Raw genomic sequence first — 55,955 nt, 5'->3', positions numbered from 1 at the left:
TTCCGCTACAACGATCTGCCGGCCGCCCTCGCCGATGTCCTCGCGCATCGCCCGGCGGCCGCCGCCCACCGTCACTAAGGATGCTGCATGACCCTCAACGCCCTGCTGCTGGTCAACCTGGGCTCGCCGGCCTCGACGGAGGTGGCCGACGTGCGCCGTTACCTGGACCAGTTCCTCATGGACCCGTACGTCGTCGACCTGCCCTGGCCGGCGCGGCGCCTGCTGGTGTCGCTGATCCTGCGCAAGCGCCCGGAGGAGTCGGCGCACGCCTATGCCTCCATCTGGTGGGACCAGGGCTCGCCGCTGGTGGTGATCAGCCGCCGCCTGCAGCAGGTCATGCGCAAGTACTGGCCGCACGGCCCGGTGGCGCTGGCCATGCGCTACGGTCAGCCGTCCATCGAGAGCGCCCTGCTGGACCTCTACGAGCAGGGCGTGCGCCAGGTGACCCTGGCGCCGCTGTACCCGCAGTTCGCCGACAGCACCACCACCACCGTCATCGAGGAGGCCCGCCGGCTGATCCGCCAGCTCGGCCTGCACGGCATGCACCTGCTGGTGCTGCCGCCGTTCTACGCCGAGCCGGAATACCAGCAGGCCCTGCTGACCAGCGTGCAGCCCTACCTGGAGCAACCCTACGACCACCTGCTGCTGAGCTTCCACGGCCTGCCCGAGCGGCACATCCGCAAGCTGGTGGGCGACCGCAAGCATGACCTCGACGCCGCCGACAGCCGCCACGTGCGCCCGGAGGTCCTGGCGCTGTGCTACCGCAGCCAGTGCCTGCGCACCGCGGAGCTGTTCGCCGAGAACGCCGCCCTGGAGAAGGGCCGCTGGTCGGTGTCGTTCCAGTCGCGCCTGGGCCGCGCCAAGTGGATCGGCCCCTACACCGACGCGCAACTGGAAGTCCTGGCGAAGCAGGGCGTGAAGCGTTTGCTGGTGATGTGCCCGGCCTTCGTCGCCGATTGCATCGAGACCCTGGAGGAAATCGGCCAGCGCGGCCGCGAGCAGTTCATTGCCGCCGGCGGCGAGGAGCTGGTGCTGATCCCCTGCCTGAACGACCAGCAGGCCTGGGCGCTGGCGCTGGCGCGGTTGTGCGAGCGGTTGCCGGAGCCGCTCTGACGGCCGGCTTTGCGCCCGCAGGAGAGACGTCGTCGTAGGATGGGTTGAGCGAAGCGATACCCATCACCATGGCTCGGCTTTGGCCCGGCGGCTCCGGGGCTGGCCTTGGCGTTGGCTGTGGCCCCGGTGTATCGGCGGATAACCGCGAACGGTTATTCGCCCTACGTCCCGGTCGGGCCTGGCGTAGGGCGCATAACGCCTACGGCGTTATCCGCCGCTTGGCCTCGACTCCCGGCGCCTCCGGGGTTGGCCTGGGCGTTGGCTGTGGCCTCGGTGTATCGGCGGATAACCGCGAACGGTTATTCGCCCTACGTCATGGTCGGGCCTGGCGTAGGGCGCATAACGCCTACGGCGTTATCCGCCGCTTGGCCTTGGTTCCCGGCGGCTCCGGGGTTGGCCTGGGCGTTGGCTGTGGCCCCGGTGTATCGGCGGATAACCGCGAACGGTTATGCGCCCTACGTCAAGGTCGGGCCTGGCGTAGGGCGCATAACGCCTACGGCGTTATCCGCCGTTTGGCCTCGGTCCCCGGCGCCTCCGGGGCTGACCTGGGATGCCGATTCAGGGCGGCAACCAGGCCCTACACCTTGAACTGATTCACCAGCCGGCGCTGCTGCTCGGCCAGCTTGGTCAGCTCGGCGCTGGCCTGGGAGGCCTCGTCGGCGCCGCCGGCCACCTGGTTGGCGACCAGGCCGATGTTGGCGACGTTGCGGTTGATGTCCTCGGCTACCGCGCTCTGTTCCTCGGCGGCGCTGGCGATCTGGGTGTTCATGTCGTTGATCACCGACACCGCCTGGGTGATCGACTCCAGCGCCTGGGCCGCCTCGTGGGCGTGGCGCACGCTGTCGTCGGTCTTCTCCTGGCTCTGCTGCATCACCTGCACCACTTCGCGGGTGCCGTTCTGCAGCTGCTGGATCATGCTCTGGATTTCCTCGGTGGCCTGCTGCGTCTTCTGCGCCAGGTTGCGCACTTCGTCGGCCACCACGGCGAAGCCGCGGCCCTGCTCGCCGGCCCGCGCCGCCTCGATGGCGGCGTTGAGCGCCAGCAGGTTGGTCTGCTCGGCGATGCCGCGGATGGCCACCAGGATGGCGTTGATGTTCTCGCTGTCGCGGGCCAGCGACTGCACCACGCCGACCGCGCGGCCGATCTCGGTGGCCAGGGCCTGGATCGCCGCCGAGCTGCTCTCGACGATCTGCTTGCCCTGGTGCGCGGCCTGGTCGGCGTGGCTGGCCGCTTCCGCCGCGTGGGTGGCGTTGCGCGCCACGTCCTGGGCGGTGGTGGTCATCTCGTGGACGGCGGTGGCCACCAGTTCGATTTCCGCCAACTGCTTCTGCACGCCCTGGTTGGTGCGGATGGCGATGTCCGCGGTGTGCTCGGAGGAGTCGCTGACGTGCTGCACCGAGGTCACCACCTGGCCGATCATGCCCTGCAGCTTGCCGAGGAAGGTGTTGAAGCCGCGGGCGATGGAGCCCAGCTCGTCGGCGCGCTCGCTGGACAGGCGGCGGGTCAGGTCGCCTTCGCCCTGGGCGATGTCGTCGAGCATGCCGACCAGTTGGCGCAGCGGCCGGGCGATGCCGTGGCCCACCAGCCAGATCACCAGCAGGCCGCCGGCGGCGATGAGCAGGCCGACCAGGGTCATGCCCAGGGTGTCGGAATCGCTCTGCGCCTTGAGCGCGCCCTGCAGTTGCTTGAGTTCGCCGAACACGGCCTGCCGCGGGATCTCCAGCATCAGCGTCCAGCGCGTGCCGGTGTCGCCGATGGCGAAGGGCAGGAACACGGCGATGGTGTCGCGGGCCTCGTCCTGCTGGTACAGCGGCTGCTCGCCCTGCAGCTTGCCGAGGCTGGCGGCCTGGCTCGCGTCCAGCACCTTGTCGGCCGGTTCGCCGAGCTTGCCGGCGTCCTTGGTGTAGGCCACCAGGCGGCCGTTGGCGGAGATCAGCGCCAGCTCGCCGGCGCCGTCGTAGAGGGTGGCGTCGGCGGCCTTGAGCAGCTCCTGGATGAAGTCCAGGGACAGGTCAGCGCCCACCGCGCCGCGGAACTGGCCGTCGACCATGATGGGCGCGTTGAAGGACGACATCATTACCATTCTGCCGCCCATTTCATAGGGCGCGGGGTCGATCACGCAGGGCTTGTGGCGTTCCTTCGGGCACAGGTAGTACTCGCCCTCGCGCACGCCGGTGGGCAGCACCTTCTGGCTTTCCAGGGTGTCGCCCATGGCTTCCACGGTGAGGCTGCCGTCGGCCTTGCGGTACCACCAGGGCATGAAGCGCCCGCTGGCGTCGTAGCCGGCGCCGGTCTGCCCGGCGTAGAGGCTGTCGGGGCCGGCGAAGGCACCGGGTTCCCAGCCGGCGAAGGCGTCCAGCAGCTTGGGGTTCTGCTGCACGGTCTGGCGCAGCAGGTTGGACATCTCGCCGCGGCTGATGCCCAGCAGCGGCTTGCCTTCGGCATCCTTGCCGTCCATCAGCATGTTGGCCTGGGCCAGGCCCTTGACCACCGTCAGCGGGTATTCCAGCTCGCGCTGGATCTGGCTGGCCTGGGCGCGCGCCAGGGCCACCAGGCGTTCGTTGATGACCTTCTCCAGCAGCGCCTGGGTGCGCTCCTGCACCAGCGTCTGGGTGCGCCCGCCGGCGAACAGGGCATAGAGTACCAACGCAGCCACCACAGCCAGGACACTGGCCCCGGCCAACGCCACCACGGAAAACTGGATCGACTTGAACTTCATGGCGAAATACTCGCGTACCAGGGACAGCCTGTTCCGCTGTATCGGCAGGACTTCAGAGTTTCCTTAGGAAATGCCTGTAATGGGTTGTAACGCCCTTGTGTCGTCTCCTTTGCGGAGCGGTTGCCGGCCATCGGGGGGCGGCCTACCATTGCGCGCTGTCCAAGGGAGATTGCATTGCTTCAGGAGAGCATCATGCCCAGCCTATTCCGCTTCACCGGCCTGGCCGCCGCCCTGCTCCTGGCCGGGTGCCAGCAGGTCAACACCACCAGCGGCGGCGCCGTCGGCGTCGAGCGCAAGCAGTACATGTTCAGCATGCTGTCGAGCCAGCAGGTCGACCAGATGTACTCGCAGTCGTACCAGAAGACCCTCACTGACGCGACTTCGGCGGGCAAGCTGGACAACGACAGCAGCGACGCCAAGCGCGTCAAGGCCGTGGCCGCGCGGCTGATTCCGCAGACCGGCGCGTTTCGCCAGGACGCCCCGGGCTGGGACTGGCAGGTCAACGTGATCAAGAGCGACGAGCTCAACGCCAACTGCGGCCCCGGTGGCAAGATCATCTTCTACAGCGGCCTGATCGATCAGCTGAAGCTCACTGATGACGAGATCGCCGCGGTGATGGGCCACGAGATCGCCCACGCCCTGCGCGAGCACGGCCGCGAGCAGATGTCCCGCGCCTACGCCGTGCAGATGGGCGAGAACCTCGGCGGCGCGCTGCTGGGCCTGGGCGAGACCAGCAAGCAGCTGGCCGACCAGGTGGTGCAGTACAGCCTGACCCTGCCCAACAGCCGGCAGAACGAGACCGAGGCCGACCTCATCGGCCTGGAGCTGGCCGCCCGCGCCGGCTACAACCCCCAGGCCGCGCTGACGCTGTGGCAGAAGATGGGCCAGGCCGGTGGCGACGCGCCGCCGGAAATCCTCAGCACCCACCCGGCGGACAGCACGCGCATGGCCAACCTGCAGGCCGCCATTCCCAAGGTGATGCCGCTGTACGAGCAGGCCAAGGGCCGCAATTGACGAGCGGGGGGATCGACGCCGTCGATCCGTTGCAGCCGGCCGCCGACGCGGCCGGTTCGACCACCACCAGGGAGCGCCAGTGAAAATCGCAGTACTCGGAGCCACCGGGCTCCTCGGCCACCACGCCGCGCGCGCCATCAAGGCCGCCGGCCACCAGCTGGTGCTGATCCACCGCCCGTCCTCGCAGATCCAGCGCCTGGCCTACCTGGAGCCGGAGTGCCGGGTCGCCGAACTGTTCGACTACAAGGGGCTGGAGCGCGCCCTGAGCGGGCTCGATGCGGTGATCTTCAGCGCCGGCTACTACCCGCAGCGGCCGCGCCGCTGGCAGGAGGAGGTGGCCAGCGCCCTGGACCAGACCAACCACTTCTACGCGGCCTGCCTGCACAACAAGGTGCCGCGCATCCTCTACGTCGGCTCCGCCTTCGCCATGCCCCCGCACCCCCAGGGCCTGCCCGGCCACGAGGGGCTGTTCTACGAGAGCCTGCCCACCGGCAAGAGCGCCTACGTGATGTGCAAGTGGGCGCTGGACGAACAGGCCCGCGAGCAGGCCCGCGGCGGCCTGCCGGTAGTGATCGGGATTCCCGGCATGGTGCTGGGCGAGCTGGACATGGGCCCGACCACCGGGCGCCTGATCACCGCCATCGGCCGCGGCGAGATGTCCCACTACGTGCCGGGCCGGCGCAACGTGATCGATGCCGGCGAAGCGGGGCGCGGCCTGCTGATGACCCTGGAGCGCGGGCGCATCGGCGAGCGCTACCTGCTCACCGGGCACAACGTGGAGATGGCCGAGCTCACCGCCACCATCGCCCACCTGCTGGGCCGCCCGGCGCCGCAGCCGATGCCGCTGCACCGCGCCCGCGCCCTGGCCACCCTGGGCCGCTGGCGCTACCGCCTGACCGGCAAGCTGCCGCTGCTGGACGAAACCGCCATCGAGGTGATGGCCGGCGGGCAGTTCCTCGACGGACGCAAGGCCCGCGAGGAGCTGGGCTTCGAAAGCCACGTGCCGCTGGAAGACACCCTGCAGCGGGCCATCGACTGGTTCCGCGCCAACGGGTACCTGTAGGCGCGGACTTTGTCCGCAATTCGCGCGCAGGGCGCGCTCCTACAGGGGAATGGTGTGGGTGGGGCGGCGCGGATCCTATCCGCGAATCGCGCCGATACGTCCGGCTATCGCGGACAAGGTCCGCTCCTACGGGGAAACTCCGTGCCTCACCGGAAACTGTAGGAGCGGGCCCTGCCCGCGATTCGCGCGCAGGGCGCGCTCCTACATTGGAATGGCGTGGGTGGGGCGGCGTAGGAGCGGATCCTATCCGCGAATCGCGCCGATATGTCCGGCTATCGCGGACAAGGTCCGCTCCTACGGGGAAACTCCGTGCCTCACCGGAAACTGTAGGAGCGGGCCCTGCCCGCGATTTCGCGCGCAGGGCGCGCTCCTACAATAGAAGGCCGCTGCCTCAGGGCAACGCCTGCTCCGCCAGCGGACGGTTCTGCAGGCCCATCTGGCTGCGGAAGCTTTCCATGTCGATCAGCGTGCACAACTCCTGCAGCTTGCCGTGGCTGTTGAACAGCCACAGGGCCATGCCGGGGATGCTGACCACCTTGTCGCTGGCCGGGTAGCCGAAGGCGGGGCGGCTGATGGTGCCCACCAGGGTGCTCCAGGTGAACACCTTGTGGCCCTCGCTTATGCATTCCTCGACCACCACTTCCAGGTCGTCCATGGACGCGCGGATGCCCTCGATCAACTGCCGGTAGCCGGCGCTGTCCAGGGGCTGGGCGGAGAAGCTGCTCTTGTAGAGGAAGTCCGGGCTGTGCAACTGGGTGGCCAGGGCCAGACGGCCCTTGTTCCAGCTCAGGTCGATGTGCTGGCGGGCGAGGCGTTTCAGGTCCTTGTCGGTCATGGCTGTTTCCTTCAGCGAAGGGACGACAGCCACAACTATAGGACGAAGGCGTGGCGGCAGCATTGGCCGCCATGCCGGAGCAGCTGTCAGAACAGCCCGGACAGCTTGGCGGCGTGCCAGGCTGCGGCCAGGCCCAGGACGGCGAAGGCGCAGGCGGCCAGGCGGCGGATCAGCGCCAGCGGCAGGCGCTCGGCGGCGAAGTTGCCGGCCAGCACCACCGGCACGTTGGCCAGCAGCATGCCGATGGTGGTGCCCAGTACCACCAGCCAGAAGTGCGGGTACTGCGCGGCCAGCATCACGGTGGCGACCTGGGTCTTGTCGCCCATCTCGGCGAGGAAGAAGGCGATCAGCGTGGTGAGGAAGGGGCCGAATCTCTTCAGGCCGCCTTCTTCGTCGTCATCCAGCTTGTCCGGCACCAGGGTCCAGGCCGCCACGGCGAGGAAGGATGCGGCCAGCAGCCAGCTCAGGGCGGCTTCGGAGAAGAAGGTGGAGACCCATTTGCCCACGGCGCCGGCAGCGAAGTGGTTGACCAGGGTCGCGGCGACGATGCCGGCGATGATCGGCCAGGGCTTGCGGAAGCGCGCGGCGAGGACGAGGGCGAGCAGTTGCGTCTTGTCGCCGATTTCGGCGAGGGCAACCACCAGGATGGGGACGAACAGGGATTCCATCAGGCTTTCCTAAGGGGGCGGGTCGACTAATCACCAATGACACGTGCCATCCGCCCACCCCGGGTCGGATCGCTCGTGTCATAGGTCTTGTCAAACCCGGGCCCGACTGCTGCGGGCCTTGAGGCCGCACGCGCCATGGTCTGCGGACCAAGTGTGTTGACGCGTGCCGGGCGAGGGCGGGAACCGCTCGCGGGAGACTACTCCCCTAGGACGGGGCGCATTCTGCCCAAGTCGTCCGGCTTGGGCAAGCCCGGCGTTCAGTCGACGTCGCGGCCGGAGGTGACGTCCATCTCCTCGTAGCGGACGAAGCGGCTGCCGTTCTTCAGGCGGTAGCCCCACCAGATGACGAGGAATAGCGGTAGGCTGACGTAGGTGGCGACCAGCCCGGTCCAGTCGATCGTCTCGCCGACGAACGCCTGGTAGTTCTGCCCGAGGGTGATCGCCAGGCACAGGGCGAAGGCGAACAGCGGGCCGAAGGGGAACCACTTGGCGCGGTAGGGCAGGTCTTCCAGCTTGCCGCCCTGCAGCAGGTAGCCCTTGCGGAAGCGGTAGTGGGAGATGGCGATGCCCAGCCAGACGATGAAGCCGCACATGCCCGAGGTATTGAGCAGCCAGGTGTAGACGGTCTTGTCGCCGATGAAGCTGGTGAGGAAGCACAGCCCGCCGACCAGCGTGGTGGCGTAGAGCGCGTAGCGCGGCACGCCGCTCTGCGAGATCTGCTGGAACAGGCGCGGCGCCTGGCCATGCAGGGCCATGGTGTAGAGCATGCGGGTGGAGGCGTACATCCCCGAGTTGCCGGCGGAGAGGATCGCCGAGAGGATCACCGCGTTCATCACCCCGGCCGCCGCGGCCAGGCCGGCGCGCTCGAAGAGCAGGGTGAAGGGCGAGGTACTGATGTCGCTGCTGTCGGTCTTGAGCAGGTTCGGATCGGTGTAGGGGATGAGCATGCCGATGACGAAGATCGACAGGATGTAGAACATCAGGATCCGCCAGAACACCTGGCGGATGGCGATGGGGATCGACTTGTGCGGGTGCTCCGACTCGCCGGCGGCGACGCCGATCAGCTCGGTGCCCTGGAACGAGAAGCCGGCGATCATCGCCACCCCGACCATGGCCTGCAGGCCGCCGACGAAGGGCGCGTCGCCGGTGGTGAAGTTGCTGAAGCCGGGGGAGTCGATGCCGTGCATGATGCCGAAGATGCTGGCCAGGCCGATGCCGATGAAGATCACCACGGCCACCACCTTGATCAGCGCGAACCAGAACTCGCTCTCGCCGAAGCCCCTCACCGAGAAGAAGTTGAGGCCGAACATGATGGCGAGGAAGCCGGCGCTCCAGTAGATACCCGACACCTCGGGGAACCAGAAGTGCATCACCAGTTGCGCGGCCACCAGTTCCGCGGCGATGGTCACCGCCCAGTTGTACCAGTAGTTCCAGCCCATGGCGAAGCCGAAGCCTTCGTCGATGAAGCGGCTGCCGTAGGTGGAGAAGGAACCGGAGTCGGGAATGTAGGCGGCCATCTCGCCCAGGCTGGTCATCAGGAAGAACACCATCAGGCCGATCAGCGCGTAGGCCAGCAGCGCGCCGCCGGGGCCGGCGGTGGCGACGGTGCTGCCGGAGGCGACGAACAGCCCGGTGCCGATCGAGCCGCCGATGGCGATCATGTTCAGGTGCCTGGGCTTGAGCGAACGCTTCAGGTGCGCTGGGGTCTTTTCCGGCGACTTCACGAAGGTCAGCTCGGCTTCTTTCACGGTGCTTTTCACGGCGATCCTCGGCTCGTGAGGCGCGCCGGCCCGGCGCGCCCTTTCGGTCTGGGTGGAGTGTAGTGGGGCTGCGGCGAGGCGCCCGGGCTCAGGGGCGACGGGCGCTGTAGATGCGGAAACCGTCGCCCTCGGCGAGGCTGCGGCAGGGGCCCAGGTGCTGTTCGATCAGCGGCGGGTACTTGAGGAAGCTGTTGGCCACCAGACGCAGTTCGCCGCCCGGGCGCAGGTGTTGCGCGGCTTCGCGCAGCAGGCGTTCGCTGGCCTGGTAGTCGGTGTGCACGCCCTGGTGGAAGGGCGGGTTGCTGACGATGGCGGCCAGGCCGGCCGGCGCCGCGTCGATGCCGTCGCCGCCGATCACCTCGCCTTCCAGGCCGTTGGCGGCGAGGGTCAGGCGGCTGCTCTCCAGGGCGAAGGCATCGACGTCGAGCAGGCTCAGGCGGCTGGCCGGGTAGCGGCGCTTGAGCACCGCGCCGAGCACGCCGGCGCCGCAGCCGAAGTCCAGCACGTGGCCTTCGGGCAGGCCGTCCAGGTGTTCCAGCAGCAGGGCGCTGCCGCGATCCAGGCGGCCATGGCTGAACACGCCGGGCAGGGTGACCACCTGCAGTTCGCCGTCGGCCAGGGCCAGCGTGTAGCGCTGGGCCAAGAAATGCAGGTCGGGGCAGGGCAGGGCGCTGTCGATGGCGGCGTGCCACAGCTGGCAGTGCCGCGCGCTGTCGAGCTTGGCGGCCTTGGCCAGGGCGCCGAGCTGCTTGGCGGCGCGCTCGACACCGGCGCGCTTCTCGCCCACCAGGTACAACTGGCCGCCGGGCACGCGGCTGGCCAGGGCGGCCAGCAGGTAGTCGGTCAGCTCGCGGGACTTGGGCAGGAACAGCACGGCGGCGTCGAACTCGCCCTCCGGCGGCGTCACGCCGAAATGGCAGCGTCCCGGGTAGCGGCCGTCCAGTTGCCGCTGCTCGCCGGCGTGCCAGCTCCAGCCCAGGGCGTGCGGCAGTTCGCCGAGCAGGCCGTCGGCGGGCAGGCCGGCCAGCAGCACGCGGCCGGCGAAACGTTCGATCTGGCGCAGCAGCACCTCGCTGGTGGGGGCGTTGGACATGCGGCCTCCTGAAAAAGGGCGCGAGTTTAGCACTTCGCGCTTCAGTCGACCCGCCGCAGCTTGTCGCCGCGGAAGAAGGCCGCGGCGTTGTCCGTCACCTGGCCGACGATGCGCTGCCGCGCCTCGCGGCTGCCCCAGGCGTTGTGCGGGGTGACGATCAGCCGCGGGATGTCGCCGGCCAGCAGCGGGTTGCCGTCCTTCGGCGGCTCGACGCTGAGCACGTCGGTGGCGGCGCCGCCCAGGTGGCCGCGGCGCAGGGTGTCGACCAGGGCCTGCTCGTCGATCAGGCCGCCGCGGGCGGTGTTGACGATGAAGGCGCCGGGCTTCATCAGGTCCAGTTCGCGCTGGCCGATCATCCCGCGGGTCTGCTCGGTCAGCGGGCAGTGCAGGCTGATGGCGTCGACCTGCGGCAGCAGCTCGTCCAGCGCCAGGCGGTCGGCGCGCGGCGGGCGGCCGGGCAGTTGGCCGAGCAGCACGCGCATGCCGAAGGCTTCGGCCAGGCGGGCCACCGCGCCGCCCAGCTCGCCATGGCCGAGCAGGCCGAGGGTCTTGCCTTCCAGCTCGACGATGGGGAAGTCCAGCAGGCAGAACTGGGTGGACTGTTGCCAGCGTCCGGCGCGGACCGCCGCCTGGTAGTCGGGCAGCCGGGTGGCCAGGGCGAGCAGCAGCAGGATGGCGTGCTGGGCCACCGAAGCGGTGCCGTAGCCCTGGCAGTTGGCCACGGCGATGCCACGCTCGCGGGCGGCGGCCAGGTCGATGTTGTTGGTGCCGGTGGCGGTGACCAGGATCAGCTTGAGATTCGGACATTGGGCCAGGGTCTCGGCGCTGATGGGCGCCTTGTTGCTGATGGCCACGTTGGCCTCGCGCAGGCGCCCGGCGATCTCGTCCGGGGCGCTGGCGGGGTGCAGGACCAGCTCGCCGAAGGCCTGGCGCAGGGGCTGCAGGTCGAGGTCGCCGAGGTCGAGGGAGGCGGTGTCGAGGAAGATGGCGCGGGCACTGTTCATCTGTGTCTGTACCTTTTGCGGGAAGCGGGGCTGGCGTAAGGTTGCCAGCCTGACGGCGTTAATCCCACCCCTGCGGAGGTTGCATGTACTGGACGGAATTTCTCACCGTGGCGCTGATCCACCTGCTGGCGGTGGCCAGCCCGGGCCCGGACTTCGCCGTGGTGGTGCGCGAGAGCGTCACCCATGGCCGCCGCGCCGGCACCTGGACGGCGCTGGGCGTGGGCTGCGCCATTTCCATCCACGTGACCTATTCGCTGCTGGGCATCGGCCTGATCGTTTCGCAGTCGATCATGCTGTTCAACACCCTCAAGTGGCTGGCTGCGGCCTACCTGTTCTACATCGGCATCAAGGCCTTGCGCGCCAAACCCAGCGGTGGCGACGGCAGCGTGGCGGCCGCCGCGCCCAGCGAACGCACCCCGCGCGGCGCCTTCGTCGCCGGCTTCGTCACCAACGGCCTGAACCCCAAGGCCACGCTGTTCTTCCTCTCGCTGTTCACCGTGGTCATCAACCCGCACACCCCGGTGCTGGTGCAGGCCGGCTACGGCGTCTACCTGGCCTGCGCCACCGCGGCCTGGTTCAGCTTCGTGGCGCTGCTGTTCAGCCAGCAGCGCGTGCGCGCCGGCTTCGCCCGCATGGGGCACTGGTTCGACCGGATGATGGGGGTGGTGCTGGTGGGGCTGGGAGTCAAGCTGGCGCTCACCGAGTTGCGCTGAGGGTTAGGGGCCGCCTTTTGTAGGGGCGAGCTTGCTCGCGGATGGTGTTTGGCTGGGGCTTTGGGGGTTGCGCTTTAGAGCGCCCTCTCCCTAACCCTCTCCCTGAAGGGAGAGGGGACCGTTCGGTGTGTTCGGTTGCTTCGGCGTTAGCCGGCTTGAGCCGGCTTGTACCGATTACCCGGCTAACACCAAATCCTTTCTCGGCACGGACAAGCTCCCTCTCCCTTCAGGGAGAGGGCTGGGGAGAGAGACTCTCAAGCAGCCGAGAATCGCGACAGCCCTGTCCGCGATATCGCGCGCAGGGGAATGGCATACACAGCGGCTTGCACGGAGCTGAAACGAAAAGGGCGCGGCCGAAGTCGCGCCCTTTGCGTTTCCGGTAACAGCGTTACAGCAACTCGACAGCCACCGCGGTGGCTTCGCCGCCGCCGATGCACAGCGAGGCCACGCCGCGCTTGCCGCTCTTGTTCTGCAGGGCGTTGATCAGGGTGACGATGATCCGCGAGCCGGTGGAGCCCACCGGGTGGCCCTGGGCGCAGGCGCCGCCGTAGACGTTGACCTTGGCGTGGTCCAGGCCGTGCTCGCGCATGGCCAGCATGGTGACCATGGCGAAGGCTTCGTTGATCTCGAACAGGTCGACGTCGTCCTTGCTCCAGCCGGTCTTCCTGAACAGGTTGGTCATGGCGCCGATGGGGGCCAGGGTGAATTCGCTCGGGTCCTGGCTCTGGGTGGCGTGGCCGACGATCTTCGCCAGCGGCTTCAGGCCGCGGCGGGCGGCTTCCTCGGCGGTCATCAGGACCAGCGCGCTGGCACCGTCGGAGATGGAGCTGGCGTTGGCCGCGGTGATGGTGCCGTCCTTCTTGAACGCCGGCTTCAGGCTGGGAATCTTGTCCAGGTTGGCGGTCAGCGGCTGTTCGTCGTCCTTCACCACCACCTCGCCCTTGCGGGTGGTGACGGTGACCGGGACGATCTCGCTGGCCAGCGAGCCATCCTGGATCGCCGCCTGGGCGCGCTTGAGCGATTCGATGGCGTAGGCGTCCATCTCTTCGCGGGTGATGCCGTTGCTGTCCGCGGTGTCCTGGGCGAAGGAGCCCATCAGGCGGCCAGTGCGGGCGTCCTCCAGGCCGTCGAGGAACATGTGGTCCTTGATCTCGGCGTGGCCCATGCGCAGGCCGGTGCGGGCCTTTTCCAGCACGTAGGGGGCGTTGGACATGCTTTCCATGCCGCCGGCGACCATCACCTTGTTGGTTCCGGCCTTGAGCAGGTCGTGGGCCAGCATCACCGCCTTCATGCCCGAACCGCACAGCTTGTTGATGGTGGTGCAGCCGGTGGCGGCGGGCAGGCCGGCATTGAGCGCCGCCTGTCGGGCCGGGCCCTGCTTCAGACCGGCGGGCAGCACGCAGCCCATGATCACTTCCTCGACATCGCCGGCCTCGATGCCGGCGCGGGCGACTGCTTCGCGGATGGCGATGGCGCCCAGGTCGACGGCGGAAACGCCGGCCAGGCTGCCCTGGAAGCCGCCCATGGGAGTGCGGGCGCCGCTGACGATGACGATTTCGGACATGGAAACTACCTCTTGGCTTTTGTTCTCGGGGTGTTCTGGAGGCTCGGCCGTGAACGACCGGGTGGCGGCGATTCTAGCGCGTGACCCGATCAGGCCAAAGAGTCACCCGCAAATCACTCTTTGGATGGATGATTGGTCATGGTTGCGCCTCTACAGTCACCGGCATCGACTCCCATGAAGGTCCCACAGGTAAGCCGAACATGCTCAAGACCCGTCTCCTCCCCGCTGCGAGCAATGCCTACCAGTACCCGTTGCTGATCAAGAGCCTGCTGCTGTCCGGCGCGCGCTACGAAAAAAGCCACGAGATCGTCTACCGCGACCTGGTGCGCTACAACTACGCCACCTTCAACGAGCGCGTCGCGCGCCTGGCCAACGTGCTCACCGAGGCCGGCGTGCAGGCCGGCGACACCGTGGCGGTGATGGACTGGGACAGCCATCGCTACCTGGAGGCGATGTTCGCCATCCCGATGATCGGCGCGGTGCTGCACACCATCAACATCCGCCTTTCGCCGGAGCAGATCCTCTACACCATGAACCATGCCGAGGACCGCTTCGTGCTGGTCAACGCCGAGTTCGTGCCGCTCTACCAGGGCATCGCCGGGCAACTGACCACGGTGCAGAAGACCCTGCTGCTGACCGATGGCGCCGACAAGAGCTGCGCACTGGCCGACTGCATCGGCGAGTACGAGACGCTGATGGCCGCGGCCAGCCCGCGCTACGCCTTCCCCGACTTCGACGAGAATTCGGTGGCCACCACCTTCTACACCACCGGCACCACAGGTAACCCCAAGGGCGTGTACTTCACCCACCGCCAGCTGGTGCTGCACACCCTGGCCATGGCCTCGACCATCGCCAGCCTGGACAGCATCCGCCTGATGGGCAACAGCGACGTGTACATGCCGATCACGCCGATGTTCCACGTGCACGCCTGGGGTACTCCCTACGTGGCGACCATGCTCGGTATCAAGCAGGTGTACCCGGGGCGTTACGACCCGGAACTGTTGGTCGAGCTGTGGAAACGCGAGAACGTCACCTTCTCCCACTGCGTGCCGACCATCCTGCAGATGGTGATGAACGCCAAGGCCGCCCAGGGCGTGGACTTCAAGGGCTGGAAGATCATCATCGGCGGCAGCGCGCTGACCCGCTCGCTGTACGAGGCGGCCCAGGCCCGCGGCATCCAGCTGACCGCAGCCTACGGCATGTCCGAGACCTGCCCGCTGATCTCCTGCGCCTACCTCAACGACGAGCTCCTGGCCGGCAGCGAGGACGAACGCACCACCTACCGGATCAAGGCCGGCGTGCCGGTGCCGCTGGTGGACGCGGCGATCATGGACGAGCACGGCCAACTGCTGCCGGCCGACGGCGAGTCCCAGGGCGAGCTGGTGCTGCGTTCGCCCTGGCTGACCCAGGGCTACTTCCGCGAGCCGCAGAAGGGCGAGGAACTCTGGGCCGGCGGCTGGATGCACACCGGCGACGTGGCCACCCTCGACGGCATGGGCTTCATCGACATCCGCGACCGCATCAAGGACGTGATCAAGACCGGCGGCGAATGGCTGTCCTCGCTGGAGCTGGAAGACCTCATCAGCCGTCACCCGGCGGTGCGCGAAGTGGCGGTGGTGGGGGTGCCGGACCCGCAATGGGGCGAGCGCCCGTTCGCCCTGCTGGTGCTCTTCGAGGGCCAGCAGCTGGACGCCAAGGGGCTGAAGGAGCACCTCAAGCCTTTCGTCGAACAGGGCCACATCAACAAGTGGGCGATTCCTTCGCAGATTGCCGTTGTTACTGAAGTTCCCAAGACCAGCGTGGGCAAGCTGGACAAGAAGCGCATCCGTGTGGATATCGCTCGTTGGCAGGAGTCCGGCAGCGAATTCCTCTCCGCCCTGTAAGCCCTTCCCTACAGGCTGCGTCCCCCGAGCAAGCGCTTGGCACGGGGCGCAGCCTCTGCTAATCCTTCCTGCGAGCCGTCTAGCTTGCGGCTCGTTGCCGCAGCGACGCGCTAAATCACACTTTCGAGGGATCAAGCCCGCCGGGGGGCTGGCTATAGTCGCTGCCACTCATAACAAAAAACACACATGGAGTAGCGTCGATGACACAAATGAAGAAGATCTGGCGCCTGGCTCGTTTGCCACTGGCCGTCAGCCTGGCTTCCACGCTTGCCACCCCCGCTTCGGCGGTCACCTTCAACATCGGCGAGATCGAGGGCTCCTTCGACTCCAGCCTGTCGGTCGGCGCCAGCTGGTCGACGCAGAATCCGGACAAGAACCTGATCGGTTCCAACAACGGCGGTCACGGCCTGTCGCAGACCTCCGACGACGGCCACCTGAACTACAAGGCCGGCAAGACCTTCTCGAAGATCTTCAAGGGCATCCACGACCTGGAGCTGAAGTACGGCGACACCGGCGTGTTCCTGCGCGGCAAGTACTGGTACGACTTCGAGCAGAAGGACGAGAGCACCGAGTTCAAGCCGCTCAGCGACAGTGGCCGCAAGACCGCCGCCAAGGCTTCCGGCGCCGAGCTGCTGGACGCCTTCATCTACCACAAGTACAGCATCGCCGACCTGCCGGGCAACGTGCGCCTGGGCAAGCAGGTGGTGAACTGGGGCGAGAGCACCTTCATCCAGGGCGGCATCAACTCGATCAACCCGTTCGACGTCACCGCGCTGCGCCGCCCGGGCTCCGAGATCAAGGAAGCCCTGGTGCCGGTGAACATGTTCTACCTGTCGCAGAACCTCACCGACAACCTCTCCGCCGAAGGCTTCTACCAACTGGAGTGGGACCAGACGGTGGTGGACAACTGCGGCACCTTCTTCTCCCAGCCGGATGTGATCGCCGACGGCTGCACCGACAACCTGCGCGTGCTGACCAACGCCCAGGCGCTGGGGGCGGGGAACGTGGCGCTGGCCAAGCAGTTCGGCGTGGACGTCAACAACGAGGGCGCCCTGGTGCGCCGCGGGCCGGACCGCGATGCCCGCGACAGCGGCCAGTATGGCCTGTCGCTGAAGTACTACGCCGACGCCCTGAACACCGAGTTCGGCGGCTACTACATGAACTATCACAGCCGCCTGCCGATCTTCAGCGGCCGTGGCGCTTCCCAGTCCATCTACAACCTGGCCAACTCCCTCAGCGGCACCCCGCTGCAAGCCTTCGCCCCGCTGCTGGTGGCGGGCAACTCCTCGTACTTCGTCGAGTACCCGGAGGACATCCACCTGTATGGCCTGAGCTTCTCCACCACCCTGCCCACCGGCACGGCCTGGCAGGGCGAGATCAGCTACCGGCCCAACGCCCCGGTGCAGCTGAACACCACCGACATCCTGTTCTCCGGCGTGGTGCCGCTGGGCGGCGTGTACGGCAACGCTTCGGTGCTCGAGGGGGTTCCGGACACCGACCTGCACGGCTACCGCCGCAAGGAAATCACCCAGCTGCAGACCACCTTCACCCACTTCTTCGACCAGGTCATGGGCGCCGAGCGTCTGACCCTGGTGGGCGAGGTGGGCTGGACCCACGTCGGCGGCCTGGAAAGCACCTCCAAGGCACGCTACGGCCGCGACCCGGTATTCGGCCCCGGCCCGCTCCCGGCGACCGGCAACCTGAACACCTGCCAGGTGCTGAACAACTCGACCCTGGGCAGCGCGCCGAAGAACAACCTGTCGCGCAACTGCGAGAACGACGGCTTCACCACCGCCGACTCCTGGGGCTACCGCATGCGCGCCATCTGGGACTACAACGACGTGTTCGCCGGGGTGAACCTCAAGCCCAACGTGGCCTGGTCCCACGACGTAGACGGCTACTCGCCCGGCCCGGGCGGCAACTTCGAGGAAGGCCGCAAGGCGATCAGCCTGGGCGTCGACGCCGACTACATGAACACCTACACCGCGAGCCTTTCCTACACCAACTACTTCGACGGCAAGTACTCCACCCTGGTCGACCGCGACTTCGTCGCGCTCAGCTTCGGCGTGAACTTCTAAGCGGCACCCGCGCCCCGCCCGGGCCCGGGCGGGGCGCCAGCAGACAGAGATCGCGAGCGCGGCGGCGTGGCCGCCGCGCGAGCAGTAACGACTCATCGAGGACGACGCGATAATGAGAACAACAAAGAGACTGCTGCAAACCGGCGCACTGGCCCTGGGCCTGAGCCTGCTGGCCACCCAGGTGATGGCTGCGGTGTCCGCCGCCGACGCCGCCAAGCTGGGCACCACCCTGACCCCGGTCGGCGCCGAGAAGGCCGGCAACGCCGACGGCAGCATTCCCGCCTGGACCGGCGGCCTGCCGAAGAACGCCGGCGCCGTGGACAGCAAGGGCTTCCTCGCCGACCCCTTCGCCAGCGAGAAGCCGCTGTTCACCATCACCGCGCAGAACGTCGAGCAGTACAAGGACAAGCTGACCCCCGGCCAGCTGGCCATGTTCAAGCGCTACCCCGACACCTACAAGATGCCGGTGTACCCGTCGCACCGCACCGCCACCCTGCCTGACTCGGTGCTGGAAGCGACCAGGAAGAACGCCACCGCCACCAACCTGGTGCAGGGCGGCAACGGCCTGCAGAACTTCCAGACCGCCAACCCCTTCCCGATCCCGCAGAACGGCCTGGAAGTCATCTGGAACCACATCACCCGCTACCGCGGCGGCCACGTGCGCCGTCTGGTGACCCAGGCCACCCCGCAGGTCAACGGCAGCTACTCGCTGGTGTACTTCCAGGACGAGTTCGTGTTCCGCACCGACCTGAAGGACTACGACCCGAGCAAGCCGAGCAACGTGCTGTTCTACTTCAAGCAGCAGGTCACCGCCCCGGCGCGCCTGGCCGGTAACGTGCTGCTGGTGCACGAGACCCTCGACCAGGTTAAGGAACCGCGCCTGGCGTGGCTCTACAACGCCGGCCAGCGCCGCGTGCGCCGCGCCCCGCAGGTGTCCTACGACGGCCCCGGCACCGCCGCCGACGGCCTGCGCACCTCGGACAACCTGGACATGTACAACGGCGCGCCGGACCGCTACGACTGGAAGCTGGTGGGCAAGCAGGAGCTGTACATCCCGTACAACAACTACAAGCTCGACGATCCCAAGCTGAAGTATGCGGACATCATCAAGCCCGGCCACCTCAACCAGGACCTGACCCGCTACGAGCTGCACCGCGTCTGGCACGTGGTCGCGACCCTGAAGGCCGGCGAGCGCCACATCTACGCCAAGCGTGACTTCTACATCGACGAAGACACCTGGCAAGCCGCCGAGATCGACCATTACGACGGCCGCGGCACCCTGTGGCGCGTGGCCGAGGCCTTCTCGCAGTACTACTACAACAACCAGGTACCGTGGTACACCGCGGAAACCCTGTACGACCTGCTCTCCAGCCGCTACCTGGTGCTGGGCCTGAAGAACGAGGAGAAATCCGCCTACGACTTCAACTACAGCGCCTCTGAAAGCGACTTCACCCCCGCAGCGCTGCGTCAGGAAGGCGTGCGCTAAGTCGAGTTGCCTTGCTGAGAGCCGGCCTTCGGGCCGGCTTTTTTATGGGCCCGGGGTGGCTACGGTGGCGTGGCAGAATGCCGCTATACTGACTGCAAAACGCCGCCATAGGTGAGCCCTTGCCTCACGCGTACCGCAACCTGCTCGACGACGAAGAGATCGAGGCGCTGCTGGAAATCACCGTCCGTCCCGAGCGTCCGCCGACGGTGCTGCTGGTGGACGACGACCCGCAGGTGCTCGCCGAGATGCGCGAGCTGATCGAAAGCGCCGACCTGCAATGCCTGACCGCGAGCAACAGCGCCCAGGCCCTGCGCCGTATCGGCCGCGACGAATCGGCCATCGACCTGCTGGTCACCGACCTGTGCATGGAAGGCGAGGGCGCCGGCCTGGAACTGATCCGCCAGCTCCACGCCCAGGGCACCTTCCTGCCGATCATCGTGCTCTCCGGCACCACCCGCGCCCGCGACGTGGTCGAGGCGATGCGCCTGAACGTACTGGACTTCCTGCTCAAGCCGGTGGAGCCGGAGGAGTTCCTGCGGACGCTCAAGCGTTGCCTGTGAGGCGTTCCGATAGCCCTGGCCATCTCCGCTACGGGGGGAGGAACACCGCGCTTTCCCGGCTACCTGTAGGAGCGGGCCCTGCCCGCGATTCGCGCGCAGGGCGCGCTCCTACATGGGAATGGCGCGGGTGGGGCGGCGTAGGCGGATCTCATCCGCGAACCGCGCCGATACGTCCGGCTATCGCGGACAAGGTCCGCTCCTACGGGGAGGAGGACCGTGCTTCCCGGCTACCTGTAGAGCGGGCCCTGCCCGCGATTCGCGCGCAGGGCGCGCTCCTACATGGGAATGGCGCGGGTGGGGCGGCGTAGGAGCGGATCTCATCCGCGAATCGCGTCGGGATGGCCGGTTATCGCGGACAAGGTCCGCTCCTACGGGGGGAGGACCGTGCTTCCCGGCTACCTGTAGGAGCGGGCCCTGCCCGCGATTCGCGCGCAGGGCGCGCTCCTACATGGGAATGGCGTGGGTGGGGCGGCGTAATCCCTTCGTACTGGTTACAGCGCCTGCGCCTTGAAGGTATCGCACTTGCCCGGCGAGCCCGAGTCGAAGCCGAGCTTGAACCAGCGCATGCGCTGCGCCGAGGTGCCGTGGGTGAAGGAGTCCGGCACCACGGTGCCGCGCGACTGCTTCTGCAGGCGGTCGTCGCCGATGGCGTTGGCGGCGTTCAGCGCGCTTTCGATGTCGCCCGGCTCCAGCCATTGCAGGCGCTGCTGGGCTTTGTTGGCCCATACGCCGGCGAAGCAGTCGGCTTGCAGCTCCAGGCGCACCGACAGGCCGTTGGCGCCCTCCATGGGCGCGCCGCGGCGGCGCGCGGCCTCGACCTTGGCCGAGATGCCCAGCAGGTTCTGCACGTGGTGGCCGACTTCGTGGGCGATCACGTAGGCGCGGGCGAAGTCGCCGGCGGCGGAGAAGCGCTGCTCCATCTCGCGGAAGAAGCCCAGGTCCAGGTACACCCGGTGGTCGCCGGGGCAGTAGAACGGGCCCACCGCCGAGGAGGCGAAGCCGCAGGCGGAGTTCACCCCGCCGTTGAACAGGATCAGCTTGGGCTGCTCGTACTGGGCGTTGCTGTGGGCGAAGATCTGCCCCCAGGTGTCCTCGGTGTCGCCGAGCACGGCGCGCACGAAGTCCACCTGCGGGTCGGCGCCGGTCGCCGGGCGGCCCTGCACCTGCGGGCGCGCCGGGGCCTGGCCGGCGTCCATCTGGCCGAGCAGGCTGCCGAGGATCTGCATCGGGTCCTGGCCCATCAACAGGCCGACCACCACCACGATGGCCACCCCGCCCAGGCTCAGGCCGCGGCCGCCGATGCGCATGCCGCCACCGCCCATGCCACCGCCGCTGTCGTCGCGGGCATCCACCACGTTGTCGCTGCGTCGTCCTTTGCGCCAGAGCATGGCGTCTTCTCCTGAATGTTCGTGGATTGAGTGTCGTCGGCGCCCGGCCGACCCGCCAGGCCGGCCGTCAGGCCAGCGCGCAGAGCAACTGGGCGTGGGCCAGCAGCTGCACCTTGCCGCCCACCTGCACCTGGTCGTCGTCGCCGACGCGCACTTCCAGCAGGCTGGGGCGACCGGCGAAGCGGCCCTGGTGCAGCTCGAAGGTCTCGCCGCGACGGGCCTTGCCCAACTCCACCAGGTAGGCGGCGACCGGGCCGGCGGCGCTGCCGGTGGCGACATCCTCGACCAGCCCGGCGTTGTCCCAGGTGCGGCCCTCGCGGTTATCCACATCCAGCAGGAAGACGAAGGCCGCGCCCAGGGCGGCCAGGCGCTCGGCCAGTTGTGCGGTGAACTCGGCGCGCTGACGGATGTGCCCGAGGGCCTCGCTGCGCACCGGCAGCAGCACGTAGGGCAGGCCGGTGCTGATCACCTGCGCCGGGTAGTCGGCGAGGTCGCCCGCGTTCAGCGAGAAGGCTTCGGCGAACCAGCGACGTTCCTCCGCGTCGAGCACGGCGCCGAACTGCGCCTGGCCCTGGTTCATCTGCGCGATGAAACCGTTGCCGTGGCGGCGGGTGGTGAGGTTCACGTCCCTGGTCGCCAGCTGCAGCGTCCAGTGCTCCTGTTCGCCGCGCTGGTGGATGTGGTGCAGCAGCGCGGCGGCGCCCAGCAGCGGGTGGCCGGCGAAGGGCAGTTCTTCCTCGGGAGTGAAGATGCGCGCGGCGTAGGTGTCCAGCTCGGCGCTGGGGAACAGGAAGATGCTCTCGAACTGGCGCAACTCCTGGGTCAGCGCCTGCAGCGTGGCGTCGGCCAGGCCGCGCGCGTCGGCGAACACCGCCAGGCCGTTGCCGGCCAGCGGGCGGTCGGCGAACACGTCGAGTTGCCAGTAATGCAGAAAGGACATGGTGTTCCCGTGGAAAGTAGGGCTCGACAGCGAGCCTAGCGGCGGATATGTTCGCCGACAAGAAAAGCCCAGCTTTTCAGGCCACCGCAGTGGCCGGCGTCGCTCGGACGGTTCCGGGCGCTTACGTTCACCGAGGAAATCATGACTGAACCCCGTTCAGCACGCCGTTTCGCGCGTATCGACCGTCTCCCGCCCTACGTCTTCAACATCACCGCCGAACTGAAGATGGCCGCCCGCCGCCGCGGCGAGGACATCATCGATCTGTCCATGGGCAACCCCGACGGCGCCACTCCGCCGCACATCGTCGAGAAGCTGGTGCAGGTCGCCCAGCGCGAAGACACCCACGGCTACTCCACCTCCCGCGGCATTCCGCGCCTGCGCCGGGCGATCTCGCACTGGTACAGGGAGCGCTACGCGGTGGACATCGACCCGGAAACCGAGGCTATCGTCACCATCGGCTCCAAGGAAGGCCTGGCGCACCTGATGCTGGCCACCCTGGACCACGGCGACAACATCCTGGTGCCCAACCCCAGCTACCCCATCCACATCTACGGCGCGGTGATCGCCGGCGCCCAGGTGCGCTCGGTGCCGCTGGTGCCGGGCATCGACTTCTTCAACGAGCTGGAGCGGGCGATCCGCGAGTCGATCCCCAAGCCGAAGATGATGATCCTCGGCTTCCCCTCCAACCCGACCGCTCAGTGCGTGGAGCTGGACTTCTTCGAGCGCGTGGTGGCCCTGGCCAAGCAGTACGACGTGCTGGTGGTGCACGACCTGGCCTACGCCGACATCGTCTTCGACGGCTGGAAGGCGCCGTCGATCATGCAGGTGCCGGGGGCCAAGGACATCGCGGTGGAGTTCTTCACCCTGTCCAAGAGCTACAACATGGCCGGCTGGCGCATCGGCTTCATGGTCGGCAACCCGGAACTGGTCTCGGCCCTGGCGCGGATCAAGAGCTACCACGACTACGGCACCTTCACCCCGCTGCAGGTGGCCGCCATCGCCGCCCTGGAAGGCGACCAGCAGTGCGTGCGCGACATCGCCAGCCAGTACCAGGCGCGCCGCGACGTGCTGGTGAAGGGCCTGCACGAGGCCGGCTGGATGGTCGAGAACCCCAAGGCGTCGATGTACGTCTGGGCGAAGATTCCCGAGCCCTATGCGCACCTAGGCTCGCTGGAGTTCGCCAAGAAGCTGTTGAAGGATGCCAAGGTGTCGGTGTCGCCGGGTATCGGCTTTGGTGACTATGGCGACGACCATGTGCGTTTTGCGTTGATCGAGAACCGTGATCGCTTGCGTCAGGCGGTGCGGGGGATCAAGGCGATGTTCCGGGCGGATGGGGTGTTGCCGAAGGCCAAGGTGGCTGAATAAGGCGGGAATGAATGAAGAAGGGGCGGCCGGTTGGTCGCCCCTTTTTGTTTGTGGGGGAGGGTCGGAAGGGCTTGGTGGGGGGCCTAAGAGCGCCCTCTCCCCAGCCCTCTCCCTGAAGGGAGAGGGGGTTAGTCCGTGCCGAGAGGGAATTGGCTCCAGCCGGAAGCCACGAGGCTGCCGGCTAACGCCACAACATCAAGCTCTGCCCAACGGTCCCCTCTCCCTTCAGGGAGAGGGTTAGGGAGAGGGAGCGGAGCTGATCCCTGACTCCATAACAGCAGGAATGCTCCACGCCCTGACAAAAAACCAACCCTCAACGCCCCGGATAATCCGCCAGCACCACCGCCTTCCCATCCTTGCCCAACCCCAGCACCTGGTAGGCATCCTGGCGCCCGCCCATCTCCATCCCCGGCGAGCCCATGGGCATCCCCGGCACCGCCGCGCCCACCAGGTCGGCGCGCTCGCGCAGCTTGAGCACTTCGCTGGCCGGCACGTGGCCTTCGACGAACTTGCCGTCGATCACCCCGGTGTGGCACGAGCCCATGGCGTAGGGCACGCCCAGGCGCGTCTTCACCGCGCTCATGTCCACCTCGACGTGGTCGTTGACCGTGAAGCCGTTGGCCTGCAGATGCTTGATCCAGTCCTTGCAGCAGCCGCAGTTGACGTCGCGGTGCACGTCGATGGTCAGCGGCTCGGCGGCCTGGGCGGTGCCGGCGAGGAGGGCGGCGAGAAGGAGGATGCGGCGCATGGGAAGCTCCTGTCAGAACGAAATCCGTGGAGCATACTCTCAGGGACGGCGGCGCCCGTCCCTGCTCTGTATCAGCTTATGACGCCGCCGCCGAACTCGGCGTGCCGAGCAAGGTCTGTGTCCTTTATCCATCTTCATTTTGCCGAGGGCTGACGGGCCCCAGGAGGAACAGGATGCTCTTCGCCCGCTTCGTCTTGCTGCTACAGGCCCTGGTGTGGGCCGGCCTGGGCCTGCTGTACTGGGTGCGCCCCTACGAGATGGCCAACCTCAGCGGCATGCTGCTGATGGAGCCGGAGTCGGTCAGCGACGCCCAGGTGTTCTACGGCGGCCACCAGTTCGCCCTGGCGCTGTTCCTGCTGTTCGCCCTGCGCCGCCGCGAGCTGCTGCGCGCCGGGCTGATCCTGGTGGTGCTGGTGCAGCTCACCCTGACCCTGTCGCGGCTGCTCATCGCCTGGTCCTCGGGCCTGGGCATCGACACCGACGCCACCCTCTACGGCCTGGTCTACCGCGGCAGCGTGTCGCTGCTGGCGATCTTCGCCCTGTACTGGCTGGAGCGCGGCCGGCGCGAGCCGGAGCCGGCCGAACCGCTGCCGGAGGCGCCGGTGGAGAAGGTGCGCGACGCCGACTTCGAAGGGCTCTGAAAACAAGGTCCGAATGACTCTGCGGCGAGTCAGGATGACTCCGTCGGATGATGTCATTTAGACTCTGTCATCGCGCCAGCCCTTGATCCATGGGCCCTCGGGGGCTGGCACGCTTGCTGTAATGGCTTGGCTACCTTCAAACGCCAATGGAGCGATCATGAAAGTAGCGAGCCTGTGTGCAATGGGTGTGGTGCTGTTGTCCTGCGCGGTGGCGCAGGCGGACCAGGTGGTGGCTGAACGGCCGGACAACACGGTCGGCGGCGGTTTCGGCGCGGGCAGCGGGGTGCTGATCGGCGGCGCCCTGGGCGGGCCCTTCGGCGCGCTGGCGGGGGCCGGCATCGGCTGGCTGGCCGGCAGCGGCGTGCAGCAGGCCAGCGGCGCCAGCCAGAAGGCCTACGTGGTGCAGGCGGAGGACGGCAGCCAGCGCAGCGTGCGTTCGCCCAACGCCGAGTTCCAGGTGGGACAGCGCGTGGAGGCCGACGGTATCCGCCTGCGCGCCGCGAACTGACGCGCATCCGCCCGGCGCCGCTGGGGCGGCGCCGGCTTCCGTGCTATCGTTGCGCCCCGTTCGACCGTCAGCCGCAGGCCCCGCAACATGAAATTCATCCACAAGCGCGAACACCTCAACGAGGGCGACCTCGTGGTCATCGAATGCTCGCGCACCTGCAACATCCGCCTGATGACCGACGCCAACTTCCGCAGCTTCAAGAACGGCGCGCGCCACGCCTACCACGGCGGTGCCTTCGAGCGCTTCCCGGCGCGCATCCGGGTGCCCAGCACCGGGTTCTGGAACGTCACCCTGGACACCGTCACCCGCCGCGCCATCAGCGTCACCCGCAAGCCGGACTTCAGCTACAGCATCAAGTTCGTGCGCAAGACTCCTTCCAGCTATAGCTGAGAGCTGAGCCGCTTCAGGGGCGGTGCGCCGGGAAATCCTCCAGCAGCTTCGCCAATGCCTTGTCGAAAGCCTCCTGGCTCAGGTTCGGGTCCTGTAGCTGGCTGCTCAGCTGCGCCTCGTAGAGCACCTCGCGACTCCTCTCGTCGACGATGCGCATGACCAGCCGCGCCAGGTCGGAATCGGCGATCTGCGTCTGGTTCACCACGCCTTCCTGGGTCGCCACCGGGCGCTGGATCACCCCGGTCTGGCGCTCCAGGCCCAATGCATAGAGCACCCGCAATTCGCCATTCTTTGCCTGGAAGCGGTAGCCCTTGGCTTCCAGGGCGCGGCGCAGGGCGGCGTCGAAGCGCTCCTCCAGGTCCAGGCGATGGCCGGGGGCGCGTACCGCCTGGATGGAGAAGCTGCCCTGGTGGCCATCGGCGGCCGGGGAGACCGTGACTTTGGCCGGGTCGCTGCCGGCGCAGGCGGCCAGCAACAGGGCGAGCAGGGGAAGCAGGAAGCGGTGCATGGCGAGGCTCTCTTGTGGTTATCCACAGCAGCCTAGCCGGCGACGCGGTGCGCGCCGCCCAACCCAGGTTGGGTTAGCCGCGGCGCTCCAGTAGCACGCCCGCTTCCATGTGATGGGTATAGGGGAACTGGTCGAACAGCGCGCAGCGCGTCACCTGGTGGGTGTCGTGCAGTTGGGCGATGTTCTGCGCCAGCGTCTCCGGGTTGCAGGAGATATAGAGGATGCGCTCGAAGCGACGGGTCAGCTCGCAGGTGTCCGGGTCCATGCCGGCGCGCGGCGGGTCGACGAACACGCTGCCGAAGTCGTAGCCCTTCAGGTCGACGTCGGCCAGGCGGCGGAAGGGGCGCACCTCGTTCAGCGCCTGGGTCAGCTCCTCGGCGGACAGGCGCACCAGGGTGACGTTATCCACGGCGTTGTCGGCCAGGTTGGCCAGGGCGGCGTTCACCGAAGTCTTGCTGATCTCGGTGGCCAGCACTTTGCGCACCCGGGTGGCCAGCGGCAGGGTGAAGTTGCCGTTGCCGCAGTACAGCTCCAGCAGGTCGTCGTCGCGCTGGCCGAGGGACTCGTAGGCCCAGTTCAGCATCTTCTGGCAGACCGCGCCGTTGGGCTGGGTGAAGGCGCCTTCCGGCTGGCGGTAGCGGAAGGTCCGCCCGGCCACCTGCAGTGCTTCCTCGACATAGTCGCGGCCGACCACCAGGCGCTTGCCGCGCGAGCGCCCGACGATGCTCACGCCCAGCTCGGCGGCCAGCTTCTGCGCGGCGGCCTGCCAGGCGTCGTCGATCGGGCGGTGGTAGCAGAGGGTGATGAGCGCGTCGCCCGCCAGGGTGGTGAGGAATTCCACCTGGAACAGCTTGTGGCCCAGGGCGCGCTCGGCCCAGGCGGCCTTCAGGCGCGGCATCAGTTCGTTGATACGCTGGCTGGCGATGGGGAACTGCTCGATGTAGATGGGCGTGTGCTTGTCGCCCTGCTCGAACATCGCGTAGTGCCGGCTTTCGGTCCCGGCATCGCGCCACAGGCGGAACTCGGCGCGCAGGCGGTAATGCTCGCGGGGCGAATCGAACACCTGCGGCTCGGGCGCGGCGAAGGGCGCCAGCAGCTCGCGCAGGCGCGCGGCCTTGTCGGCCAGTTGGGTGTCGTAGGTGGCGGGGTCGAAACGGGGACTGCTCATGGGGAACTCTTGCTGCGCGCGGTGGCGGGCGATGGGTTTCGTTGCGCCCGACCCATCCTGCAGGCGACTCGCGGGATGGGTTGAGCGAAGCGATACCCATGCTGCACGGGTATCGCTATCGGTCAGGCGTTGTACCAGCCCAGCTTGATGACGAACAGCACCGAGAGGATCACCAGCGCCCAGTTCAGTTCGCGGAAGCGGCCGGACAGCAGCTTGCAGGCGGTCCAGGTGATGAAGCCGAAGGCGATGCCGTTGGCGATGGAGAAGGTCAGCGGCATGGCCAGGGCGGTGACCACCACCGGCGCGGCCACGGTCAGGTCGTCCCAGTCGATCTCGGCCAGGCCCGAGGCCATCAGCACGGCGACGAAGAACAGCGCCGGCGCGGTGGCGAAGGCCGGCACGTTGCCCGCCAGCGGGGCGAAGAACAGCGCCAGGAGGAACAGGATGGCGACCACGATGGCGGTCAGGCCGGTGCGCCCGCCGGCGGAAACGCCCGCGGCCGACTCGATGTAGCTGGTGGTGGTGGAGGTGCCCAGCAGCGAGCCGAACATGGCCGCGGTGCTGTCGGCGATCAGCGCGCGGCCCATCTTCGGCATGTGCCCGTCCTTGCCCATCAGCCCGGCGCGCTTGGCCACGCCGATCAGGGTGCCGGAGTTGTCGAACAGGTCGACGAAGAGGAAGGCGAAGATCACGCTGGTCAGGCCGATGTCCAGGGCGCCCTTGATGTCCAGCTGGAGGAAGGTCGGCGCCAGCGACGGCGGCATCGACACCACGCCGCCGAACTGGGTCACGCCCAGGGCGATGGCGACGAAGGTCACCACCAGGATGCCGATCATCACCGCGCCGGTCACGCGGCGGGCTTCCAGGGCGACGATGAGGATGAAGCCGAGGATGGCCAGCAGCGGCTCGGGCCTGGCCAGGTCGCCCATGCCCACCAGGGTGGCCGGGTTGGCGATGACGATGCCCGACTCCTTGAGCGCGATCAGCGCCAGGAACAGGCCGATGCCGGCGGCAATGGCCGAGCGCAGGGCCAGCGGGATGCTGTTGATGATCCATTCGCGGATGCGGAAGATCGAAATGACGAAGAACATGCACGCCGAGAGGAACACCGCGCCGAGCGCCACCTGCCAGGTGTGGCCCATGTGCAGCACCACGGTATAGGTGAAGAAGGCGTTCAGGCCCATGCCCGGGGCGAGGGCGATGGGGTAGTTGGCGATCAGGCCCATGATCGCCGAGCCGATGGCCGCGGCCAGGCAGGTGGCGACGAACACCGCGCCCTTGTCCATGCCGGTCTCGCCGAGGATGCTCGGGTTGACGAAGAGGATGTAGGCCATGGTCAGGAAGGTGGTGATCCCCGCCAGGATCTCGGTGCGTACGTTGGTATTGTGCGCCTTGAGTTGGAACAGCTTTTCCAGCATGTCGTGCTCCCGTGTTTGGGCGTCTTGTCGGCTCGACCGGTCGGTCAGGATTGGCCGTCTTGCGCGGCCTGGGCAAAAAAGGCGGGCATCATAGCAGCTCGCCGGAAACGCGGGTATCGAGCCCGTCTACCGGCCCCACGACGAGCCTAGTTGGCCGGGGCCGTCACTGCCAGCGCAGGGCCCGCGCCAGCGCCTTCGTTGACTTCGGCCACGCCTGCCGGGAGGTCATTGGCGTTATCATGCGCCGGCCGGTACGCAATGACCGGCGCGCGCCGTTGTCCAACCGGCATTCGGCCCGATTCCCTTGTTGCCTGACCCCATCGTCGACCCATGAAACGCCTGATTCCGCTCTGCCTCCTCGCCCTGCTGGGCGCCTGCGCCGGCGCGCCGCCAGTCCTGCCGCAGCACAGCTTCGACATCCACGCCACCGCCGACAAGCCCAGCGCCAGCACCCGCACCCTGGCCGACCCGCAGGGCCAGGCGGTGCTGGTCATCGCCCGCGCCGAACTCACCCAGCGCGACGTGCAGCGCGCCGAGGTGGTGCTGGGCAACGGCGGCCGCCCCGGCGTGCTGGTGACCTTCGCCCCCGACGCCAGCAAGCGCCTGGCCCGGCTGACCGAAAAGCAGCAGGGCAAGGCCCTGGCGGTGGTCATCGACGGCCGCCTGCGCATGCTGCCGCAGGTATCCGAGCCGGTGCGCGACGGCCGGGTGATGCTGGAGGGCTTCGACAGCCAGGCCGAGGCGGAGACGCTGGCGCGGCAGCTCAATGCGCTGCGGGATGTGCCGGCGCAGCCTTGAGCAGCGGCAAGCAGGAGGGAAAGTCCGAATCCCCGAATTCTTCCGAGGCCAACCGGCTCACTCTGATACTGCTTCGGGGGGCTTTACCGGATACTGGCATCTCGCTGTAATAGTGCTCTTTCCCTTCCATGGATGGGCCTGGCTTGCAGAGCCCACCAAGCCCGCAAGGAGAGCGCCAGTATGATAGTCGGCATTGATCTGGGCACCACCAACAGCCTCGTCGCCGTATGGCGCGACGATGCTCCGCAACTGGTGCCCAATGCGCTGGGTAGCGTGATCACCCCAAGCGTAGTTGGCCTCGACGACCAGGGCCTGGTTCTGGTCGGCCAGGCTGCCCGCGAGCGCCTGCAGACCCACCCCCAGCTCACTGCAGCCTTGTTCAAGCGCCATATGGGCAGTGCCCAGGAAATTATCCTGGGCAAGCGCAGGTTCCGCCCCGAGGAGCTCTCGGCGCTGGTCCTGCGTAGCCTCAAGGAAGATGTCGAGCGCGTCTTCGGTGAGCCGGTAGAGGAGGCGGTGATCAGCGTGCCGGCCTATTTCAGCGATGCCCAGCGCAAGGCCACGCGTATCGCCGGCGAGCTGGCCGGGCTGAAGGTGGACAAGCTGGTCAACGAGCCCACTGCCGCGGCGTTGGCCTATGGCGTGCACCAGAAGGGCCAGGAGACCTCCTTCTTGGTTTTCGACCTGGGCGGCGGCACCTTCGACGTTTCCATCCTCGAACTCTTCGAAGGCGTCATGGAGGTGCGCGCCAGTGCGGGCGACAACTTCCTTGGCGGTGAAGATTTCGATACCGCGCTGGTCCAGCATTTCGTCGCCAGCCAGCGCCAGGACAAGCAGTTTCCCGATGTCGAGGCCCCCGGCATGTACAACCGTCTGCGCCGGGAAGCAGAACGGGTGCGCCATGCACTTGGCCTGCAACCCAGCGCCAGCTTCTCCCTGGCTCAGGGTGGCCGGCAATGGGCGCTGGAAGTCACCCTGGACGACTTGCAGCGCGTCTGCGCCCCGCTACTGGAGCGCCTGCGCGGGCCTATCGAGCGGGCTTTGCGCGATGCGCGCATCCGCGTCGCCGACCTCGACGAGATCCTGCTGGTGGGCGGCACTACCCGCATGCCGTTGATCCGCAAGCTGGCCGCGACCCTGTTCGGCCGTTTCCCGGCCATGCACGTCAACCCCGACGAAGCGGTTGCCTTGGGCGCCGCGGTACAGGCGGCGTTGAAGCAGCGTGAGGCGGCGCTGGAGGAAGTGGTGCTGACCGACGTCTGCCCCTACACCCTGGGCATCGAGACCACCGCGCAGTTCGGCCGGGTATACGAAGGTGGCCACTACCTGCCGATCATCGAGCGCAACAGCGTGGTGCCGGTGAGCCGGGTGAAGACGGTGCAGACTCTGCAGGACAGCCAGACCCGGGTGCTGCTGCAGATCTACCAGGGCGAGAGTCGCCTGGTGAAGGACAATATCCCCCTCGGCGAGCTGGATATCCCGGTACCGCCGCGCAAGGCGGGCGAGGTCAAGCTGGACGTGCGTTTCACCTACGACAACAACGGTATTCTCGAAGCGGAAGTGACGCTGCCGGAGAGCGGCGCGCGGCACAGCCTAGTCATCGAGAAGAACCCCGGCGTACTGACTCCCGAGGAAATCCGCGAACGCCTGGCGGCCCTGGCGCAGCTGAAGGTGCATCCGCGCGACCAGTTGCTCAACACGACCTTGCTGGCGCGCCTGGAACGCCTTTACCAGGAACACCTGGGCGACACGCGGGAAGCGCTGGCGCAGATGGCCGGGCGTTTCCAGCAGGTGCTGGGCGAGCAGGACCCGCAGCGCATCGACAATCTGCGCGCGTCGATCGAAGCGCAGCTCGACGAGCTCGAACGTTCGTCCTGGCGCTGAGGAGGCTGCGATGAGCTGTTGGGAGATTCTCGGCCTGGAGGCCGAGGCCGATGAGCGGAGCATCAAGCGTCAGTACGCGCGGTTGCTCAAGGTCACCCGGCCGGACGAGGATGCGCAGGCTTTCCAGGCCCTGCGTGAAGCCTATGAACAGGCTATGAGCTTCGCCCAGTGGCGCGAGCGAGGTGGCGCCGAGGATGGGGATGACGACATCGCCGTTGCGGCCCCCCCTCTGGCGGCTAGCCCGTTGCATTCTGTTGCCGTCGAGGTTCCATTTCGTTCCTTGGCGTCGCTGCTGGAGGATCTGCGCCCGGACGAGTTGTCCGAACGTCTGCGCACGGCCGAGGCGGAAGGGCTGGCGCTGTCCTTTGAGGATGGCGTACTGCAGTTGTGCCTGGCGGATGCGCGAGGCACCGGGTTGCGTGATGCCGCCTGCGAGACGTTCGGCTGGTTGCGCACCAACGAACGTTCGGGCCTGAGCGCACAGACGCTACGGCCGTTGTGGGTGCAATTGCTTGGCGAGCGTCTGGACGCTCTGCGCGAATTGCATGAGCAGGATGGCGGAGAGGCGTTCGTCAGGGGGCTGGCGGCGCTGGCCGGGGAGCCCTGGTTGCAGAGTTTCGATGCCCGTGAACTGTTGGAGACGGCGGTGGTGCGGCTGCTGTTGGACTTGCCGTACTGTTCCGGGAGGACCCTCGATGAAATTGCGGCGCTCTTCCGCTGGAATGAAGGGCAGCGTGACGCCAGTTGCCCCGCGCACCTCTGGCATGCCCTTCTAGATCGCTGGGATGCTGAGCGCTTCTATGACCGCTTGCAAAATGACGCACGGCGCTGGGAGTTGACCAGTGAATGCCGTGCGGCAAGGCTGGTGCTCGGTCCGTTCGATCGCTTCCAGCGGCGACGCTTCAGCGCAGACTTCACGGAGGCCGACTGGGACTGTTCGCGGCGCGTCGCGGAAACGCTCAGGCATCGCTATCCGCAACTGACTCGACGCCTGCCATTGGCCAATAGCCTGGATGCCGGCTTCTGGCACGACCTGGCCCGCAGCGAGACCCGCTGGCCACGGGTGTTGATGCTCTGGCTGGGGTTCATGCTGATGTATGCCATTGCCCTCATGCCGGCCGAGTTGGCGAAGCCTTCGCCCAACCTGACGCAGCTGTTCATCAGCGTCCCGGTCACCTCGGTGCTGCTGGCTGCGTCGCTCGATAAGCTGCTCCGGATTTCCCAGCGATTCCTCGGGGCACCGCTCAAGCGCCTTGACTACTACTTGAGCAGCCTTCTACCGGCGGCCTTGCACGAGCATGGCGCGGGGCTACGACCGTTGCGCGACGGTGCCATTGGCTACCTGCTCGGGCTGGGCGCCGCGATGCTGGCAGGGTGGCGGGGACACGAAGTGTGGTGGGGAGGGCTGATCCTCGCCGTGCCGGTTCTAGGGGCCATGCAGTTGCTTCGCCGTACCAGCTTGCTCGGACGTGCGCAATTACTGCTGGAGCGTGGTTGGGCCTATCGGCGCAACGCCTTCTTCATCGGCGTCTTGTTGCTTGCCGGCTTGGCGGCCATCGCTGGCAGTGTGTCGAAGAACGCAAATCAGGTTCGGCGCCAAGTCCCGAACATTGCGCCGGCGGAACTGGAGCGTTTCTGTAGCGATCTGCGCTATCGGCGCGATCTGGTCTGCCTGCGCTGGCAAATTGAGCGCACGCCGCCGCTCTCAGGTGATTAGACAGCAATGAAAAAGCCCGGCATTCGCCGGGCTTGTTCGTGTTCGTGTTCGCGGTTCGGCTTACTTGCCATACACCGGGAACTGGGCGCACAGGGCCTTGACCTGCTCGCGCACGCGGCCTTCCACGGCTTCGTCGCCCAGGTTGGCGAGGATCTCGCAGATCCAGCCGGCCAGTTGGCGGCACTCGCCTTCCTTGAAGCCGCGGGTGGTCACGGCCGGGGTGCCGATGCGCAGGCCCGAGGTGACGAAGGGCGAGCGCGGGTCGTTCGGCACGCTGTTCTTGTTCACGGTGATGAAGGCGCGGCCCAGGGCGGCGTCGGCGTCCTTGCCGGTGATGTCCTGCTTGATCAGGCTGAGCAGGAACAGGTGGTTCTGGGTGCCGCCGGAAACCACGTCGTAGCCGTTCTCGATGAACACCTGGGCCATGGTCTGGGCGTTCTTCACCACTTGTTCCTGGTAGGCCTTGAACTCGGGCTGCAGGGCTTCCTTGAAGCACACGGCCTTGGCGGCGATGACGTGCTCCAGCGGGCCGCCCTGGCCGCCCGGGAAGACTGCGGAGTTCAGCTTCTTCTCCAGCTCTTCGTTCTTGCGCGCCAGGATCAGGCCGCCGCGCGGGCCGCGCAGGGTCTTGTGGGTGGTGGTGGTGACGACGTCGGCGAAGGGCACCGGGTTCGGGTAGATGCCGGCGGCGACCAGGCCGGCCACGTGGGCCATGTCGACGAACAGGTAGGCGCCTACCTTGTCGGCGATGGCGCGGAAGCGCGGGAAGTCGAGGATCTGCGAGTAGGCGGAGAAGCCGGCGATGATCATCTTCGGCTTGTGCTCCACGGCCAGGCGCTCGACCTCGTCGTAGTCGATCAGGCCGTTGCCGTCGATGCCGTACTGCACGGCGTTGTAGATCTTGCCGGAGAAGCTGACGCTGGCGCCGTGGGTCAGGTGGCCGCCGTGGGCCAGGCTCATGCCCAGCACGGTGTCGCCGGCGTTCAGCAGGGCCATGTAGACCGCGGCGTTGGCCTGGGAGCCGGAGTGCGGCTGGACGTTGGCGTAGTCGGCGCCGAACAGCTGCTTGGCTCTGTCAATCGCAAGCTGCTCGACCACGTCGACGTACTCGCAACCGCCGTAGTAGCGCTTGCCCGGGTAGCCTTCGGCGTATTTGTTGGTCAGCACGCTACCCTGGGCTTCCATCACCGCCGGGCTGGTGTAGTTCTCGGAGGCGATGAGCTCGATGTGCTCTTCCTGGCGCTGGGCTTCCTGCTCCATCGCGGCGAAGAGTTCGGCATCGTAGCGGGCGAGGGTCAAATCACGGCTGAACATGGCGGTCCTCATAAGGATCGGTGCTGGGAAAGGGGCGCATTCTAACCCAGGGCGCGCGCGCTGGCATATGAAAGGCGGTCATGTGGCGGATAAGCGGGGCTCACGCGGGGGGAGCGCTGTAGGAGCGGGCCCTGCCCGCGATTCGCGCGCAGGGCGCGCTCCTACAGGGGGATCCTGACGCTAGCCGAGCAGGAACAACGCATTGCTGGAGAACAGCGCGGCGAACTGCTCGGCGGTCATCGGCCGGCCGAACAGGAAGCCCTGCACCTCGTCGCAGCCGTGCTCGCGCAGGAAGTCCAGCTGCGCCTGGCTCTCCACGCCTTCGGCGATCACCATCAGGTTCAGGCTGTGGGCCATGGCGATGATGGCGCGGGCGATCTGTGCGTCCTGCTCGCCGTGGGGCAGGCCGTCGACGAAGCTGCGGTCGATCTTCAGCACATCGATGGGGAACTGCTTGAGGTAGTTCAGCGACGAGTAGCCGGTGCCGAAGTCGTCCACCGCGATGGCCAGGCCCAGGCGCTTGAGGCCGGAGAGGATGTGCATGGCCTCGGACACGTCGCTCATCAGGATGCTTTCGGTCAGCTCCAGTTCCAGGCAGGCCGGCGGGATGCCGGTTTCCATGAGGATGCCGGCGATGCGCGTGCCCAGCTGGCCATCGGCGAACTGCCGCGCCGAGAGGTTCACCGAGACCTTCGGCACCCGCACCTTGTCGCGGTGCCAGATGCGGATCTGCCGGCAGGCCTCGGCCAGCAGCCAGTCGCCGACCTGGGCGATCAGCCCCAGTTCCTCCAGCACCGGGATGAACTCGGCCGGCGCGATCAGCCCGCGCGTGGGGTGCTGCCAGCGCAGCAGGGCCTCGGCGCCGGTGAGGCGGCGGCCGTCGCCGGTGAACTGCGGCTGGTAGTGCAGGATGAATTCGTCCTGCTCGATGGCGCGGCGCAGGTCGCTTTCCAGCTCCAGGCGCTCCAGGGCGCGGGCGTTCATCTCGGCCTGGTAGAACTGGAAGTTGTTCTTGCCCACTTCCTTGGCGTGGTACATGGCGGTGTCGGCGTTCTTCATCAACTGGCTCAGCTCGGCGCCGTCCTGCGGCGACAGGGCCACGCCGATGCTGGCGGTGACGAAGAACTCGCGGCCTTCCAGGGTGAAGGGCCGGGCGAGGCTGGCGAGGATGCGCTCGGCCACTTGGATGGCGCGCTTGAGCGCCTTGTCGCGGTCCTCCAGGCCCGGCAGCAGCAGGGTGAACTCGTCGCCGCCCATGCGCGCCACGGTGTCGTTGTCGCTGACGCACTGGTTCAGGCGCTCGGCCACTTCCTTGAGCATGCGGTCGCCTGCGGCGTGGCCCAGGGAGTCGTTGATCGGCTTGAAGCGGTCGAGGTCGAGGAACATCAGCACCACCCACTGGCGGTGCCGCTCGGCCTGCATCAGCGCGGTGTGCAGGCGGTCCTGGAACAGCGTGCGGTTGGGCAGGTGGGTGAGGGCGTCGTAGTAGGCCAGGCGGTGGATGCGCCGCTCGCTGGCCTTGCGCTCGCTGATGTCGCTGAAGAAGCAGACGAAGCTGACCAGGTCGCCTTCCTCGTCCTGCACCGCGGTGATGCCCACCCAGGACGGGTACAGCTCGCCGCTCTTGCGTTTCTGTAGGATCTCGCCCTCCCAGCTGCCGCTGCGCTGCAGGCTGTCGAGCACGTGCTTGAGCTGGTTGGCTTCCTGCTGGTCGGCGGTGAGCAGGCGCGGCTGCTGGTCGAGCACCTCGGCGGCGCTGTAGCCGGTCAGGCGCGAGAAGGAGTCGTTGACCTGGACGATGTAGCCGGCCGGGTCGGTGACCATGATGGCCGCGGTGGAATGCTCGAACACGGTGGCGGCCATGCGCATCTCGCGCTCGGCGCGGCGCTGCTGGCTGATGTCGCGGGCCACGCCGAGCAGGCCGACGAAGCGCCCGTTGTCGTCCCACATCAGGGCGATGCGCAGCTCCACCGGGACCTTGCGGCCGTCGGCGCGCAGGCAGTCGAAGGTGAACAGGTGCACCGCGCTGGATTCGCGCAGGGCGGCCAGCCGGCGCGGCGCGCCTATGGCGTCGCGCACGCGCTCCAGCAGGTCGTGCAGGCGCCCCAGCTGGGCCGGGTTGGCGGCGATCTGCTGCAGGTCGTTGTGCAGCAGCCAGGCCGGGCTGTAGCCGAAGGTCTGCTCGATCGACGGGCTGATGTAGTCGATGTTCAGCTGGGCATCGGTGGTGAGGATCACGTCGCTGATGCTTTCCGCCAGCATCTGGTAGCGGCGGCTGCTCTCGCGCAGCGAGTTGTTCGCCTCCACCGTGTCGGTGATGTCCTTGGCCACGCCGATCAGGCGCGCCACGCGGCCGTCGGCGTCGCGGCTGAAGGCCTGCTCGCGGATGTCGAACCAGTGCCAGCTGCCGTCGCGGTGGCGCCAGCGCAGCAGGCTGTCGAGCAGCAGGTTGTCGCCGATCACCTGTTGCAGGTTGCGCACGCGCCAGTAGTACTCGACGTCGTCCGGGTGCAGCAGGCATTCCCAGAAGCGCTCGCCCATCTGCTGCAGCTCGTCCTTGCCGTAGCCCAGCTGGCTGCCCAGGTGGTGGTTGCTGAAGATCACCCGGCGCGCGGTGATGTCGTGGATGTAGAGGGTGTCGGGCACCGCGCGCACGGCGTCGGACCAGAACTTCTCGCGCTCGATCAGCGACAGCTCGACCTGCTTGCGGCTGCTGATGTCGGACAGGCTCAGGGTGACCGCGCGGTAGTCCGGCAGGTGCTCGGGGATGCGCAGCTGCAGCCAGAAGTGGCGCAGCTCGCCCTGGCCGGTGCGGATGGCGACTTCCTGCTCGATGGGGCCGGTGCCGCAGAGGATCGCCTCGATGATCCGTGCGCGGGCGCTGCCGGGGCGCCGCGGGCTGTCGCTGATCAGGCGCCGCCAGGCCTGCTCGCCGCTCTCCACGCCGAGCAGCCGGCGCGCCACCTCGTTGACCTCGCTGATGCGGATCAGCCGCAGCAGCTGCGGCCAGTGTTCCTCGCGGCGATCCAGCCAGGCCTCCAGGCGGCCCGGCTCGCGCAGGCCGTTGTCGGTGAAGAAGCGCTGCAGGTCCGAGAGGTCGAGCACGCAGAGCGCCACGCCGACGCCGTCGAAGATGTCCTGGTAGCGTCGCCGGGTTTCTTCCAGCACCTGCAGCGAGCGCTGTTCCTCGGTGACGTCGCGCAGCACCCAGACATGCCCGCCCGGCGCCTGCTGGCCGCGCAGCACCCAGCCGGGCGCCTCGCCCGGCGGGGACTCCTCCAGCGGATGGCGGCTGACGGCATAGCGCCGGCGGCGGCCGTTGCGTTCCAGGGTGACGTGCTGGGTACCCGATGGCTGGCCTTCGCCGCTCTGCCGTTCCAGTTCCGGCAGCAGGCGGGCGAGATGGTGCTGCGGGGCGTCTTCGGTGCTCACGCCCAGCAGCCGCTCCGCCGGCGGGTTGAGATAGACCAGGCGGCCGTCGGCGCTGGTCACCAGCACCCGCTCGTCCACCGCCGCCAGGGCCTGGGCGGCCTGGCGCAGGCGCGACTGCGAATCGGCGGTCTGCGCGCGCAGGCTCTGTTGTTCGCGTTGCAGGCGCAGCAGGGCGGCGCAACTGATGCCGGCCAGCAACAGCAGCAGGCCCAGCTCGCCGAGCAGGCGCGGCGGCAGCCTGGGCTGCAGGACGGGCGCATCGACCAGCGGGCGGACCTGCCAGTCGCTGTTGGCGACCTTCAGCGCCGGCGCTTCGACGCTTTCCGGCGCGGCGTCGGTCGGCTCGTCGGGCGCGGCCAGGATCGGGTGGCCGACCTCATCTTCCAGCACCCAGGCGTGGCCGCCGTCCAGGATGCGTCCGGTCCATTGCCGGCGCGCCTCGGCGGCGTCCAGGCGGAGCACGGCGAAGGGGCCACCGGCATCCTGGAGGCGCAGCAGCAGGTAGAAGTGGCCGCCATCGGCGTCGCTGTAGGCGTAGTGGAAGGAGCTGGCGCCGGCGCGCTGACGCAGGCCGGCGATGAAGGCGTCGTCGCCGCTGTCCGGCGCGGTGTCCAGTTGCTTGGCGCCGCTGGCCGCATACCAGGCCAGGCTGCGCAGGGCGGGGTAGACCTGGCGCAGGTCGTCGAGCAGCAGCGCCGGCTCCTCGCCGCGGCCCAGGCGTTGCAGCGCCAGGCTGCGCGCGGCCAGGGCCTTGAGCTCCAGGGCCAGGGACAGCTGGTGCGCCAGTTCCTGGCTCTGGTGCACCACGCGCTCGCGCTCCAGCCGCGCCTGGCCGAAGTATTCCTGGCCCAGCTGCCAGAGCAGCAGGCCGAGCATCAGCGGCACCAGCAGCAGGGCGCTCCTGATGGCCAGCCGTTCAGGCCGGGCCAGGCTGGCCGGAGGGCGGGGAGGTCTGGACAAGGAGCGGCTACCTGGAACGGGGCGACGGGGTTCGGCGCGCAGTAGCATGCCCGGAAGCAGGGCCAAGTGCCAGTATCGCCGACGAGCGTCGTTTGCCCTTCACGGTCCATTCCGGTAGCTTTGCCGCACGCGCGCGTTGAACGCTGCGCCCTGTTTCCGCGAGTCCGGCCCTGCCGTCGCCGTTCTCGCCGGTCGCCCGCGGCCAATGGTCGCGCCCGGAGCCCCGGGCAACACCGGCCCGCAGGCCGCGACAGCCATAACGGCCATTCACACTTTCATCCCAGAAGCTAGGTATCCATGGCTCAATACGTCTATACCATGCACCGGGTCGGCAAGGTCGTGCCGCCCAAGCGTGAAATCCTCAAGGACATCTCCCTGTCGTTCTTCCCCGGCGCCAAGATCGGCGTGCTGGGCCTGAACGGCGCGGGTAAATCCACCCTGCTGCGCATCATGGCCGGCGTCGACACCGAGATCGAGGGCGAAGCCCGCCCGATGCCGGGCATCAAGGTCGGCTACCTGCCGCAGGAGCCGCAGCTCGACCCGCAGAAGACCGTGCGCGACGTGGTCGAGGAAGCGGTGGACGAGGTCAAGCAGGCCCAGGCCCGTCTGGACGAGGTCTACGCCGCCTACGCCGAGCCGGACGCCGACTTCGACGCCCTGGCCGCCGAGCAGGCCAAGCTGGAAGCCATCATCCATTCCTCCGACGGCCACAACCTGGAGCGCCAGCTGGAAGTCGCCGCCGACGCCCTGCGTCTGCCGCCGTGGGACGCGAAGATCGAACACCTCTCCGGTGGCGAGAAGCGCCGCGTGGCGCTGTGCCGCCTGCTGCTGTCGGCCCCCGACATGCTGCTGCTGGACGAACCGACCAACCACCTGGACGCCGACTCCGTCGCCTGGCTGGAACACTTCCTCCACGACTTCCCCGGCACCGTGGTGGCGATCACCCACGACCGCTACTTCCTCGACAACGTCGCCGGCTGGATCCTCGAGCTGGACCGTGGCCACGGCATCCCCTTCGAAGGCAACTACTCCGGCTGGCTGGAATCCAAGGCCAACCGCTTGGCCCAGGAAGCCAAGCAGGAGGCCTCCCACGCCAAGGCCATGAAGGCTGAACTTGAGTGGGTGCGTCAGGGCGCCAAGGGCCGCCAGGCCAAGTCCAAGGCCCGCCTGCAGCGCTTCGAGGAAATGCAGTCGCAGGAATTCCAGAAGCGCAGCGAGACCAACGAAATCTACATCCCGGCCGGCCCGCGCCTGGGCGACAAGGTCATCGAGCTGCGCAACGTCTGCAAGGGCTACGGCGACCGCGTGCTGATCGACGACCTGTCGCTGAGCATTCCCAAGGGCGCCATCGTCGGCGTGATCGGCGGCAACGGCGCGGGCAAGTCCACCCTGTTCCGCATGCTGACCGGCAAGGAACAACCGGACTCGGGCACCATCGAGATCGGCGAAACCGTGCAGATCGCCAGCGTCGACCAGAGCCGCGACAGCCTGGACGGCACCAAGACCGTGTGGGAGCAGGTTTCCGACGGTTTCGAGCAGATCAGGATCGGCAACTACGAAGTCCCCTCGCGCAGCTACGTCGGCCGCTTCAACTTCAAGGGCGCCGACCAGCAGAAGTTCGTCAAGGACCTCTCCGGTGGTGAGCGTGGCCGCCTGCACCTGGCCCTGACCCTGAAGCAGGGCGGCAACGTGCTGCTGCTCGACGAACCGTCCAACGACCTCGACGTGGAAACCCTGCGCGCCCTGGAAGAGGCGCTGCTGGACTTCCCCGGCGCCGCCATCGTGATTTCCCACGATCGCTGGTTCCTGGACCGTATCGCCACCCACATCCTGTCCTACGAGGACGACGGCAAGGTGACCTTCTTCGAAGGCAACTACACCGAGTTCGAAGCCGACCGCAAGAAGCGCCTGGGCGAGGCTGCAGCGCAGCCGCACCGCGTGCGCTACAAGAAGCTGGCGTAAGCCGCTTCTCACGACAGACGGGGCCTTCGGGCCCCGTTTTCGTAGGTGTACGAGGTTGTTTGAAACATTTAGAAATACTTGCTGCAGCCCAGTAGCTGAAAGGGCTTTCTTACAGATTTGCACCAAAAAGATTCATAAAGGCGTCATGTCGCACTGTCTCGGTGCGATATCGGTTGTTAGAGTCTCGCCGCAAAAGGGCCCCGCCCATAATCAGAAAGACCGGTGTAGACATGACGCAATCCGTTGACTCGTTCCTCGAGCGCCTCAAGCGGCGCGACCCCGATCAGCCCGAATTCCACCAGGCGGTGGAAGAGGTGCTGCGTTCCCTCTGGCCGTTCCTCGAAGCCAACCCGCGCTACCAGCAGGCCGGCATCCTCGAGCGCATCGTCGAGCCCGAACGCGCCATCCTGTTCCGCGTGCCCTGGGTCGACGACCAGGGCCGGGTGCGGGTCAACCGCGGCTTCCGCGTACAGATGAGCAGCGCCATCGGCCCGTACAAGGGCGGCCTGCGCTTCCACCCCTCGGTGAACCTGGGCGTGCTCAAGTTCCTGGCCTTCGAGCAGGTGTTCAAGAACTCCCTGACCTCGCTGCCCATGGGCGGCGGCAAGGGCGGCTCGGACTTCGACCCCAAGGGCAAGAGCGACGCCGAGGTGATGCGCTTCTGCCAGTCGTTCATGAGCGAGCTGTACCGCCATGTCGGCGCCGACCTGGACGTGCCGGCCGGTGACATCGGCGTGGGCGCCCGCGAGATCGGCTATCTGTTCGGCCAGTACAAGCGCCTGGCCAACGAGTTCAGCTCGGTGCTCACCGGCAAGGGCCTGGCCTACGGCGGCAGCCTGATCCGCCCGGAAGCCACCGGCTACGGCTGCGTGTACTTCGCCCAGGAGATGCTCAAGGCCCGCGAAAGCGGTTTCGACGGCCAGCGCGTGGCCATCTCCGGCTCCGGCAACGTGGCCCAGTACGCGGCGCAGAAGGTGATGGAGCTGGGCGGCAAGGTGATCTCGCTGTCCGACTCCGAAGGCACCCTGTTCGCCGAGGGCGGCCTGAGCCTGGAACAGTGGGAAGAAGTGATGGAGCTGAAGAACGTCCGCCGCGGCCGTCTCAGCGAAATGACCGGCCCCGGCCTGCGCTTCCTGGCCGGCCAGCGCCCCTGGGCGCTGCCCTGCGACATCGCGCTGCCCTGCGCGACGCAGAACGAACTGGATGCCGAGGACGCCCGCACCCTGCTGGGCAACGGCTGCATCTGCGTGGCCGAGGGCGCCAACATGCCGTCGACCCTCGAGGCTGTGGATATCTTCCTCGAAGCCGGCATCCTCTACGCGCCGGGCAAGGCCTCCAACGCCGGCGGCGTCGCCACCAGCGGCCTGGAGATGAGCCAGAACGCCATGCGCCTGCACTGGAGCGCCGGCGAGGTGGACCAGCGCCTGCACGGCATCATGCAGAACATCCACCACGCCTGCGTCGCCCACGGCGAGGAGAACGGCCGGATCAACTACGTGAAGGGCGCCAACATCGCCGGCTTCGTCAAGGTCGCCGACGCCATGCTGGCGCAAGGGGTGGTCTGACCTGCTGATGCGTAGGGCGTATAACGCTCCGCGTTATGCGCCGCCTGGCTTTGGCCCCAGGCGCGCCCGGATTTGGTCTCGGAGGCGCTTCGATCCCGACCAATAAGCCGGGCATGAGATGGGTGTAGCGGCGGATAACCGCGAACGGTTATTCGCCCTACGTCCCGGTCGGCCACGGCGATGGGTATCGCTTCGCTCCACCCATCCTACGCGAGCGCACCGAGGTGCTTTTCGTAGGAGCGGACCTTGTCCGCGATAGCCGGAGGTTCCGGCGCGATTCGCGGATAAGATCCGCTCCTACACTGCGCCACCTACGCCTTTCCCCTGTAGGAGCGCGCCCTGCGCGCGAATCGCAGGCAGGGCCTGCTCCTACAGGTGAATGCCCGTTCTCAATCCACCGGCCGCGGCGTGCTGGCGGTGCTTGGCGGCAGCAGCGGGTATTCCACCTGCGGCTGCTTGCCGGTGACGGTCTTGAGGAAGGCGACTATGTCGCCCACTTCACCGGCATCCAGCTGTTTGCCCAGCTGCGCGGTGCCCATGATCGTCACCGCTTCCTCCAGGTCCCACACCTGCCCGCTGTGGAAGTAGGGCGCGGTGAGGGCCACGTTGCGCAGCGGCGCGGCGCGGAACACGTATTCGTCGTTCTGCGTCTTGGTCACCGCGAAGCGGCCCTTGTCGCCGCTGGGCAGGATGCTGGCGTCGGGCTTCTTCACCAGGCCGAACGGGAAGTAGGCCTGGCCGCCCAGGTTCACGCCGTTGTGGCAGCTGATGCAGCCGGCGCTCATGAAGGCCTGCAGCCCTTTCTTCTCCTTGGCGTCCAGGGCCTTGTCGTCACCCTTGAGGTACTGGTCGAAACGCGAGTCGGGGGTGATCAGCGTCGATTCGAAGGCCTGCAGCGCGCGGGCCATGTTGTCGAAGCTCACCGCCTGCTTGTCGCCGGGGAAGGCCTTTTCGAAGGCCGCCACGTACTCGGGCATGCTCTTGAGCGTGGCCTCGACGTTCTTCGGTGTGTTGTGCATCTCCACCGGGTTCTGCACCGGACCCTTGGCCTGTTCCTCCAGGTCCTTGGCGCGGCCGTCCCAGAACTGCGCCACGTTGAACACCGCGTTGAACACCGTCGGCGAGTTGCGCGCGCCTTTCTGCCAGGCATGGCCGCTGGAGGCCGGCACGTTGTCGGCGCCGCCGGTGCCGATGTTGTGGCAGGTGTTGCAGCTGATCACGTGGCTGGCCGACAGGCGTGGCTCGAAGAACAACTGGCGGCCCAGCTCCACCTGGGCCGCATCCAGCCCGGTGGTCTGCTCGGGAATGGGCTTGAAGATGGCGTTGGCCTGGTCGCGCAAGGCGTCGGCGTGGGCGGCGGTGCTGCTGGCGGCCAACAACAGGCCGCCCAGGGCCAGTTTCAGGGGCTGCATGGAGTGTTCTCCTCGTTATCAGGCTATTGGTTTTTTCCTGTTTCAAGGAGAGGCCAGGCGGCGAGGGCGAGAATTGACCGGGATCAAGCCGCCCCTCCCGGGGCAATGGGTGCGGGAATATGCCGCAGCTTCAACCCTTCACGCAGACCACCTGGCGCAGGGTGTGCACCACTTCCACCAGGTCGCGCTGGGCGGCCATCACCGCGTCTATGTCCTTGTAGGCCATGGGGATCTCGTCGATCACGTCCTTGTCCTTGCGGCACTCGACGTGGGCGGTGGCGCGCACCTGGTCCTCGACGCTGAAGCGCTTCTTCGCCTGGGTGCGGCTCATGCTGCGTCCGGCGCCGTGGCTGCAGGAGCAGAACGCTTCTTCGTTGCCCAGGCCGCGGACGATGAAGCTCTTCGCCCCCATGGAGCCGGGAATGATGCCTAGCTGGCCCTTCTGCGCCGACACCGCGCCCTTGCGCGTGACCAGCACCTCGCGGCCGAAATGCTGCTCGCGCTGCACGTAGTTGTGGTGGCAGTTCACCGCTTCCAGGCTGGCCTCGAAGGGTTTGCGGATCACCTTGCGCGCCGCGGCGATCACCGCCTGCATCATCAGCTCGCGGTTCTGCCGGGCGAAGTCCTGGGCCCAGCCCACCGCTTCCACGTAGTCGTCGAAGTGCCGGCTGCCTTCCTCGAAGTAGGCCAGGTCCTTGTCCGGCAGATTGGCCAGGTGCTGGCGCATGTCGGCCTGGGCCAGTTCGATGAACAGGCAGCCGATGGCGTTGCCCACCCCGCGCGAGCCGCTGTGCAGCATGAACCAGACGCGCCCGGCCTCGTCCAGGCAGACCTCGATGAAGTGGTTGCCGGTGCCCAGGGTGCCCAGGTGGTTGCGGTTGTTGGTCTTCTCCAGGCGCGGGTACTTGTCGGTGATGGCGCGGAAGCGCCGGGCCAGGCCCTTCCAGGCCTGGTCGGCGTGGGCCGGTACCTCGTTCCAGGCGCCCTGGTCGTGGCGGCCGAAGGTCTTGCCGTGGGGCACCGCCTTCTCGATGGCGCTGCGCAGGCCGTGCAGGTTGTCCGGCAGGTCGGCGGCGAGCAGCGAGGTGCGTGCGGCGATCATGCCGCAGCCGATGTCCACGCCGACCGCGGCCGGGATGATGGCGCCGACGGTAGGGATCACGCTGCCGATGGTCGAGCCCTTGCCCAGGTGCACGTCGGGCATCACCGCCAGGTGCCTGAAGATGAACGGCAGGCGCGCGGTGTTCATCAGTTGCTGGCGCGCCTCGTCTTCCACGGGCACGCCCTGGGTCCAGAGCTTGATCGGCTTGCCGCCGGCGACTTCGAGCAGGGTGGGGGCTGGGGTTTTCATGGCGCGCTACCCGCCCGCCATCGCGGCGGGCGCTGAATCCGGTGATTCAGTAATGGTACCAGCGCAGCTCCAGCATGACCTCGCTGACCGGCCCGGCCTGGTGGCTGAACTGGCGTTCGGCGGACAGCCGCAGGCCCAGGTTGCGGCCCAGTTCCACCTGCTGGCCGAGGCTCAGGCTGCGGCGCACCTCGCCGTTGTGGAAGTAGTCGCCCTTGCCCTCCAGGGCCAGGTTGCCCAGCGGGTTGCGCCAGAGCACGCCGGTGTCGAAGCCCACTGCCGGCGCTATGGTGGCGGCGAAGTCGGGGTTGTTCTCGATGCGCGCGGTGCCCAGGGCGTAGGCCTGCAGGTCGTCGGCGAGCTTCCAGCTGCCGCCGGCGCCGCCGTTGACGTGGCCGGCCAGGGTGTCGTGGTCGTCGTCGCTGTGCTTGCCGGGCACCCGCTCCCAGCCGCCGGTGACCTGCCAGGACAGCGGCTGCAGCAGGGCGTTGCGCGGCGTCATGGAGCGGATGCTGACCACGTCGAAGCGCTGCAGCTGCCAGCGGTTGCCTTCGTACTGGCGCAGGCGCAGGTCGCCCAGTTCCAGCTGCGCGCCCTGGGGGAAGCCGTAGCTGTTGTCCAGCAGGTCGTGGTAGGCCATGCGCAGGCCGTAGTCGGCGAAGGCCTGGCCGTCGCGGCTGCCGGCGCCGAGCTGCCAGGTCAGCGACTGGTGGCCTTCCTCCGGCTGCCCCGGGCGTTCCACCTGGGCCGGCGGCGGCGGGTTCTGGTTGATCGCCCGCAGCAACTGGTAGCTGCGCGCGGCGTCGGCCTCGTCGCGCTCCTTGCCGGTGGCGCGGTAGCGCAGCAGGCGGAAGGCGGTGTCCTGCACCAGGGCCTGGCGCGGCGCGGGCAGGGCCTTGAATTCGGGGGAATCGAGCAGGCGGTCGTCGTCGGCCAGGCGCCGGGCCAGCTGCTTCTCGCCGGCGTCCAGCGGCTCGGCGCGGGCCAGCAGTTCCTTCTCTCGCGAGGGGCGGTAGTCGACCTTGTCGATCATCCCGGCCTGCTTCACCGCGCGCACCGTGTCGGTGGGGATGGCGTAGAGCGGGAATTCGTCGGTCAGCTTCACCCCGGGGCGGGCGATCTCCAGCAGTTCGAGCAGGCGGAAGGAGCAGTTCTCGTCGAAGAAGAAGTACTTGAAGCGGACCTGCTTGAGCTCCCACACGTGCTCGACCATGCGCCCGGTCTCCTCGGGCGTGAGGTTCAGGCGGTACTCCCAGAGGTCGCGGTTCTCCAGGCGGCTGTATTCGGAGAGCTTCTCGCGGTAGGGCACCAGGGCGAACAGGCCGGGGTAGCCGCCCATCAGGCCCTTCCAGGCGTAGAGGATGCTGTTGTCCATGCCCTCGATGTAGGCGCCGAAGTTCAGCGCGTAGCTGAGCAGGGCGGTGTTGTTGCTGTCGACGTCGGCCTGGTCGATGCGCAGCAGGGTGTGGCCGAACATCGACGAGGGGCTGTTCAGGTAGGCGGCGGGGAACACCAGCACGGCGCTGTGCGGGTTGATGTCGCCGTACCAGGTGTCGTACTCCTTGCACGCCGGCCGCGGCAGGCCGGTCAGCTGCAATTGCTGCTTCAGCCAGCGGGTGCGCGCCGGGTAGACGCACTGGGCATGCTTGTCGCCGAGGCCGGGGGCGGCGTAGAGCGCGTCGACGGTGGCCTTGAGCTCATGCTCCGGCGAGCGGTCGCCGTCCTCGGCGAGGAAGAACCTGTCGTCGTCGACGAAGCTGCGCCAGCCGCCCAGCTTGCTCGGCGTGTAGTGCCCCAGGGCCAGCCAGTAGGGCTGCGCGGCCAGGGCCTGGAGGCGGGATGCGGGAAACTGGGGGCTCGCGTGCAGGGATGCGCAGGCGCACAGCGCCAGCCATGGCAACAGGCGTTTGGGCATGGGGACCTTAGCGGGTCGGGGTAGGGGAGCCCGCCCCGGTGGGGCGGGCCATCAGGCTCAGGCCTGTTCGGCGTACTTGGCCAGGCGGGTGTCCTGTTTCAGCACGGCCTGGGTGTTGGCGTAGACGTCCTCGGCGGTGACGTCGGACTTGTTGAAGATTTGCGCGAAGTGCTCGTGGGTCACTTCGGCGAAGTGCGCGCGGTCTTCGGGTTTCACGCCCAGGACCACGGCGTAGGTGGTCAGCGCTTCGCCGTCACCCTTGGCCATATCTTCGGACAGCTCGTCCATCATGCTGCTGAGCACGATCATCGGCTTGCCGCCGTAGGTCAGCGCGCCATTGGTGTGGCAACCGTTGGTGCCGGTGGTCATGCCGAAGGTGTTGTTGCCCGAGGAGCCGTTGGTGGTGGCCGCCAGCACGTGGGTGGCGGTGCCGCGCTGGCCCTTGAAGAGCATCTGGCCCCAGCCGCAGCCGTCGCTGCCGGGGGCGTCGGCGAAGGCGCCGATGGAAACGGTGGCGAGGAGGGTACCGAGTAGAATCCTTTTCATCTGCGTATCTCTCTTTGTTCGAATGCATGGCTGTACGTAGCCGCTGACAGCAAACAGCGCCAGGCAGAGCTTTGTAGGAATATCCTGAGGGTGTCAAGGCGCGATGTCCCTGAATCCTCGGCGGGGAGAACCGCGTCATGCTCCCTGCAACAGGCTATTGATCGGTATCAGCGGCGATTCCCTTGGAACCGGCCACACTTGAAACAGTTCCTTGTCCGTCGGAGAGGCGTCATGGCCGTAGATGATTTCGACCCCCGTTCTGCCCTGGATGCGCTGGCCAGCGAATATTCCCAGCGTGCCGCCGCGATCCGCAGCGACCTGGCGCGGACCCACTCGCCGGACTTCGCCGAGCAGGCCCAGCAGCGGGAGAACGACGATGTGCTGCGGGCCCTGCTGGCCGAAGCCGAGGCGGGCATGCGCCTGGTGGGCCTGGCGCGCCTGCGTCTGGCGGACGGAACCTACGGACAGTGCGTACGCTGCGGCGAGGCCATCGAGCCCCGCCGCCTGCGCGCCCTGCCGGCCACGGAATACTGCCTGCGCTGCGCCGATCTGCAGCACTGATCGGCCAGGGCTTGCGCGCGCCTTGCCAGTGGCGCGCGGGCAGCGCGAGAATGCGGGCAACTCTCCGCGGCTCCGTGCCGCCCGATGCAAGGATTTCCGATGCCCCAATCCGTTGCCGCCGGCCTGCGCCTGGCGCCCGATGAACTGACCCGTCCCTTTTCGCCCGAGCAGTTTGCCTTCGCCACCACCGACGATCTGGAGCCCTTCCTCGGCGTCCTAGGACAGGAGCGTGCGGTGGAGGCCCTGCAGTTCGGTGTGGCGATGCCGCGGCCGGGCTACAACGTGTTCGTCATGGGCGAGCCGGGGACCGGGCGTTTCTCCTTCGTGCAGCGCTATCTGAAGGCCGAGGCCAAGCGCCTGCCGACGCCGGCCGACTGGGTCTACGTCAACCATTTCGAGGAGGGCCGCGAGCCGCGCGCCATCGAACTGCCGCCGGGCAGCGCCGCCGACTTCGGCGCGGACATCGACCAACTGATCGACAACCTGCTGTCGACCTTCCCCTCGGTGTTCGAGAACCCGGCCTACCAGCAGAAGAAGAGCGCCATCGACCGCGCCTTCAACCAGCGCTACGACAAGGCCCTGGACACCGTCGAGCGCCTGGCCCTGGAGAAGGACGTGGCGCTGTACCGCGACAGCGCGAACATCGCCTTCACCCCGATGAAGGACGGCAAGGCCCTCGACGAGGCCGAGTTCGCCCAACTGCCGGAGGCCGAGCGCGAGCGTTTCCACGCCGACATCGCCGACCTCGAGGAACAGCTCAACGAGGAACTGGCCAGCCTGCCGCAGTGGAAGCGCGAGTCCAGCAACCAGCTGCGCCAGCTCAACGAGGAGACCATCACCCTCGCGCTGCAGCCGCTGCTGGCGCCGCTGGTGGAGAAGTACAACAACAACACCGGCGTCTGCACCTACCTGCAGGCCATGCAGCTGAACCTGCTGAAGACCGTGGTCGACCAACTGGTGGACACCGAGCGCAGCGATGCCCAGCGCAAGCTGATGCTGCAGGAGCTGTACGCGCCCAACCAGGTGATCGGCCACCACACCACCAGCGGCGCGCCGGTGGTGTTCGAGTCGCACCCGACCTACGACAACCTGTTCGGCCGCATCGAGTACGCCTCCGACCAGGGCGCCCTCTACACCAGCTACCGGCAGCTGCGCCCGGGCGCGCTGCACCGCGCCAACGGCGGCTTCCTGGTGCTGGAGGCGGAGAAGCTGCTGGGCGAGCCCTTCGTCTGGGACGCGCTCAAGCGCGCCCTGCAGTCGCGCCAGCTGAAGATGGAGTCGCCGCTGGCCGAACTCGGCCGCCTGGCCGCCATGAGCCTGACGCCGCAGGTGATCCCGCTGCACCTGAAGGTCATCATCATCGGCTCGCGGCAGATCTACTACACCCTGCAGGACCTGGACCCGGACTTCCAGGAGATGTTCCGCGTGCTGGTCGACTTCGACGAGGACATCCCGCTGGCCGAGGACAGCCTCGAACAGTTCGCCCAGTTGCTCAAGACGCGCACCTCGGAAGAGGGCATGGCGCCGCTGAGCGCCACCGCGGTGGCGCGCCTGGCCACCTACAGCGCGCGCCTGGCCGAGCACCAGGGGCGGCTGTCGGCGCGCATCGGCGACCTGTTCCAGCTGGTCAGCGAGGCGGACTTCATCCGCCAGCTGGCCAACGAGCCGGTCACCGACCTGGGCCACATCGAGCGCGCCCTCAAGGCCAAGGAAACCCGCACCGGCCGCGTCTCGGCGCGGATCCTCGACGACATGCTGGCCGGCATCGTGCTGATCGACACCGAAGGCGCCGCCGTGGGCAAGTGCAACGGTCTCACCGTGCTGGAGGTGGGCGACTCGGTGTTCGGCGTGCCGGCGCGCATCTCCGCCACCGTCTACCCGGGCGGCAGCGGCATCGTCGACATCGAGCGCGAGGTCAGCCTGGGCCAGCCGATCCACTCCAAGGGCGTGATGATCCTCACCGGCTACCTGGGCAGCCGCTACGCCCAGGAGTTCCCGCTGGAAATCTCCGCGAGCATCGCCCTGGAGCAGTCCTACGGCTACGTCGACGGCGACAGCGCCTCGCTCGGCGAGGTCTGCACGCTGATCTCGGCGCTGTCGCGCACGCCGCTGCGGCAGTGCTTCGCCATTACCGGCTCGATCAACCAGTTCGGCGAAGTGCAGGCGGTGGGCGGCGTCAACGAGAAGATCGAAGGCTTCTTCCGCCTCTGCGAGGCCCGCGGCCTGACCGGCGAGCAGGGGGTGATCATCCCGCGTTCCAACGTCACCACCCTGATGCTCGACGAGCGCGTGCTGCAGGCGGTGCGCAACGGCCTGTTCAACGTCTACGCGGTGCGCCACGTCGACGAGGCGCTGGGCCTGCTGGTCGGCGAGCCGGCCGGCGCGCCGGATGCCAAGGGCCAGTTCCCGGCCGGCAGCGTCAACGCGCGGGTGGTCGAGCGCCTCAAGGAGATCGACGCCATGGGCATGGACGAGGAGGACAAGGAAAAGCTCGCCAAGGAAGCCGCGCCGGCCGCCGCCAAGGCCGCCAAGGCGCCCCAGGTGGAGAAGGAGCGGGCGCGCAAGAAGAAGGACAGCGACTGAGCCCGCTGCCGCTGGCCAGTCCTTGACCAGCGGCGGGGTTCCCAGCAATGGCGCTCGTCGGGCGCCGTTGCCCCCGTGGTGTCCACAACGATATCCACAGCTATGGTGGATAAAACGGGCTTTCCCGAGGTCAACCCCGGGTGTAGGCTCGAAAACAGGACAACCGCGAGGGTGCCGCCATGCCGCGTAACCTCTGCCTTATCCGCCCCTGTCTGGGGCTGACCACGCGCATCGAGTGCGTGATCAGGCCGCTGGCCGGAGAGAATGGACTCTGGACACTGCTCTGCGCCGCGGGCATGGCGGGGGCCCAGCCCACCGCCATCAAGGCCCAGGGCCCGTTCTACGGGCCTTTCGTGGCCGAGGGCGTGCTCGACGCCATCGCCGACTGCCTGGCCCAGCAGGGCTACGTGCCCGCCGACGACCTGCCCATCTGGCAGTTGCACCTGCAGGCCGAGCTGCGCCGCATCAATGGCGAGCGCGTGCGAAATTTCGGGGACTACCAGTCTCACCCCGAGTCCTGAAGGCGCATTGCGCAGTCTCTGAGCGACCGCCGCCAACCCACGGCGGGCGGGGGCTGGCGCGTTTCTTCCGGCGCTCCTGCACATATTTATCCACAGAATAACTGGATAACTCGCCGCGGGCCTTCAGCTATAATCCTGCGCCATTTCCGAACTCCCTTTGCGAAGGCCATGGAACGTTTCATCGAAAACAGCATGTACGCCGCCCGCTGGCTGCTGGCGCCGGTCTATATCGGCCTGTCGCTGGCATTGCTGGCGCTGACCATCAAGTTCTTCCAGGAAATCTTCCACATCCTGCCGGACATCTTCTCGATCGCCGAGGCCGACCTGATCCTGGTGCTGCTGTCGCTGATCGACATGGCCCTGGTCGGCGGGCTGCTGGTGATGGTGATGTTCTCCGGCTACGAGAACTTCGTCTCGCAGCTGGACATTTCCGAAGGCAAGGAAAAGCTCAGCTGGCTCGGCAAGATGGACGCCAGTTCGCTGAAGAACAAGGTGGCCGCCTCCATCGTGGCGATCTCCTCGATCCACCTGCTGCGCATCTTCATGGACGCCAAGAACGTCCCGGACAACAAGCTGATGTGGTACGTGATCATCCACCTCACCTTCGTCCTCTCCGCGTTCGCCATGGGCTACCTGGACAAGGCCACGCGTCACGACCACTGATCGCTTTTCCCGCCTCCGGCGCACCGCCCGTCAGCCGCAACTGACGGGCGGTGTCGTTTGCGCTGGGCGCGGCCGGCGCGCTGTACCAGACTGGCTGCGTTGGAGCCTACCCTGGAGGTGCGCGATGAACCTGCAAGAGCTGACCAACCGTTCCCTCGCCGGGGATATCGACGAACTCAACCTGGTATCCCTGGAGGGCGGCATCTACGTGCTGGAGGCGCGCGTGGGCCAGCGTTTCTTCCCGATCCAGGACGCCAAGGGGCACGTGCTCGGGGTGCGTTCGCTGGAGCACGCCCGCCAGCTGCTGACGGCGTTGCCACCGATCCCTTTCCAACTGGTGCATGCCGCGGTGCAGGACGAGATGTGCGGCTCGCAGAGCGGCAGCGCGCAGAACGACGAGGGCGTGCCCATGCCGCTGCATTGAGGTCGCGGTGGGGCGGGGCGGCCGACTGTGCTAGGCTGGCCGCCCTTTTTTACCCAGCGGAGCCCCCGCCATGAGCGAACTCAACCTTTCCACCGACGAAGCCCGCGTCAGCTACGGCGTCGGCCGCCAGTTGGGCGACCAGCTGCGTGCCAACCCGGTCCCGGGCATGAGCCTGGACGCGGTGCTGGCCGGCCTCGCCGACGCCTTCGCCGGTGCCGATAGCCGGGTGCCCGCCGAGCAGCTGTCCGCCAGTTTCCAGGTGATCCGCCAGCGCATGCAGGCCGAAGCCCAGGCCAAGGCCGATGCGGCCGCCGCCGAAGGCAAGGCCTACCTGGTGGAGAACGCCAAGCGCGAGGGCGTCACCGTGCTGCCGTCCGGCCTGCAATACGAGGTGCTGGTCGCCGGCGAGGGCGCCAAGCCGTCCCGCGACGACACCGTGCGCACCCACTACCACGGTACCCTGATCGACGGCAGCGTGTTCGACAGCTCCTATCAGCGCGGCCAGCCGGCCGAGTTCCCGGTGGGCGGCGTGATCGCCGGCTGGGTCGAGGCCCTGCAACTGATGAACACCGGCAGCAAGTGGCGCCTGCACGTGCCGGCCGAGCTGGCCTACGGCGGCCAGGCGGTGGGCAGCATCCCGCCGCACAGCACCCTGGTGTTCGACGTCGAGCTGCTCGACATCCTCTGATGGATGCAGCCCGCGGCGGCCGTCCCTGGCCGCCGCGGCGTGCCGGGGGCTCCACGTTGCCCCCGCTGTGCAGCCGCCTCCCGGGCGGCGACCGCACGGATGGCGCGTCCTGCGCCATCGCAAAAAGCCCTGTACATCCCGCTCTTGCTCTTCGTAGGAGCGAGCTTGCTCGCGAACGGCCCGCATCCGACCCATCCTAGGGGTCGTTATGTTTGCCAGATGAGATGCAGGAGTGGATTTATCCGCGATTCTGCCGGCAGTGCCGGCGCTCATCCCGCCAGCGCGGACAAGGTCCGCTCCTACGCCCGTGCTTCCCCGGAACTGTAGGAGCGGGCCCTGCCCGCGATTCGCGCGCAGGGCGCGCTCCTACAGGGGAATGAGCGTAGGAGCGAGCGTGGCTTTTTCGTAGGATGGTGTTGAGCGAAGCGATACCCATCAGCGCAACCGCATGGGTTTCGCAAGCTCAACCCATCCTACGAAAAGCGCCTCGGCGCAAACAGTCGCTCCTACGAAAACCCCCGTCGCTCCCGCGAACAGCCACAGCGTTCAACGCAGCGCGCGGGCGTAGCAGAACAGGAACAGGTTGCGCACCAGCTCCTTGAGCACCTGCGGCTCGCTGGTGCCCAGTTCGTGCAGGTCCAGGCCGCCCTGTTCGCGCAGCTCGTCCAGGGCGTCTTCCTGCAGCAGGGCGCAGACTTCCCCGGTATCGCGATTGAGGATGCGCAAATAGGGATGGGGGCGGTCCAGCCAGGCATCGATCATGTAGGTCATCTCTGCATCTCCTTGGTAGCCGAGTTAATGAGAATAATTCTTATTATCTCGATAGCAAGCCCCTATGCAGAATTTTTTTCCACCAACCGACCAATGCCATGGCCTGGATCAACCGCGCATAACGCAGAACGCCCGCGCGGCAGGGCCGGGCGGGCGTTCGTCGGATCGCGTGCGGATCAGTGGGTGCGGGCGACGGCGAACTCGCTCAGCTCGATCAGCGCGTCACGGTACTCGTTGTCCGGCAGCGCCTTGAGGCAGTCGATGGCGCGGGCGGCGTATTCGCGCGCCAGCTTCGCGGTGTAGTCCAGGGCGCCGGCGGCTTCCACGGCGGCGCGGATGCCTTCCAGGTCCTGGCTGCCGCCCTGCTGGATGGCCTTGCGCACCAACTGCGCCTGCTCCGGGGTGCCGTCGCGCATGGTGGCGATCAGCGGCAGGGTGGGCTTGCCCTCGGCGAGGTCGTCGCCGACGTTCTTGCCCAGGGTGCTGGCGTCGCCGCGGTAGTCCAACAGGTCGTCCACCAGCTGGAAGGCGATGCCCAGGGCGTCGCCGAACTGACGCAGGGCCTCGGCCTGTTCCGGCGTGGCGCCGGCGATGGCGGCGGCGCTGTGGGTGGAGGCCTCGAAGAGCATCGCGGTCTTGCCGCGGATGACTTCCATGTAGGTTTCTTCGGTGGTGCTGGCGTCGCGCACCTTGGTCAGCTGCAGCACCTCGCCCTCGGCGATCACCCGGGTGGCCTGGGAGATGATGCGCATCACCGGCATGGAGCCGAGTTCGACCATCATTTCGAAGGAGCGGGCATAGAGGAAGTCGCCGACCAGCACGCTGGGCGCATTGCCCCATTGCGCATTGGCGGTGGCGCGGCCGCGGCGCAGGCCGGAGGCGTCGACCACGTCGTCGTGCAGCAGGGTGGAGGTGTGCAGGAACTCGATGGTGGCGGCCAGCAGGCGCAGGTCGTCCCCGGAGTAGCCCAGGGCCTTGCCGCTGAGCAGCACCAGCAGCGGGCGAAGACGCTTGCCGCCGGCGGAGATGATATAGTCGCCGATCTTCTCGACCAGGGGAACGCGGGAGCTGAGCTGGCGACGGATGATGCCGTCGACGGCGGTGAAGTCGTCCGCCACCACCCGATAGAAAGCCTGGGGTTGCATATTACGAAGGCGCTCCTCGAAGAATGCGCGGCATGCTAGGTGCCGGGGTGGGGGCTGTCAAGGAAAGCGCCGCAAGGCTTGTGTCCGCGTAGGGCTTTGCGTACAATCGCGGCCCCGAACTTCCCTGGCATACCCTGCCTTACGCAATTGCACGGGCGCTCTTCCGGCCCCATGCAGCCATGCCGACCGATACCTCTTCCTATAAAGCGTCGGGTGAGCAGGTCTAACGGAGACATCCAGATGTACGCAGTTATTGTTACCGGCGGCAAGCAATACAAAGTCGCCGAAGGCGAATTCCTCAAGGTCGAGAAACTCGACGTCGCCACCGGCGAAGCGATCAACCTGGATCGCGTTCTGCTGGTCGCCAATGGCGATGACGTCAAGATCGGCCTGCCGGTGGTAGAAGGCGCGAAAGTGACCGCTGAAGTGGTTTCCCACGGTCGTCACGACAAAGTGCGCATCATCAAGTTCCGCCGCCGCAAGCACCACATGAAGCGTCAGGGCCACCGCCAGTGGTTCACTGAAATCAAGATCACCGGCATCCAGGCCTAATTCCTTTTTTGGAGGATATGACTCATGGCACACAAGAAAGCTGGCGGTAGTACCCGCAACGGCCGCGACTCCGAAAGTAAACGCCTTGGCGTGAAGCTGTTCGGTAGCCAGGCTGTCAAAGCAGGCAACATCATCGTGCGTCAGCGCGGCACCCAGTTCCACGCCGGCTACGGCGTTGGCATGGGCAAGGATCACACCCTGTTCGCGAAAATCGACGGCGTGATCAAGTTCGAAGTGAAAGGCGCCTTCGGCCGTCGCTACGTAAGCGTCGTCGCTGCCTAAGCGAGCCTTCACTGAAAAAGCCCTGTCTCGCGACGGGGCTTTTTTGTTTCTGGCGTTTCCCGGCAACGGATCCCGGGCTCCTGCGTTTGCGCGGGCTTGGCTGTATCCTATGCTCCTTTTCTTATTCAACCCGCCACGCTGGCGGGAGGCGTTCCCATGAAATTCGTCGACGAAGTATCCATCCACGTGAAAGCCGGTGACGGCGGCAATGGCCTCATGAGCTTTCGCCGCGAGAAGTTCATCGAGAAGGGCGGCCCCAACGGCGGTGACGGCGGGGACGGCGGG

At 67.4% G+C, this 55,955-nt stretch carries 47 protein-coding genes, 1 pseudogene and 1 riboswitch (1 of these 49 running past the window's edge); of the genes and pseudogenes, 27 read left to right on the top strand and 21 right to left on the bottom strand.

Features of this window, described 5'->3' with window-relative positions; all coding sequences use genetic code 11:
* Positions 1 to 78: the 3' end of a TIGR01777 family oxidoreductase gene (locus RN02_RS06290; RefSeq protein ID WP_043313664.1), read on the top strand. 849 nt of this gene lie to the left of the window's left edge; only the last 78 of its 927 coding nucleotides appear in the window; its start codon lies beyond the left edge, outside the window; it ends in the stop codon at positions 76 to 78.
* Between the two features lie 9 nt (positions 79 to 87).
* Entirely contained in the window at positions 88 to 1,113 is a 1,026-nt protein-coding gene (gene hemH / locus RN02_RS06285) for a ferrochelatase (protein WP_043313661.1), read from the top strand.
* Positions 1,114 to 1,690: 577 nt separating this feature from the next.
* On the opposite strand, the gene RN02_RS06280 is transcribed toward hemH, so the two are convergent.
* The gene (locus tag RN02_RS06280) at positions 1,691 to 3,832 is read right to left on the bottom strand and encodes a methyl-accepting chemotaxis protein (protein ID WP_043313659.1); all 2,142 of its coding nucleotides are present in this window, start codon (positions 3,830 to 3,832) and stop codon (positions 1,691 to 1,693) included.
* Between the two features lie 192 nt (positions 3,833 to 4,024).
* Between RN02_RS06280 and RN02_RS06275 the strand changes: the two genes are divergently transcribed.
* Together RN02_RS06275 and RN02_RS06270 are read left to right on the top strand one after the other, a co-directional pair.
* Positions 4,025 to 4,846, top strand: coding sequence for a M48 family metallopeptidase (locus tag RN02_RS06275; RefSeq protein ID WP_043273599.1), 822 nt, complete (start codon positions 4,025 to 4,027; stop codon positions 4,844 to 4,846).
* A 79-nt stretch (positions 4,847 to 4,925) separates the two neighbouring features.
* Entirely contained in the window at positions 4,926 to 5,909 is a 984-nt protein-coding gene (locus tag RN02_RS06270; RefSeq protein WP_043273600.1) for an NAD-dependent epimerase/dehydratase family protein, read from the top strand.
* A 391-nt stretch (positions 5,910 to 6,300) separates the two neighbouring features.
* Here the strand turns inward: RN02_RS06270 and RN02_RS06265 are convergent, their stop codons facing one another.
* The 5 genes from RN02_RS06265 to RN02_RS06245 all read right to left on the bottom strand — a co-directional run bounded on the left by RN02_RS06265 (position 6,301) and on the right by RN02_RS06245 (position 11,269).
* The gene (locus RN02_RS06265; RefSeq protein WP_043313657.1) at positions 6,301 to 6,744 is read right to left on the bottom strand and encodes a ketosteroid isomerase-related protein; all 444 of its coding nucleotides are present in this window, start codon (positions 6,742 to 6,744) and stop codon (positions 6,301 to 6,303) included.
* A gap of 86 nt (positions 6,745 to 6,830) precedes the next feature.
* Positions 6,831 to 7,412, bottom strand: a complete 582-nt coding sequence (locus tag RN02_RS06260) for a TMEM165/GDT1 family protein (RefSeq protein ID WP_089391151.1) — start codon at positions 7,410 to 7,412, stop codon at positions 6,831 to 6,833.
* Between the two features lie 77 nt (positions 7,413 to 7,489).
* Positions 7,490 to 7,630: riboswitch (yybP-ykoY riboswitch) on the bottom strand.
* Between the two features lie 39 nt (positions 7,631 to 7,669).
* Entirely contained in the window at positions 7,670 to 9,136 is a 1,467-nt protein-coding gene (locus tag RN02_RS06255) for an amino acid permease (RefSeq protein ID WP_043313791.1), read from the bottom strand.
* Between the two features lie 124 nt (positions 9,137 to 9,260).
* Positions 9,261 to 10,265: a class I SAM-dependent methyltransferase gene (locus RN02_RS06250; RefSeq protein WP_043313655.1), complete on the bottom strand. Its 1,005-nt coding sequence runs from the start codon at positions 10,263 to 10,265 to the stop codon at positions 9,261 to 9,263.
* Positions 10,266 to 10,306: 41 nt separating this feature from the next.
* Complete coding sequence (locus RN02_RS06245) at positions 10,307 to 11,269, bottom strand: 2-hydroxyacid dehydrogenase (RefSeq protein WP_043313654.1); 963 nt, start codon at positions 11,267 to 11,269, stop codon at positions 10,307 to 10,309.
* 83 nt (positions 11,270 to 11,352) lie between these two features.
* On the opposite strand from RN02_RS06245, the gene RN02_RS06240 reads away from it, so the two are divergent.
* Complete coding sequence (locus tag RN02_RS06240; RefSeq protein WP_043313652.1) at positions 11,353 to 11,982, top strand: LysE family translocator; 630 nt, start codon at positions 11,353 to 11,355, stop codon at positions 11,980 to 11,982.
* Between the two features lie 388 nt (positions 11,983 to 12,370).
* Here the strand turns inward: RN02_RS06240 and RN02_RS06235 are convergent, their stop codons facing one another.
* Complete coding sequence (locus RN02_RS06235; RefSeq protein ID WP_043313650.1) at positions 12,371 to 13,546, bottom strand: thiolase family protein; 1,176 nt, start codon at positions 13,544 to 13,546, stop codon at positions 12,371 to 12,373.
* Between the two features lie 200 nt (positions 13,547 to 13,746).
* Between RN02_RS06235 and RN02_RS06230 the strand changes: the two genes are divergently transcribed.
* From RN02_RS06230 to RN02_RS06215, 4 genes are all read left to right on the top strand, one after another.
* Entirely contained in the window at positions 13,747 to 15,429 is a 1,683-nt protein-coding gene (locus RN02_RS06230; RefSeq protein WP_009617479.1) for a fatty acid--CoA ligase, read from the top strand.
* A 200-nt stretch (positions 15,430 to 15,629) separates the two neighbouring features.
* Positions 15,630 to 17,507 (top strand): DUF1302 domain-containing protein, encoded by a 1,878-nt coding sequence (locus tag RN02_RS06225; RefSeq protein WP_043273606.1) that lies wholly within the window; start codon positions 15,630 to 15,632, stop codon positions 17,505 to 17,507.
* Between the two features lie 112 nt (positions 17,508 to 17,619).
* Positions 17,620 to 18,993 carry a DUF1329 domain-containing protein gene (locus RN02_RS06220; RefSeq protein ID WP_009617481.1) on the top strand — a complete coding sequence of 458 codons (1,374 nt, stop codon included), beginning with the start codon at positions 17,620 to 17,622 and terminating at the stop codon, positions 18,991 to 18,993.
* Positions 18,994 to 19,112: 119 nt separating this feature from the next.
* Entirely contained in the window at positions 19,113 to 19,553 is a 441-nt protein-coding gene (locus RN02_RS06215; protein ID WP_043313648.1) for a response regulator, read from the top strand.
* A gap of 491 nt (positions 19,554 to 20,044) precedes the next feature.
* Here the strand turns inward: RN02_RS06215 and ypfJ are convergent, their stop codons facing one another.
* Both ypfJ and RN02_RS06205 read right to left on the bottom strand, forming a co-directional pair.
* The gene (ypfJ, locus tag RN02_RS06210) at positions 20,045 to 20,941 is read right to left on the bottom strand and encodes a KPN_02809 family neutral zinc metallopeptidase (protein ID WP_043313647.1); all 897 of its coding nucleotides are present in this window, start codon (positions 20,939 to 20,941) and stop codon (positions 20,045 to 20,047) included.
* A 67-nt stretch (positions 20,942 to 21,008) separates the two neighbouring features.
* The gene (locus RN02_RS06205) at positions 21,009 to 21,881 is read right to left on the bottom strand and encodes a PhzF family phenazine biosynthesis protein (protein ID WP_043313645.1); all 873 of its coding nucleotides are present in this window, start codon (positions 21,879 to 21,881) and stop codon (positions 21,009 to 21,011) included.
* A gap of 141 nt (positions 21,882 to 22,022) precedes the next feature.
* Between RN02_RS06205 and alaC the strand changes: the two genes are divergently transcribed.
* A complete protein-coding gene (gene alaC / locus RN02_RS06200) occupies positions 22,023 to 23,246 on the top strand; it encodes an alanine transaminase (RefSeq protein WP_043313643.1) in 1,224 nt (407 codons plus the stop codon).
* A 313-nt stretch (positions 23,247 to 23,559) separates the two neighbouring features.
* Here alaC and RN02_RS06195 read toward each other — a convergent pair whose 3' ends face one another.
* Complete coding sequence (locus RN02_RS06195) at positions 23,560 to 23,994, bottom strand: DUF411 domain-containing protein (protein ID WP_043313642.1); 435 nt, start codon at positions 23,992 to 23,994, stop codon at positions 23,560 to 23,562.
* A gap of 173 nt (positions 23,995 to 24,167) precedes the next feature.
* On the opposite strand from RN02_RS06195, the gene RN02_RS06190 reads away from it, so the two are divergent.
* From RN02_RS06190 to RN02_RS06180, 3 genes are all read left to right on the top strand, one after another.
* The gene (locus RN02_RS06190) at positions 24,168 to 24,635 is read left to right on the top strand and encodes a DUF4345 family protein (protein WP_009617493.1); all 468 of its coding nucleotides are present in this window, start codon (positions 24,168 to 24,170) and stop codon (positions 24,633 to 24,635) included.
* A gap of 157 nt (positions 24,636 to 24,792) precedes the next feature.
* Positions 24,793 to 25,143 carry a hypothetical protein gene (locus RN02_RS06185; protein ID WP_009617495.1) on the top strand — a complete coding sequence of 117 codons (351 nt, stop codon included), beginning with the start codon at positions 24,793 to 24,795 and terminating at the stop codon, positions 25,141 to 25,143.
* An 87-nt stretch (positions 25,144 to 25,230) separates the two neighbouring features.
* Entirely contained in the window at positions 25,231 to 25,533 is a 303-nt protein-coding gene (locus RN02_RS06180; RefSeq protein WP_043273615.1) for a DUF1883 domain-containing protein, read from the top strand.
* A gap of 13 nt (positions 25,534 to 25,546) precedes the next feature.
* Here RN02_RS06180 and RN02_RS06175 read toward each other — a convergent pair whose 3' ends face one another.
* The 3 genes from RN02_RS06175 to RN02_RS06165 form a co-directional block, all read right to left on the bottom strand.
* The gene (locus RN02_RS06175) at positions 25,547 to 26,041 is read right to left on the bottom strand and encodes a DUF4136 domain-containing protein (RefSeq protein ID WP_043313641.1); all 495 of its coding nucleotides are present in this window, start codon (positions 26,039 to 26,041) and stop codon (positions 25,547 to 25,549) included.
* A gap of 73 nt (positions 26,042 to 26,114) precedes the next feature.
* Entirely contained in the window at positions 26,115 to 27,209 is a 1,095-nt protein-coding gene (gene trmA, locus RN02_RS06170) for a tRNA (uridine(54)-C5)-methyltransferase TrmA (protein ID WP_043313640.1), read from the bottom strand.
* 122 nt (positions 27,210 to 27,331) lie between these two features.
* Positions 27,332 to 28,627, bottom strand: coding sequence for an NCS2 family permease (locus RN02_RS06165; RefSeq protein WP_043313638.1), 1,296 nt, complete (start codon positions 28,625 to 28,627; stop codon positions 27,332 to 27,334).
* A gap of 330 nt (positions 28,628 to 28,957) precedes the next feature.
* On the opposite strand from RN02_RS06165, the gene RN02_RS06160 reads away from it, so the two are divergent.
* From RN02_RS06160 to RN02_RS06150, 3 genes are all read left to right on the top strand, one after another.
* Complete coding sequence (locus RN02_RS06160) at positions 28,958 to 29,425, top strand: SecDF P1 head subdomain-containing protein (protein WP_043313637.1); 468 nt, start codon at positions 28,958 to 28,960, stop codon at positions 29,423 to 29,425.
* A gap of 180 nt (positions 29,426 to 29,605) precedes the next feature.
* Positions 29,606 to 31,309 carry a molecular chaperone HscC gene (locus RN02_RS06155; protein ID WP_009617515.1) on the top strand — a complete coding sequence of 568 codons (1,704 nt, stop codon included), beginning with the start codon at positions 29,606 to 29,608 and terminating at the stop codon, positions 31,307 to 31,309.
* Between the two features lie 10 nt (positions 31,310 to 31,319).
* Positions 31,320 to 33,026 (top strand): J domain-containing protein, encoded by a 1,707-nt coding sequence (locus RN02_RS06150; RefSeq protein ID WP_043313636.1) that lies wholly within the window; start codon positions 31,320 to 31,322, stop codon positions 33,024 to 33,026.
* Positions 33,027 to 33,086: 60 nt separating this feature from the next.
* Here RN02_RS06150 and glyA read toward each other — a convergent pair whose 3' ends face one another.
* Positions 33,087 to 34,340: a serine hydroxymethyltransferase gene (gene glyA, locus RN02_RS06145; protein ID WP_009617520.1), complete on the bottom strand. Its 1,254-nt coding sequence runs from the start codon at positions 34,338 to 34,340 to the stop codon at positions 33,087 to 33,089.
* Between the two features lie 180 nt (positions 34,341 to 34,520).
* Positions 34,521 to 38,780 carry a sensor domain-containing protein gene (locus RN02_RS06140; protein ID WP_407733510.1) on the bottom strand — a complete coding sequence of 1,420 codons (4,260 nt, stop codon included), beginning with the start codon at positions 38,778 to 38,780 and terminating at the stop codon, positions 34,521 to 34,523.
* A 249-nt stretch (positions 38,781 to 39,029) separates the two neighbouring features.
* Between RN02_RS06140 and ettA the strand changes: the two genes are divergently transcribed.
* Both ettA and gdhA read left to right on the top strand, forming a co-directional pair.
* Positions 39,030 to 40,694 (top strand): energy-dependent translational throttle protein EttA, encoded by a 1,665-nt coding sequence (gene ettA, locus RN02_RS06135; RefSeq protein WP_009617524.1) that lies wholly within the window; start codon positions 39,030 to 39,032, stop codon positions 40,692 to 40,694.
* A 230-nt stretch (positions 40,695 to 40,924) separates the two neighbouring features.
* Positions 40,925 to 42,259 (top strand): NADP-specific glutamate dehydrogenase, encoded by a 1,335-nt coding sequence (gene gdhA, locus RN02_RS06130; protein WP_043313633.1) that lies wholly within the window; start codon positions 40,925 to 40,927, stop codon positions 42,257 to 42,259.
* Positions 42,260 to 42,648: 389 nt separating this feature from the next.
* Here gdhA and RN02_RS06125 read toward each other — a convergent pair whose 3' ends face one another.
* From RN02_RS06125 to RN02_RS06110, 4 genes are all read right to left on the bottom strand, one after another.
* The gene (locus RN02_RS06125; RefSeq protein ID WP_043313631.1) at positions 42,649 to 43,671 is read right to left on the bottom strand and encodes a cytochrome-c peroxidase; all 1,023 of its coding nucleotides are present in this window, start codon (positions 43,669 to 43,671) and stop codon (positions 42,649 to 42,651) included.
* A 130-nt stretch (positions 43,672 to 43,801) separates the two neighbouring features.
* Positions 43,802 to 45,022: an RtcB family protein gene (locus tag RN02_RS06120; RefSeq protein WP_009617529.1), complete on the bottom strand. Its 1,221-nt coding sequence runs from the start codon at positions 45,020 to 45,022 to the stop codon at positions 43,802 to 43,804.
* Positions 45,023 to 45,068: 46 nt separating this feature from the next.
* Entirely contained in the window at positions 45,069 to 46,934 is a 1,866-nt protein-coding gene (locus RN02_RS06115; RefSeq protein ID WP_043313630.1) for an Lnb N-terminal periplasmic domain-containing protein, read from the bottom strand.
* Between the two features lie 57 nt (positions 46,935 to 46,991).
* Positions 46,992 to 47,480, bottom strand: a complete 489-nt coding sequence (locus RN02_RS06110; RefSeq protein WP_009617533.1) for a DUF3015 domain-containing protein — start codon at positions 47,478 to 47,480, stop codon at positions 46,992 to 46,994.
* A gap of 231 nt (positions 47,481 to 47,711) precedes the next feature.
* Here RN02_RS06110 and RN02_RS06105 point away from each other — a divergent pair, with 231 nt between their 5' ends.
* The 6 genes from RN02_RS06105 to RN02_RS06080 all read left to right on the top strand — a co-directional run bounded on the left by RN02_RS06105 (position 47,712) and on the right by RN02_RS06080 (position 52,920).
* The gene (locus RN02_RS06105; protein WP_009617535.1) at positions 47,712 to 48,041 is read left to right on the top strand and encodes a TraR/DksA family transcriptional regulator; all 330 of its coding nucleotides are present in this window, start codon (positions 47,712 to 47,714) and stop codon (positions 48,039 to 48,041) included.
* A 99-nt stretch (positions 48,042 to 48,140) separates the two neighbouring features.
* Positions 48,141 to 50,624, top strand: coding sequence for a Lon protease family protein (locus RN02_RS06100; protein ID WP_009617537.1), 2,484 nt, complete (start codon positions 48,141 to 48,143; stop codon positions 50,622 to 50,624).
* 179 nt (positions 50,625 to 50,803) lie between these two features.
* Positions 50,804 to 51,145 (top strand): PA4575 family protein, encoded by a 342-nt coding sequence (locus tag RN02_RS06095; RefSeq protein WP_009617539.1) that lies wholly within the window; start codon positions 50,804 to 50,806, stop codon positions 51,143 to 51,145.
* Positions 51,146 to 51,313: 168 nt separating this feature from the next.
* Positions 51,314 to 51,808, top strand: a complete 495-nt coding sequence (locus tag RN02_RS06090) for a TIGR00645 family protein (RefSeq protein ID WP_043273630.1) — start codon at positions 51,314 to 51,316, stop codon at positions 51,806 to 51,808.
* Between the two features lie 124 nt (positions 51,809 to 51,932).
* A complete protein-coding gene (locus RN02_RS06085) occupies positions 51,933 to 52,232 on the top strand; it encodes a DUF6482 family protein (RefSeq protein ID WP_009617543.1) in 300 nt (99 codons plus the stop codon).
* Between the two features lie 70 nt (positions 52,233 to 52,302).
* A complete protein-coding gene (locus RN02_RS06080) occupies positions 52,303 to 52,920 on the top strand; it encodes an FKBP-type peptidyl-prolyl cis-trans isomerase (RefSeq protein ID WP_043313629.1) in 618 nt (205 codons plus the stop codon).
* 546 nt (positions 52,921 to 53,466) lie between these two features.
* Here RN02_RS06080 and RN02_RS06075 read toward each other — a convergent pair.
* Together RN02_RS06075 and RN02_RS06070 are read right to left on the bottom strand one after the other, a co-directional pair.
* Positions 53,467 to 53,691: a PA4570 family protein gene (locus tag RN02_RS06075; RefSeq protein ID WP_009617547.1), complete on the bottom strand. Its 225-nt coding sequence runs from the start codon at positions 53,689 to 53,691 to the stop codon at positions 53,467 to 53,469.
* A 176-nt stretch (positions 53,692 to 53,867) separates the two neighbouring features.
* Complete coding sequence (locus RN02_RS06070; RefSeq protein ID WP_043313628.1) at positions 53,868 to 54,836, bottom strand: polyprenyl synthetase family protein; 969 nt, start codon at positions 54,834 to 54,836, stop codon at positions 53,868 to 53,870.
* A gap of 240 nt (positions 54,837 to 55,076) precedes the next feature.
* On the opposite strand from RN02_RS06070, the gene rplU reads away from it, so the two are divergent.
* From rplU to obgE, 3 genes and pseudogenes are all read left to right on the top strand, one after another.
* Positions 55,077 to 55,388 carry a 50S ribosomal protein L21 gene (gene rplU / locus RN02_RS06065; protein ID WP_009617549.1) on the top strand — a complete coding sequence of 104 codons (312 nt, stop codon included), beginning with the start codon at positions 55,077 to 55,079 and terminating at the stop codon, positions 55,386 to 55,388.
* Positions 55,389 to 55,412: 24 nt separating this feature from the next.
* Positions 55,413 to 55,670, top strand: a complete 258-nt coding sequence (gene rpmA, locus RN02_RS06060) for a 50S ribosomal protein L27 (RefSeq protein ID WP_009617551.1) — start codon at positions 55,413 to 55,415, stop codon at positions 55,668 to 55,670.
* A gap of 156 nt (positions 55,671 to 55,826) precedes the next feature.
* Positions 55,827 to 55,955 (top strand): annotated as a pseudogene (gene obgE, locus RN02_RS32125) (GTPase ObgE); the annotation flags it as partial.

The organism is Pseudomonas sp. PI1 (genome assembly GCF_000812405.1).
Lineage (GTDB): Bacteria > Pseudomonadota > Gammaproteobacteria > Pseudomonadales > Pseudomonadaceae > Pseudomonas > Pseudomonas citronellolis.
Note: the sequence above shows the minus strand (reverse complement) of the source record. Positions and strands in the feature narration are given on the sequence as shown.

What these genes read in the sequence shown, in the direction of transcription:
- hemH (WP_043313661.1), top strand. Translation starts at nt 88, where the DNA reads ATGACCCTCAACGCCCTGCTGCTGGTCAACCTGGGCTCGCCGGCCTCG.
- RN02_RS06280 (WP_043313659.1), bottom strand. Translation starts at nt 3,832, where the DNA reads ATGAAGTTCAAGTCGATCCAGTTTTCCGTGGTGGCGTTGGCCGGGGCC.
- RN02_RS06275 (WP_043273599.1), top strand. Translation starts at nt 4,025, where the DNA reads ATGCCCAGCCTATTCCGCTTCACCGGCCTGGCCGCCGCCCTGCTCCTG.
- RN02_RS06265 (WP_043313657.1), bottom strand. Translation starts at nt 6,744, where the DNA reads ATGACCGACAAGGACCTGAAACGCCTCGCCCGCCAGCACATCGACCTG.
- RN02_RS06260 (WP_089391151.1), bottom strand. Translation starts at nt 7,412, where the DNA reads ATGGAATCCCTGTTCGTCCCCATCCTGGTGGTTGCCCTCGCCGAAATC.
- RN02_RS06250 (WP_043313655.1), bottom strand. Translation starts at nt 10,265, where the DNA reads ATGTCCAACGCCCCCACCAGCGAGGTGCTGCTGCGCCAGATCGAACGT.
- RN02_RS06245 (WP_043313654.1), bottom strand. Translation starts at nt 11,269, where the DNA reads ATGAACAGTGCCCGCGCCATCTTCCTCGACACCGCCTCCCTCGACCTC.
- RN02_RS06240 (WP_043313652.1), top strand. Translation starts at nt 11,353, where the DNA reads ATGTACTGGACGGAATTTCTCACCGTGGCGCTGATCCACCTGCTGGCG.
- RN02_RS06235 (WP_043313650.1), bottom strand. Translation starts at nt 13,546, where the DNA reads ATGTCCGAAATCGTCATCGTCAGCGGCGCCCGCACTCCCATGGGCGGC.
- RN02_RS06230 (WP_009617479.1), top strand. Translation starts at nt 13,747, where the DNA reads ATGCTCAAGACCCGTCTCCTCCCCGCTGCGAGCAATGCCTACCAGTAC.
- RN02_RS06225 (WP_043273606.1), top strand. Translation starts at nt 15,630, where the DNA reads ATGACACAAATGAAGAAGATCTGGCGCCTGGCTCGTTTGCCACTGGCC.
- RN02_RS06220 (WP_009617481.1), top strand. Translation starts at nt 17,620, where the DNA reads ATGAGAACAACAAAGAGACTGCTGCAAACCGGCGCACTGGCCCTGGGC.
- ypfJ (WP_043313647.1), bottom strand. Translation starts at nt 20,941, where the DNA reads ATGCTCTGGCGCAAAGGACGACGCAGCGACAACGTGGTGGATGCCCGC.
- RN02_RS06205 (WP_043313645.1), bottom strand. Translation starts at nt 21,881, where the DNA reads ATGTCCTTTCTGCATTACTGGCAACTCGACGTGTTCGCCGACCGCCCG.
- alaC (WP_043313643.1), top strand. Translation starts at nt 22,023, where the DNA reads ATGACTGAACCCCGTTCAGCACGCCGTTTCGCGCGTATCGACCGTCTC.
- RN02_RS06195 (WP_043313642.1), bottom strand. Translation starts at nt 23,994, where the DNA reads ATGCGCCGCATCCTCCTTCTCGCCGCCCTCCTCGCCGGCACCGCCCAG.
- RN02_RS06190 (WP_009617493.1), top strand. Translation starts at nt 24,168, where the DNA reads ATGCTCTTCGCCCGCTTCGTCTTGCTGCTACAGGCCCTGGTGTGGGCC.
- RN02_RS06185 (WP_009617495.1), top strand. Translation starts at nt 24,793, where the DNA reads ATGAAAGTAGCGAGCCTGTGTGCAATGGGTGTGGTGCTGTTGTCCTGC.
- RN02_RS06180 (WP_043273615.1), top strand. Translation starts at nt 25,231, where the DNA reads ATGAAATTCATCCACAAGCGCGAACACCTCAACGAGGGCGACCTCGTG.
- RN02_RS06175 (WP_043313641.1), bottom strand. Translation starts at nt 26,041, where the DNA reads ATGCACCGCTTCCTGCTTCCCCTGCTCGCCCTGTTGCTGGCCGCCTGC.
- trmA (WP_043313640.1), bottom strand. Translation starts at nt 27,209, where the DNA reads ATGAGCAGTCCCCGTTTCGACCCCGCCACCTACGACACCCAACTGGCC.
- RN02_RS06165 (WP_043313638.1), bottom strand. Translation starts at nt 28,627, where the DNA reads ATGCTGGAAAAGCTGTTCCAACTCAAGGCGCACAATACCAACGTACGC.
- RN02_RS06160 (WP_043313637.1), top strand. Translation starts at nt 28,958, where the DNA reads ATGAAACGCCTGATTCCGCTCTGCCTCCTCGCCCTGCTGGGCGCCTGC.
- RN02_RS06155 (WP_009617515.1), top strand. Translation starts at nt 29,606, where the DNA reads ATGATAGTCGGCATTGATCTGGGCACCACCAACAGCCTCGTCGCCGTA.
- RN02_RS06150 (WP_043313636.1), top strand. Translation starts at nt 31,320, where the DNA reads ATGAGCTGTTGGGAGATTCTCGGCCTGGAGGCCGAGGCCGATGAGCGG.
- glyA (WP_009617520.1), bottom strand. Translation starts at nt 34,340, where the DNA reads ATGTTCAGCCGTGATTTGACCCTCGCCCGCTACGATGCCGAACTCTTC.
- RN02_RS06140 (WP_407733510.1), bottom strand. Translation starts at nt 38,780, where the DNA reads ATGCTACTGCGCGCCGAACCCCGTCGCCCCGTTCCAGGTAGCCGCTCC.
- ettA (WP_009617524.1), top strand. Translation starts at nt 39,030, where the DNA reads ATGGCTCAATACGTCTATACCATGCACCGGGTCGGCAAGGTCGTGCCG.
- gdhA (WP_043313633.1), top strand. Translation starts at nt 40,925, where the DNA reads ATGACGCAATCCGTTGACTCGTTCCTCGAGCGCCTCAAGCGGCGCGAC.
- RN02_RS06125 (WP_043313631.1), bottom strand. Translation starts at nt 43,671, where the DNA reads ATGCAGCCCCTGAAACTGGCCCTGGGCGGCCTGTTGTTGGCCGCCAGC.
- RN02_RS06120 (WP_009617529.1), bottom strand. Translation starts at nt 45,022, where the DNA reads ATGAAAACCCCAGCCCCCACCCTGCTCGAAGTCGCCGGCGGCAAGCCG.
- RN02_RS06115 (WP_043313630.1), bottom strand. Translation starts at nt 46,934, where the DNA reads ATGCCCAAACGCCTGTTGCCATGGCTGGCGCTGTGCGCCTGCGCATCC.
- RN02_RS06110 (WP_009617533.1), bottom strand. Translation starts at nt 47,480, where the DNA reads ATGAAAAGGATTCTACTCGGTACCCTCCTCGCCACCGTTTCCATCGGC.
- RN02_RS06105 (WP_009617535.1), top strand. Translation starts at nt 47,712, where the DNA reads ATGGCCGTAGATGATTTCGACCCCCGTTCTGCCCTGGATGCGCTGGCC.
- RN02_RS06100 (WP_009617537.1), top strand. Translation starts at nt 48,141, where the DNA reads ATGCCCCAATCCGTTGCCGCCGGCCTGCGCCTGGCGCCCGATGAACTG.
- RN02_RS06095 (WP_009617539.1), top strand. Translation starts at nt 50,804, where the DNA reads ATGCCGCGTAACCTCTGCCTTATCCGCCCCTGTCTGGGGCTGACCACG.
- RN02_RS06090 (WP_043273630.1), top strand. Translation starts at nt 51,314, where the DNA reads ATGGAACGTTTCATCGAAAACAGCATGTACGCCGCCCGCTGGCTGCTG.
- RN02_RS06085 (WP_009617543.1), top strand. Translation starts at nt 51,933, where the DNA reads ATGAACCTGCAAGAGCTGACCAACCGTTCCCTCGCCGGGGATATCGAC.
- RN02_RS06080 (WP_043313629.1), top strand. Translation starts at nt 52,303, where the DNA reads ATGAGCGAACTCAACCTTTCCACCGACGAAGCCCGCGTCAGCTACGGC.
- RN02_RS06075 (WP_009617547.1), bottom strand. Translation starts at nt 53,691, where the DNA reads ATGACCTACATGATCGATGCCTGGCTGGACCGCCCCCATCCCTATTTG.
- RN02_RS06070 (WP_043313628.1), bottom strand. Translation starts at nt 54,836, where the DNA reads ATGCAACCCCAGGCTTTCTATCGGGTGGTGGCGGACGACTTCACCGCC.
- rplU (WP_009617549.1), top strand. Translation starts at nt 55,077, where the DNA reads ATGTACGCAGTTATTGTTACCGGCGGCAAGCAATACAAAGTCGCCGAA.
- rpmA (WP_009617551.1), top strand. Translation starts at nt 55,413, where the DNA reads ATGGCACACAAGAAAGCTGGCGGTAGTACCCGCAACGGCCGCGACTCC.